General features: G+C 66.6%; 57 protein-coding genes and 1 pseudogene (1 of these 58 cut by a window edge). 22 read left to right on the forward strand and 36 right to left on the reverse strand.

All coding sequences use genetic code 11. From position 1 onward, the window contains the following. Positions 1-229: hypothetical protein (locus tag J1M64_RS10620; protein ID WP_206474172.1), on the forward strand; the 229-nt coding region annotated here is incomplete at its 5' end. Positions 230-321: 92 nt separating this feature from the next. Here the strand turns inward: J1M64_RS10620 and J1M64_RS10625 are convergent. From J1M64_RS10625 to J1M64_RS10710, 18 genes are all read right to left on the reverse strand, one after another. Next, on the reverse strand, positions 322-600 hold the full coding sequence (locus J1M64_RS10625) for a hypothetical protein (RefSeq protein ID WP_206474173.1): 279 nt from the start codon (positions 598-600) through the stop codon (positions 322-324). Continuing rightward, positions 597-1,265, reverse strand: coding sequence for a hypothetical protein (locus J1M64_RS10630; RefSeq protein ID WP_206474174.1), 669 nt, complete (start codon positions 1,263-1,265; stop codon positions 597-599). Before J1M64_RS10630 ends, J1M64_RS10625 begins: the two co-directional genes overlap by 4 nt. A gap of 20 nt (positions 1,266-1,285) precedes the next feature. Continuing rightward, positions 1,286-1,792 (reverse strand): DUF4913 domain-containing protein, encoded by a 507-nt coding sequence (locus J1M64_RS10635; protein WP_206474175.1) that lies wholly within the window; start codon positions 1,790-1,792, stop codon positions 1,286-1,288. Next, entirely contained in the window at positions 1,789-3,522 is a 1,734-nt protein-coding gene (locus J1M64_RS10640; protein ID WP_206474176.1) for a type IV secretory system conjugative DNA transfer family protein, read from the reverse strand. Before J1M64_RS10640 ends, J1M64_RS10635 begins: the two co-directional genes overlap by 4 nt. A 28-nt stretch (positions 3,523-3,550) precedes the next feature. After that, on the reverse strand, positions 3,551-4,090 hold the full coding sequence (locus J1M64_RS10645; protein WP_241261429.1) for a hypothetical protein: 540 nt from the start codon (positions 4,088-4,090) through the stop codon (positions 3,551-3,553). Positions 4,091-4,116: 26 nt separating this feature from the next. After that, positions 4,117-5,727, reverse strand: a complete 1,611-nt coding sequence (locus J1M64_RS10650) for a peptidoglycan DD-metalloendopeptidase family protein (RefSeq protein ID WP_206474177.1) — start codon at positions 5,725-5,727, stop codon at positions 4,117-4,119. Between the two features lie 4 nt (positions 5,728-5,731). Further along, positions 5,732-5,974 (reverse strand): transposase, encoded by a 243-nt coding sequence (locus J1M64_RS10655; RefSeq protein WP_063935020.1) that lies wholly within the window; start codon positions 5,972-5,974, stop codon positions 5,732-5,734. Then, entirely contained in the window at positions 5,971-7,743 is a 1,773-nt protein-coding gene (locus tag J1M64_RS10660; RefSeq protein ID WP_241261430.1) for an ATP/GTP-binding protein, read from the reverse strand. The genes J1M64_RS10655 and J1M64_RS10660 overlap by 4 nt, the downstream gene beginning before the upstream one ends. After that, positions 7,743-9,239, reverse strand: coding sequence for an SCO6880 family protein (locus J1M64_RS10665; RefSeq protein ID WP_206474178.1), 1,497 nt, complete (start codon positions 9,237-9,239; stop codon positions 7,743-7,745). Before J1M64_RS10665 ends, J1M64_RS10660 begins: the two co-directional genes overlap by 1 nt. Positions 9,240-9,256: 17 nt before the next feature. Then, positions 9,257-10,858: a hypothetical protein gene (locus tag J1M64_RS10670; RefSeq protein ID WP_206474179.1), complete on the reverse strand. Its 1,602-nt coding sequence runs from the start codon at positions 10,856-10,858 to the stop codon at positions 9,257-9,259. Continuing rightward, the gene (locus J1M64_RS10675) at positions 10,849-11,670 is read right to left on the reverse strand and encodes a hypothetical protein (RefSeq protein ID WP_206474180.1); all 822 of its coding nucleotides are present in this window, start codon (positions 11,668-11,670) and stop codon (positions 10,849-10,851) included. The genes J1M64_RS10670 and J1M64_RS10675 overlap by 10 nt, the downstream gene beginning before the upstream one ends. Next, positions 11,667-12,293 carry a hypothetical protein gene (locus tag J1M64_RS10680; protein ID WP_374220850.1) on the reverse strand — a complete coding sequence of 209 codons (627 nt, stop codon included), beginning with the start codon at positions 12,291-12,293 and terminating at the stop codon, positions 11,667-11,669. The genes J1M64_RS10675 and J1M64_RS10680 overlap by 4 nt, the downstream gene beginning before the upstream one ends. Before the next feature lie 21 nt (positions 12,294-12,314). Then, positions 12,315-12,611, reverse strand: coding sequence for a hypothetical protein (locus J1M64_RS10685; RefSeq protein ID WP_182638504.1), 297 nt, complete (start codon positions 12,609-12,611; stop codon positions 12,315-12,317). 5 nt (positions 12,612-12,616) lie between these two features. Beyond that, a complete protein-coding gene (locus tag J1M64_RS10690) occupies positions 12,617-12,916 on the reverse strand; it encodes a hypothetical protein (RefSeq protein ID WP_182638503.1) in 300 nt (99 codons plus the stop codon). A 39-nt stretch (positions 12,917-12,955) separates the two neighbouring features. Continuing rightward, a complete protein-coding gene (locus J1M64_RS10695) occupies positions 12,956-13,597 on the reverse strand; it encodes a DUF6668 family protein (RefSeq protein WP_206474182.1) in 642 nt (213 codons plus the stop codon). A gap of 32 nt (positions 13,598-13,629) precedes the next feature. Further along, on the reverse strand, positions 13,630-15,129 hold the full coding sequence (locus J1M64_RS10700) for a cutinase family protein (protein ID WP_206474183.1): 1,500 nt from the start codon (positions 15,127-15,129) through the stop codon (positions 13,630-13,632). Positions 15,130-15,305: 176 nt separating this feature from the next. After that, entirely contained in the window at positions 15,306-16,046 is a 741-nt protein-coding gene (locus J1M64_RS10705; RefSeq protein ID WP_206474184.1) for a hypothetical protein, read from the reverse strand. Between the two features lie 40 nt (positions 16,047-16,086). Beyond that, positions 16,087-16,416, reverse strand: a complete 330-nt coding sequence (locus tag J1M64_RS10710; protein WP_061229507.1) for a hypothetical protein — start codon at positions 16,414-16,416, stop codon at positions 16,087-16,089. Positions 16,417-17,346: 930 nt separating this feature from the next. Between J1M64_RS10710 and J1M64_RS10715 the strand changes: the two genes are divergently transcribed. The 4 genes from J1M64_RS10715 (at position 17,347) to J1M64_RS10730 (ending at position 20,050) form a co-directional block, all read left to right on the forward strand. Further along, positions 17,347-17,802: a helix-turn-helix transcriptional regulator gene (locus tag J1M64_RS10715; RefSeq protein WP_131886288.1), complete on the forward strand. Its 456-nt coding sequence runs from the start codon at positions 17,347-17,349 to the stop codon at positions 17,800-17,802. Between the two features lie 77 nt (positions 17,803-17,879). After that, positions 17,880-18,098, forward strand: coding sequence for a hypothetical protein (locus J1M64_RS10720; protein WP_182643692.1), 219 nt, complete (start codon positions 17,880-17,882; stop codon positions 18,096-18,098). A gap of 239 nt (positions 18,099-18,337) precedes the next feature. Further along, the gene (locus J1M64_RS10725; protein ID WP_206474185.1) at positions 18,338-19,492 is read left to right on the forward strand and encodes a hypothetical protein; all 1,155 of its coding nucleotides are present in this window, start codon (positions 18,338-18,340) and stop codon (positions 19,490-19,492) included. A gap of 147 nt (positions 19,493-19,639) precedes the next feature. Continuing rightward, positions 19,640-20,050 (forward strand): helix-turn-helix domain-containing protein, encoded by a 411-nt coding sequence (locus J1M64_RS10730; protein ID WP_063935006.1) that lies wholly within the window; start codon positions 19,640-19,642, stop codon positions 20,048-20,050. On the opposite strand, the gene J1M64_RS10735 is transcribed toward J1M64_RS10730, so the two are convergent. Genes J1M64_RS10735 through J1M64_RS10745 form a run of 3 tightly spaced genes read right to left on the reverse strand, consistent with a single transcriptional unit; the run spans position 20,047 to position 22,105 of the window. Continuing rightward, positions 20,047-20,604 carry a hypothetical protein gene (locus tag J1M64_RS10735; protein ID WP_063935005.1) on the reverse strand — a complete coding sequence of 186 codons (558 nt, stop codon included), beginning with the start codon at positions 20,602-20,604 and terminating at the stop codon, positions 20,047-20,049. The two genes, J1M64_RS10730 and J1M64_RS10735, sit on opposite strands and share 4 nt — an antisense overlap. Continuing rightward, positions 20,595-21,590, reverse strand: a complete 996-nt coding sequence (locus J1M64_RS10740; RefSeq protein ID WP_206474186.1) for a hypothetical protein — start codon at positions 21,588-21,590, stop codon at positions 20,595-20,597. Before J1M64_RS10740 ends, J1M64_RS10735 begins: the two co-directional genes overlap by 10 nt. Next, entirely contained in the window at positions 21,587-22,105 is a 519-nt protein-coding gene (locus J1M64_RS10745) for a hypothetical protein (protein WP_063935003.1), read from the reverse strand. The genes J1M64_RS10740 and J1M64_RS10745 overlap by 4 nt, the downstream gene beginning before the upstream one ends. Positions 22,106-22,143: 38 nt before the next feature. Here J1M64_RS10745 and J1M64_RS10750 point away from each other — a divergent pair, with 38 nt between their 5' ends. The 17 genes and pseudogenes from J1M64_RS10750 to J1M64_RS10830 all read left to right on the forward strand — a co-directional run bounded on the left by J1M64_RS10750 (position 22,144) and on the right by J1M64_RS10830 (position 37,233). Continuing rightward, positions 22,144-22,398: a glutaredoxin family protein gene (locus J1M64_RS10750; RefSeq protein WP_259904276.1), complete on the forward strand. Its 255-nt coding sequence runs from the start codon at positions 22,144-22,146 to the stop codon at positions 22,396-22,398. 74 nt (positions 22,399-22,472) lie between these two features. Then, complete coding sequence (locus tag J1M64_RS10755) at positions 22,473-22,823, forward strand: hypothetical protein (protein WP_063935001.1); 351 nt, start codon at positions 22,473-22,475, stop codon at positions 22,821-22,823. 365 nt (positions 22,824-23,188) lie between these two features. Beyond that, complete coding sequence (locus J1M64_RS10760) at positions 23,189-23,632, forward strand: hypothetical protein (RefSeq protein ID WP_182643615.1); 444 nt, start codon at positions 23,189-23,191, stop codon at positions 23,630-23,632. Between the two features lie 78 nt (positions 23,633-23,710). Beyond that, positions 23,711-24,514 (forward strand): ParA family protein, encoded by an 804-nt coding sequence (locus J1M64_RS10765; protein ID WP_083961564.1) that lies wholly within the window; start codon positions 23,711-23,713, stop codon positions 24,512-24,514. 6 nt (positions 24,515-24,520) lie between these two features. Beyond that, positions 24,521-24,838: a hypothetical protein gene (locus J1M64_RS10770; RefSeq protein WP_206474188.1), complete on the forward strand. Its 318-nt coding sequence runs from the start codon at positions 24,521-24,523 to the stop codon at positions 24,836-24,838. A gap of 128 nt (positions 24,839-24,966) precedes the next feature. After that, positions 24,967-25,467 carry a hypothetical protein gene (locus J1M64_RS10775; RefSeq protein WP_206474189.1) on the forward strand — a complete coding sequence of 167 codons (501 nt, stop codon included), beginning with the start codon at positions 24,967-24,969 and terminating at the stop codon, positions 25,465-25,467. A gap of 145 nt (positions 25,468-25,612) precedes the next feature. Beyond that, a complete protein-coding gene (locus J1M64_RS10780) occupies positions 25,613-26,233 on the forward strand; it encodes a hypothetical protein (RefSeq protein ID WP_131886279.1) in 621 nt (206 codons plus the stop codon). An 89-nt stretch (positions 26,234-26,322) separates the two neighbouring features. Further along, positions 26,323-32,283, forward strand: coding sequence for a DEAD/DEAH box helicase family protein (locus J1M64_RS20380; RefSeq protein WP_206474190.1), 5,961 nt, complete (start codon positions 26,323-26,325; stop codon positions 32,281-32,283). A gap of 387 nt (positions 32,284-32,670) precedes the next feature. Next, positions 32,671-32,919 carry a hypothetical protein gene (locus J1M64_RS10790; RefSeq protein ID WP_206474191.1) on the forward strand — a complete coding sequence of 83 codons (249 nt, stop codon included), beginning with the start codon at positions 32,671-32,673 and terminating at the stop codon, positions 32,917-32,919. Between the two features lie 94 nt (positions 32,920-33,013). Beyond that, the gene (locus J1M64_RS10795) at positions 33,014-33,643 is read left to right on the forward strand and encodes a hypothetical protein (RefSeq protein ID WP_206474192.1); all 630 of its coding nucleotides are present in this window, start codon (positions 33,014-33,016) and stop codon (positions 33,641-33,643) included. 138 nt (positions 33,644-33,781) lie between these two features. Further along, on the forward strand, positions 33,782-34,120 hold the full coding sequence (locus J1M64_RS10800; protein ID WP_206474193.1) for a hypothetical protein: 339 nt from the start codon (positions 33,782-33,784) through the stop codon (positions 34,118-34,120). Between the two features lie 452 nt (positions 34,121-34,572). Beyond that, a pseudogene (gene nrdH / locus J1M64_RS19860) lies at positions 34,573-34,800 on the forward strand (glutaredoxin-like protein NrdH); the annotation flags it as partial. Between the two features lie 458 nt (positions 34,801-35,258). Then, positions 35,259-35,735, forward strand: coding sequence for a hypothetical protein (locus J1M64_RS10810; RefSeq protein WP_206474195.1), 477 nt, complete (start codon positions 35,259-35,261; stop codon positions 35,733-35,735). Positions 35,736-35,770: 35 nt separating this feature from the next. Beyond that, positions 35,771-36,343, forward strand: coding sequence for a DnaB-like helicase N-terminal domain-containing protein (locus J1M64_RS20205; protein ID WP_206474196.1), 573 nt, complete (start codon positions 35,771-35,773; stop codon positions 36,341-36,343). A gap of 37 nt (positions 36,344-36,380) precedes the next feature. Then, positions 36,381-36,641 carry a hypothetical protein gene (locus J1M64_RS10820; RefSeq protein ID WP_206474197.1) on the forward strand — a complete coding sequence of 87 codons (261 nt, stop codon included), beginning with the start codon at positions 36,381-36,383 and terminating at the stop codon, positions 36,639-36,641. An 11-nt stretch (positions 36,642-36,652) separates the two neighbouring features. Then, positions 36,653-36,832 carry a hypothetical protein gene (locus J1M64_RS10825; protein ID WP_206474198.1) on the forward strand — a complete coding sequence of 60 codons (180 nt, stop codon included), beginning with the start codon at positions 36,653-36,655 and terminating at the stop codon, positions 36,830-36,832. After that, the gene (locus J1M64_RS10830) at positions 36,829-37,233 is read left to right on the forward strand and encodes a helix-turn-helix domain-containing protein (protein ID WP_206474199.1); all 405 of its coding nucleotides are present in this window, start codon (positions 36,829-36,831) and stop codon (positions 37,231-37,233) included. Before J1M64_RS10825 ends, J1M64_RS10830 begins: the two co-directional genes overlap by 4 nt. A 214-nt stretch (positions 37,234-37,447) precedes the next feature. Here the strand turns inward: J1M64_RS10830 and J1M64_RS10835 are convergent, their stop codons facing one another. From J1M64_RS10835 to J1M64_RS10905, 15 genes are all read right to left on the reverse strand, one after another. Further along, positions 37,448-39,349, reverse strand: a complete 1,902-nt coding sequence (locus J1M64_RS10835) for a cation-translocating P-type ATPase (RefSeq protein ID WP_031265396.1) — start codon at positions 39,347-39,349, stop codon at positions 37,448-37,450. Continuing rightward, positions 39,346-39,705, reverse strand: coding sequence for a helix-turn-helix transcriptional regulator (locus tag J1M64_RS10840; protein WP_206474200.1), 360 nt, complete (start codon positions 39,703-39,705; stop codon positions 39,346-39,348). Before J1M64_RS10840 ends, J1M64_RS10835 begins: the two co-directional genes overlap by 4 nt. Before the next feature lie 242 nt (positions 39,706-39,947). Beyond that, positions 39,948-40,685: an SOS response-associated peptidase gene (locus J1M64_RS10845; RefSeq protein ID WP_182638482.1), complete on the reverse strand. Its 738-nt coding sequence runs from the start codon at positions 40,683-40,685 to the stop codon at positions 39,948-39,950. Between the two features lie 182 nt (positions 40,686-40,867). Beyond that, entirely contained in the window at positions 40,868-41,374 is a 507-nt protein-coding gene (locus J1M64_RS10850) for a hypothetical protein (RefSeq protein WP_182642468.1), read from the reverse strand. A 257-nt stretch (positions 41,375-41,631) separates the two neighbouring features. Further along, positions 41,632-42,273, reverse strand: coding sequence for a helix-turn-helix domain-containing protein (locus J1M64_RS10855; protein WP_071934950.1), 642 nt, complete (start codon positions 42,271-42,273; stop codon positions 41,632-41,634). A gap of 125 nt (positions 42,274-42,398) precedes the next feature. After that, on the reverse strand, positions 42,399-42,842 hold the full coding sequence (locus tag J1M64_RS10860; protein WP_017835882.1) for a VOC family protein: 444 nt from the start codon (positions 42,840-42,842) through the stop codon (positions 42,399-42,401). Further along, positions 42,839-43,825 (reverse strand): isopenicillin N synthase family oxygenase, encoded by a 987-nt coding sequence (locus J1M64_RS10865; protein ID WP_017835881.1) that lies wholly within the window; start codon positions 43,823-43,825, stop codon positions 42,839-42,841. Before J1M64_RS10865 ends, J1M64_RS10860 begins: the two co-directional genes overlap by 4 nt. Positions 43,826-43,861: 36 nt before the next feature. Further along, on the reverse strand, positions 43,862-44,908 hold the full coding sequence (locus J1M64_RS10870; protein ID WP_132064280.1) for an isopenicillin N synthase family oxygenase: 1,047 nt from the start codon (positions 44,906-44,908) through the stop codon (positions 43,862-43,864). A 116-nt stretch (positions 44,909-45,024) separates the two neighbouring features. After that, positions 45,025-45,585, reverse strand: a complete 561-nt coding sequence (locus J1M64_RS10875; RefSeq protein WP_017835879.1) for an isopenicillin N synthase family oxygenase — start codon at positions 45,583-45,585, stop codon at positions 45,025-45,027. Positions 45,586-45,960: 375 nt separating this feature from the next. Next, positions 45,961-47,151, reverse strand: coding sequence for a hypothetical protein (locus J1M64_RS10880; protein ID WP_206474201.1), 1,191 nt, complete (start codon positions 47,149-47,151; stop codon positions 45,961-45,963). A gap of 4 nt (positions 47,152-47,155) precedes the next feature. After that, positions 47,156-50,266: a type I restriction endonuclease subunit R gene (locus J1M64_RS10885; protein WP_206474202.1), complete on the reverse strand. Its 3,111-nt coding sequence runs from the start codon at positions 50,264-50,266 to the stop codon at positions 47,156-47,158. Positions 50,267-50,268: 2 nt separating this feature from the next. Next, positions 50,269-51,549, reverse strand: coding sequence for a restriction endonuclease subunit S (locus tag J1M64_RS10890; RefSeq protein ID WP_206474203.1), 1,281 nt, complete (start codon positions 51,547-51,549; stop codon positions 50,269-50,271). Continuing rightward, complete coding sequence (locus J1M64_RS10895; RefSeq protein ID WP_206474204.1) at positions 51,546-53,519, reverse strand: class I SAM-dependent DNA methyltransferase; 1,974 nt, start codon at positions 53,517-53,519, stop codon at positions 51,546-51,548. Before J1M64_RS10895 ends, J1M64_RS10890 begins: the two co-directional genes overlap by 4 nt. Before the next feature lie 150 nt (positions 53,520-53,669). Continuing rightward, positions 53,670-55,619, reverse strand: coding sequence for an N-6 DNA methylase (locus J1M64_RS10900; RefSeq protein ID WP_206474205.1), 1,950 nt, complete (start codon positions 55,617-55,619; stop codon positions 53,670-53,672). Further along, on the reverse strand, positions 55,616-55,657 hold the 3' portion of the coding sequence (locus J1M64_RS10905) for an NYN domain-containing protein (protein WP_206474206.1). 492 nt of this gene lie beyond the right edge of the window; only the last 42 of its 534 coding nucleotides appear in the window; its start codon lies off the right edge, out of view; its stop codon occupies positions 55,616-55,618. The genes J1M64_RS10900 and J1M64_RS10905 overlap by 4 nt, the downstream gene beginning before the upstream one ends.

The raw sequence follows: 55,657 nt of genomic DNA on the forward strand, positions 1-55,657 counted from the left end.
CACCCCTCCCCCAATCGCGCCGGCCACCGACACCGAACTGGCAGCGTGGCTGGCGACCACCCACGGCTCGCTCACTACCGCGCCGGCGCCCGCAGCTTCTGACGACTTCGCTGAGTCCTATCTGGCCCACCGTGCCGCAGAACAAGAACGCGGCCCGGACGTCGAGTCGACATCAGGACCGCAATGGGATTGGGGAGCCACCACCGATTCCTCCCCCGACCCGTGGTGAGTCAGAGACAGCAGGGAGTAGTCAGCAGTACCTGTCGTACTTGTCCATCGCCTTCCACGGCTCGGGGTTCTCGTTGTCCAGGGCCGTCATCCTCAGCGCTTCACAATCCAATGGGCTAAGACGGGTGCCACTGCTACTTGAACTGCCGCTACCCCCCTGGCGACGGCTTCGGGAGTCCTGGTGTCGAGCAGGCCCATCAAGCGGTCCTGCCTGACACTCATGAACGAGTACTGGAACCGTGTGTCGCGGACGAGGACACCCCAGGGGTCCTCGGGGTCGTGCGGCATGACCGTCAACGGGGAGTCGGCCGCCGCCAGGGCATCGGCGAGGTAGGTCCTCATCTGGTCGTTGCCAAACGCCTGTGCGCTCATAGCTCTTCGACCTCCGGCGCTGTATCGACGGACACCGCAGCGCTGTCGAAGGTGGCAGCGGCCGGCTGAGCTTCCTGATCGGACTGGGCGATGAGCTGGGACGGTGTCTGCGTTCCTACGCCGGTGTCGATGACGTCCGCGACTGCCGGCGAGCCGCCGACGGCGGCCACCTCGGTGTGCAGCAGCTCCTCGGTGAGGCCCACCCTGCGCTCACCTGCGAGGTCGGCGGTATCGGCCGACGAGAGGCCGGGGGTGTCGGTGATCGCCGCATCGAACACGCCGGCCAGCTCGTACTCGGTGATCTCCAGGGTCACCGCTGCGATCACCGCCAGCGTCAAGAAGTCCGGGCCCGGTCCTGACCGCTCGCGAGCGCGGCGAACGGCCTCATCGCGCTCTTGCTCGGCCTGGGTCCGATCAAGTTCTGCCTGCCGCCGCGCTTCCTCCGCTGCCTTCACCAGCCGCCTTCGCTCCAGCTCGGCAGCGATCACCTCACGCCGCGCCTGAGCGACCTCTTCGGATACGCCGGAGTCTGCGCGAGCGGTCTCGACAACGAGCGATCCGACCGAGTGTTGGCGGGCGGAGTGCTCGCCGAGCGAGCGAGTCCGCGGCGGGTACGGATTAGCTGCCGCGCCCACGCGGGCGTGACGGATCAGATCGGCGACCACCGGGTCGCTGGGATGCGAGCTCATAGCGTGCCTTCCTCAATGGGGTCCGATTTCAAGGGCTTGCCCGGTTGGTGACCGGACGTGCAGGCGACCATCGGTGAGCGCTCTCCCGTCAGGAGCGGCATATGGTGGTCGCCGATCGTGCGCAGGAACACCTCATCGCAGGTGGCCGGGTCCCGGCGGGCCAGTGACTCGTACGCGAGCCACATCGAACGGATGCGGAATCGGACAGAGCGGTGCGCCCACCAGCGCGAGCACCACTTCTGACTCATACCCGTCGACTCGTAGGCCAGTCGCAGGTAGTCGTCGAAGAAGGCGAACTCGTCGGTGAACCGCAGGATGGGCGGCACGCCAAGCTCAGTCTCGGCGAACCGCTGGACCTCCCTCTCCACCATGCGGGCAAGGTGGTCGGTGAGGCCGGGTGTTGCCAGAACATCCTCTACAGCAGCAGGTAGCGACTCCTTGGCCACCGCCGCGAGGGTCTCACCGAACGCCTCGACGATCTTCTTGTCGAACAGGTGACTCACGCTGCGGCCTCCTCGCTCTTCTCGGGGGCGGAGGGAAGGTCCTGGTGGTCCCACCGGACCATCCGGGCCAGGATGGGGCGCCGGCCGGTGGCCAGGACGATCATCCGACCGAATGGCAGGGCGGCCAGCTCGGCGGCGGTGATGGTCTGCTTCTCGACCGTCTGGGTCGACACGGACCGTCCGCGATCGCCGCCGCCGCTGGAGATGGAGCGTTGCTGTTCGGTGTGGGTGCCGATGAGATGGGCCAGCTCGTCGAGGAATCGGTAGTCCTTGTGGCCGGGACCGATGACGACGATCGCGGCGGCAGACCACAACTTCTTCATGCCCTGCTCGCCCCACACTTCCACGCCCTGGGCGTAGGACTGGAGCACGGTCGAGCAGATGATTCCTCGGGAGCCGAAGGTCGAGTAGTAGTCGGGCAGCCTGGGCCACCGCACGATGTTGGCGATCTCGTCCAGGGCGGCGGTCACCGGCACCGGAAGACGCGAACCGGGGCAGGTGTCGGCCCGGTCGACCAGGGCCTTGAACACCGCGACGGTCAGGATGGACGTCACCGGCCGGCCGATCGGGTTCTCCTCATCGGAGACCAGATACAGCGTGTCGGCCTCGGAGTTTGCGAAGGCGACCGGGTCGAAACGCTGGGCGCCGGCCTGGGGGGTCAGCCACCGCACGATCTGCCTGCGTCCCAGGCAGGAGATCATGTTCTTGGCCGCGGAGAACACGTTGGAGCGGGTACGGGGCTCGGCGTTGTACTTGCTGGCCAGGTCCGCAGCCTGCGGCTTCCACTGGCTGTCGGCCAGGATGTCAACTGGGGTGGCGTCCTCGAGATTGGAGACCCATCCGTAGACATCGGTGATGGGACGGTTCTTCATCGCCGCTGCCAGGAACAGCGAGGCGAGCAGGTCCACGGCCTGGGAGTAGAAGTACGCGTTGGGGTCGCTGCCGGCCTCCCCGCGGGCGGTGGCGGCGTTGAAGATCTCGGCGAGCTCCTCGGCGTTGCCGTCCCACCACTGGTCGCGGCGAACGAAGTCCAGCGGGTCGAAGTACCACTTGGAGGTGTCCAGCCCGACCGCCTTGTCCTGCGGGTCGAGCACCCAGACGCGGCCGACCTGCTGACGGAACGGCATCGTGGCTTCGATGACGTCGCGCTTGCACGAGGTGGAGATGCAGATGCCCGGTGCGCGGCGGATCATCGGGATGATGCGGCTGGAGGTCTTGCCCTGGCGGGGACCCCACAGATCCAGATGCAGGTCTTCCCACCCGCCCCAGAGATCTTGGCCGGTAGCGACCTCCTTGCCGATGTACACCCCCGGGGTCTGGGTGGTGTCGCCTCGCTCGCGGTTGGCGCGGACCACGCTCTTGGCCGACAGTGACTTCACGTCAGCGCGGCCCGCCAGGTGCTTGGTGATCCCATCGACGCGGGTCCTGCGGCCCTGCCGGCGCCCGACGAGCGCCGCCACCACGGCCACGAGCACAACGGCGATCACCACCAGGGCCACGGCGACGACCGTGGCGCCGGTGGTCCACTGCACCTGCCCCTGGGCCAGGTCGATCACCGCCACCGCGGGGTTACCGGGAACCTGTTGACCGGTGGGGGCGATGGATTCGCCGAGGGTGATACTGCCCCACACCGCGATCACCGCGGCCGCCACCACGCCCATCATGACCAGCGCGATCGTGGGTCCGGGCTCGCGGGTCTGGGACGTTCGTGCCAGGTCTTTGCCTGCCATTGTTGCCTCCCTGGTGTGATGTGCGCGGTTACTCGCCCACAGATCGGTATTGGTAGCTGGCGACCTTCCACGTCTCGCCGGTGCGCTTGAGCTCGACGGTCGCGGTGATGCGCTCGAGCGGGGTCGTTGCTCCGTCGGGGTGCAGCACTTTCTGCTGCACCGTGACCAGGCGCCGAGCTTGGTTCGCGTCCTGCGGGACGGGGTCTTGATCTCCGGCCAGGCTTGCGGCGCCGATCACGCGGTCACCCGAGCGCGCCCATGCCAACCACTGCCCAGGGGCAGGATCTGGGTCCGGGCGGGTGGTGGCCGCGTCCGCCATCTGGCCGGTGAGCTGGCCGGAGATCGCGTGCATCGCATCCCACGGGGACTGCTGCTGCGCGGGTGTCCATGTGTGAATCCCTGCCATCACCGCCACCGCCACTTCGTCGGCGGTCGTGATCGGGTCGATGTGCACGTGCGCATCGGTTCCCGGTTCATCATCGCGGCCAAGCGTCAGGGCCATCGCGACGGCGGCGACCACTACCGCCACCACCGCCGCGGCGACCACGGCTACGCCTTTGGTGTTCATCGCTGTCTCCTACTCGTCGGCGGTGTTCATGCGGCGGCGAACCTCGCGGCCTCTTGCGGCACGATGACCACGTACTTTTGCGTCTCGGCATACGGCGGTACCCCGCCGAACTGCTGCACGGCGCCGGGGCCGGCGTTATAGCCGGCCAGCATCAACGCCTGCGGGTCGCCACTGAGCTCGCCCGAGGCGATGCCCTCTCGCTGGCCCTCGGCGATCTCGCACAGGTAGCGGGCGGCGGCCATCGTCGCGTCCGCCGGGTCCGACGGAGAACCCGAGCCGGGAGGTCCGGCGATCTTGCCGTTGTCGTCGACCTTGGCGCCCTTGGCCGCCCACGTGCCGGGCATGAACTGCCCGTACCCTTGCGCTCCGGCCGTCGAGACCGCCGTGGCCTGGAAGCCGGCTGATTCGTGGTACAGCAGCCCGGCCAGCAGCGGAGAGTCGACCTCGCGGCAGACCTGGCCTCCCAGGTCGATCCACTTGCGCAGTTCGGCGGGGATCTCGCCCGCGTTCAGGCTGCGATGCCCGAAGTCCGGGGCGCAGTCGTCGCCCCCGACGGCGCCGGTGGTCTCCGAGGAGTCGTCGGCACCGTCGGTGGGGGCGGCGCCGTAGCGCTGGTTCGGGGTGGGCTTTCCGCCGCCGGCGACGGTGACGTGCACGTGGTCGAAATGGTTCTGGGTCGGGTCGCCCCGGTCCTCCATCTGGTAGGGCTGCCCGGTGGCGGGGATGTACTGCTGCCGCCAGATCAGGTACTCGATGTTGAAGAACTCGCGGTGCGTCAGCAGGTAGTTCGTGATGCGATTGCCCAGCTCGCGGCCCTCGCTCGAGGAGTAGTCCGGGATCATGATGTCCACGGCGCGGCCCGACGGGTGATCGGGGTAGGCATCAACAGGCCGCCACCCGCCGATGGTCTTCACGTCGGGAAAGCGCTGCGCCACGGCACGGGCCACCCGGATCGAGTCGACCTGCAAGTTCTCCTTGGAGGCGATCTTGTCCGAATCGGGCATCTCCCCACTCGAGCGCGGAGACGGCTGACGGGAGGTCGTGGACTCGTCGGTGGGCGGCTCACTGCCTCCCGAGCCCGGGTTCGCCGCTCGGTCGAGCCACGGCTGCGGATCGGTCTCGCTCCCACCGGTCAGGCGCCCGCCCTGCCACACCTCGAAGTGCAGGTGGGCGCCGGTGGACTGGCCGTTGTTGCCGACCTCACCGATGTGCTGTCCTGCGGCAACGGTGTCGCCCACCTGCACGTCCACTCCGTCGTCCCACATATGGCCGTAGACGGTCGAGTAAGGCTGACCGTCGATGGTGTGGTCGATGACGATCCAGTTGCCGAACCCGCTCGCGGGGCCGGCGGCGGTCACCACGCCTGGGGCCATCGCGTACATGGGCGTGCCGTCGGCGGCGGCCAGGTCGATGCCTCGGTGGCCGGGCCGGTCTGCGCTCTTGTAGGTCGAGGACACGACGTAATCGCCTTCGGCGATCGGCAGGCTGAGCTCGCCGGCGGCCACTCCCCCGCCGCCGGTTATGGCCCCGTTCGGGCGGCACCGATCGTCGCTGCCGTCTCCGAGGATCACCACGACCACCAGCGACAGCAGGATGATCCCGATGACGATGCCCACGACGAGCTTGGCCGACCGCATCCGTCTACAGCCCTAGCTGCGCTCGAAGGGCCGCGTTCTCGGCTTGCAGCGCCCGCAGGGTGGACGAGTTGTGCGCCTGCCACGTCCCCGCGGCGACCGACCAGCGGCGCACCGAGTCGCGGCTGATGCCGAACTCGCGGGCGACGACCTCGGCGGCTGCTGAGGTCGAGGGGAACTGGGGCTCGAGCTCTGCCAGCCGCGCGACCACCTGGTCGCGGAAATCGGCGTCGTACGCAGTTGAGCTCATGCCGGCACCGCCTGCCCGGAGGGCACGCCATCGAGCAGTTCGCGGAAGCGCACGTTCGTGTCGTGGATGTTGGTCTCCCGCTCGGTCGCGGTCAGCAGAACCTGCACCGGGATCCCGGCGGTGCCGTCCTTGGACGACTTGAGCATGAACTTGCCTCGCCCCAGGGGTGGCTTCTTACGCTCGCGGGCTTCGGTGCGCTCGATCGGCGCGCCCTTGGACCAGGCGGTGATCATCGCTGCCTCAGCATCGGTGAACTGAAGGACGCCCTTGAGCCGCTCCAGCTCGCCGGCGGGAAGACCGCCGCAGATGACCATGCCGGCCCGCTCGATGAAGCCCATCGCGGTCTTGACGTCGACCTCGTTGGGCAGCGTCTCCAGGTCTCGGCCCGTGTGGGTGATCATCAGCAATCCGGTGCCGTCCGTGCGGTTCAGGCGCGTGAGCTCGTCGACGCGCTGCACCATCCCCGCCCCGGCGCCCAGGGTCGCCCACATCTCGTCGAGAATCGCCAGGAAGTAGCGCTGCGGCGCCAGACCGCAGTCGGCCAGCACGTGCGCGGCCTCCATCGCTCCATAGGCATCGGACCAGCAGGCCAGGAGCACGCCCGCCTTGAGCGACTGGTCTCCTCGAGCGATCGCCGAGACGTCGATGCAGATCGCCGGGGCGTCGAGGTCGATCTTGGTGGTGGTGTGCTCGGCGAATACCTGGCCCATGACGCCGTCGGTCAGCGACTCCAGCGTCTGGACCAGGGTTCGGACCGTGCGGCGGTACTCCGCTTCGTCGGCGACGAACAGCGCTCGCCGCAGGTCGGCGTTTCCGGATCGGATGTAGTCGATCAGGTCTCGCAGTAGCGGCGGTGAGGCGAAGGAGAACCTGCCGCCCTGGCGCATCTCCCGCAACGAGGTGGAGATGACCAGACCCTCGAAGTCAGCCAGCGGCCGACCGCGGATCAGCTCGGCCAGCGCCACGACCATCGTGACCTGCCGCGAGTGCACCGACTCCTCGGTTTCGGTGATGGCCTCGGCAAGGCGCGTGCTGTCCTCGCCCCGGTCGCGGAGCTCGTCCAGATGGGCCTGCATCACCGGGATCGCCTCGCCCAAAGCGCCGGCGGCCAGTGGGTTCAGGTGCCCGTGCCCATGTCCGAGACGGATCACCTGCCCGCGCTTTCCGGCCGGGGTGACCATCGCATCGGTCACCGCCACGTACTCGCCTTTGATGTCCCCGGCCACGATCGGCACATGGCCCTGGGCGACCGCGCCGATGAACTGCTTGCGGATGATCGTGGACTTGCCCAGCCCGGGCAAGGAGAGCACGAACGCCGACGGGTTGCCGATGATGCCGGCGCGGAACCACGACAACACGTCGCCGGAGACGTCCTGGCCGGTCTGTGCGTGAACCCCCAGAGGGACGCCGACCGCCGGGGCGGTCGCCCCGACCACCCACGGGTTGAAACCACAGCCGTAGTTGGTGGAGGTCTGGGTGGCGGCCGGGGCAGAGACCACTGCCATCCGCCCCGAGAACGCGCCCTTGAAGCCGCGGCCGTCGAGGGAGGCGTAGCGATTAGTGAACCGGGGCTTTCCGTAGCGGAGCTGCGGTGCCTGGCGGGCGGTGCGCGCCTGCTCGGCCCGGTCGGGGTGCTCGTCGCACCACCGCTTGTACGCGCGGCCGGTTCGTGTGTGCGGCCAGGGAGGGAGCTGATCGCCGGCGGTGATACGGGCGTGTAGCTCTTCCAACTCTGCCGGCCCGACGGGGGTCTTGGTGCGCCTGGCCATCACTCCGCCTTCGCAAACGAGGAAATCGTGGACTTCTGATCGAGCAGCACGCCCAGACCCAGCGCGGCGGCGAACGCCGCATCCTGCTGGCCGTTGGTGGCGTGCAGCCGAAGCTGAGACCGGTTGCCGAGCTGGCCGATGATCGCCGAGCCCTGGTCGAGCAGTTCAGGGTTGCGCAGGGTGAGCGTCACCAGCAGCGAGTACTCGCCGAGCTGGCCGCCTCGGGCCAGCGCTTGCCGTGCGGCCTCGGTGCGCTCCAGGCGCAGGCCGGCAGAGGCCTTGCCGATCGAGCGGGTCTTGTTCGCAGCGTTGACCGCGTCGGTGTGCTCCTTCTCGACCTGCCTCACCCCGTCCCCGGCGGCGATCGGGCGGTAGATCAGCGTCACGCGCTTGCGGGGAATGTCTGACTTCGGCTCCAACAGGGGCCGAAGCACGTGGTCCGGGAACGCGGCGGCCGGCGGGGCGGCCATCTCGAACGAGCGGGACACCCAGTCTTCGTGGCGGTAGTGACTCCACTTCGCCACAGCCTCGGCCGGGCCGGCGTCGTCCCAGTCCACTCCGAGCGGCTCGCCAGACAGGCGAGCGCTGTTGATGGTCTCCTCCAGGTCGGGGCGGTAGCAACGCAGCGCCAGCCCGATCGCGTCCTCCGGGTTCATTGGTGTGGCAGACACTCCCGCGTACTCGAGCCGCTGGTACAGCCCGGGCAGCCGGAAACCCAGATCGGTGGCCATCGCCTCGGGGTCCTTGCGCTGCATCGCGGTGGCTGCCTTGAAGGTGACCGCGATCCATGACCGCGTGACGAGCTTGCCGCGAGCGAACTCCACCGCCGACTCCGCCTGGATGCGGCGGGCGATCTCCGGGGTGGACTCGCTGACCGAGTCCTTCACCGCGGCGATGAGGTCCTGCCCGGTCGTCGGGTACGACTCGACGGTCACGGTGGCCGCCACGACGTCGTCGTTGAGGGACAGCTCGGCGAGCCAGGCGCCCCATTCGGCGGTCATGTCGTTGCGGTCGGCCACCGTCAGCGGCTCCTGGCCGCGTGAGGCCGCGTCCAACAGGACGGTGTACTGGTTGAGCGCGCGGTCTCGGATGAGCGCGAAATCGTTGCCGGCCACGTCGCGGCCGACGTGCAGCTCGGTCTTGGCCAGGGCGCCGGGCAGCCGGTATCGGCCTCCCGGTACCCGCGAGTTCGGCCCGGACCGGTACACCGTGGAACCAGCGGCCTGTGCCCGCCAGAATTGCCAACGCATTTGAGCCACCTCGTAGAGAGTTCGATTACCGATACGCAGTACTGCCGGGGCCAGGTACGCCACCGCCAGCACCGCAATGAGCGCTCCCGCGCCTAGTCCGCCCTGCATCAGCACCAACATCGCCGCGATGAAGGCGATCCCGGCGATGATCGTGGCCCGCAGCGGCAGGCCGAACATGCCGGTGCGCTGCGACTTCTCACCCAGCGTGTAGAGCCGAAGGTCCGTTGCCTCACCTGATGCAGACACCAGCTATCTCCTTGCCGTCAGCGGTAGTGGTGGGGTGTCGGGTGAGCTGCCAGCGCACCGTCGATCATCTGCTCGGTCGTCTGTGTCGCTCGAGCCGTTGTCTGAGCTGCCGTCGCCACCGCGCCCACCCCGGCAGCGGCGAAGCCCGCCACGGTGCCGGCGCCACGGGCCGCACTTGCCACTGCCCCGCCGACACGGCCCGACGAGCTGGTGCCCGTGCCCGAGGAGCTCCTGCCTCCAGCTGGTGCGCCGCCCCCCAAAGGTGCCGATGGGGTCGGACCCGAAGAGCCGGCCGCCGGCGGTGACGACGAGCCTCCCGAGGAGTGCGGGCCGAGATAGGCCGCGCCATTCGCGGCACTCTGGTTTCCCGAGCCGGACGACGACGCTCCGCCGCCAAGGCTCTGCTGGGTGTTGCCCAGTGCAGCGCCGGCGGCGCCGGCGACAGCGCCCGTGGCTCCGGCAGCGGCGGCGCCGATGCCTGCGGCGCTGCCACCGGACACTGAGGCAGACACCGCCGGGGCGACGACGCGCATCAGCGCAGGCAGTACGAGGCCGGCCGCGGCCAGCAGCAGCATCGAGGAGACCGCCTCCATCATCGACGGCTGTTCTGTTCCCGAGCTGAGCCAGAACGCCACCAGATACAGCAGTGTTGCCACCGGCTTGAACAGCAGCGCCGCGACGACGAACCCGATCATCGACTTGAAGGCCTGCTTGCCGGTGCTCAGCGCGAACGACGCTGCCGCCAACGGCAGCAGACCCACCACCACCACCAGAAGGCCCTCGCGGATCACTAGCGCCAGCATCTGCGCCAGGGCACCCAGCAGCGCGAACACCACCAGGATCAATACCGCGGCCGGCCCGAGTCCGGTCTCCTCGTCGATGAGCGCGACCGCGTTGATCTTGGCCTCTGGATCCCCGCCCAGACCGTCGGTGAGCCACTGCGTCGAGACCAGGTCGGTGGCCATGTGCAGCGACATGATCACCGCCGGCAGCGCGGCCCCGGCGAGGATGAAGTTGAAGACGAGCTGCCCGACGTCCTCGAACCCATCACCCAATCCGCGGTTCCGGGCGACCGCCATCCGTGCCCCCGCAATGATCAGCGACACCACGAACAGCAGTACCTGCGCCCACAGCGTCAGGTTGAATACGCCCGCCACTGACGACTCGAAGTCTGCTCCCGAGAAGGGTGACTCCTTAATCCACATCGTCATGATCAGCGACAACGCCTGAGCATTTCCCTCCAGGAGGGACTTGACGAAGTCTCCGATCGGGTCGCCCCAGAAGCCGGACGTCACCGCCTCGATCGCATCGGTCGGATGAAGGGCTGCACCGGCGGTGTTGCATGCGCCAGAGACGACGCCGCGAGCGGGGGCGGTGAGCGTTTCACGCAGTCCGCCGGCCTGAGCCGACTCCCTCAGCCACTCATGGGCTCCGGTGCCGGCGAACAATCCGCCGTCGAGCACATCACCGTCGAGATCGCCGTTGCGGCAGTCCTCGTAGAACGACTGAAACTCATTCTGGTCCGTGTCCTGAGCAGCAGCCGGTGCCGCGAAGGCAACCGAGGCCAGGACCGCGGCTAGTAGCGCGATTGCGAGCTGCTTGAGGCGTGTCAGATCCACAGCACCCACGACCGATCCAGCTCTTCCAGGGGCGGCAGCGAGCGGCCGGAGACGATCTCCCACTGCTCGCCAGTCCACGACAGGGACACGCGCATCACCGGGTGTTCTGTTGCGCTGACGTCGATGGTGTCGACCTGGCCGACGGCCTCAGACACCGACGGCATCGCCGCCTCCACGGTGCAGAAGTCGGGCGAGCAGTGACTGAAGCGGAACCACCGGGGCGCCTGAAACCCCTCGGCTGCCTGCATCGCCCGCCCCTGGGTGGCCGCGCCACGTGTGCGCAGCTCCTCGAGCAGCTCCGGGTCTTCCGCGACGAGATCAGGCGCAAAGCGCTGCATGAAGTCGGCGTAGACCGGTCCCATCTCCAGCCCCAGACCGATGTAGTTGGCTGTGAGCAGTGCCGCGCCGACGGGAGAACGGGCGTACCCGGTCATCACGCCTCGCTCCACCGCTGTCGGGCCATCCGAGGACGAGACCATCAAGGTGGTCCCGCTCGGGACACGCTGAAGCGCTAGACCCGCTGGCGCCGCGACCGGCTCGGTCCCGCCGGGAAACGCCCCCGCTTCGCCGGTTTGTGCAACGGGCTCACCTTCGGGAGCGTCCACGACCGTCACTTGCCGGCCCACGAGGTCGCTGACCACCCGCCCTGGCTGCTCCGCAGGCGCCGTGGTCGGTGACGCAGTGGGCGTGGCCGGCGCGGGTGCCGCCTGGCCGCTTTGCTCATCGCTTCCGCTCATGGTGATGACCAGGACCAGCACCGTCAGAGCGACGATCAGCACCGCTGCGCCGCTGATCCATGCCTTCTTTGTCATTTGCTGTCCTCATCCCAGGTCGTGAAGCCGTCGAGTGCTTGAATCTCGGCCGCGTCGATGCCGTCTTCCTGCGTGGGAAGCACGAGCTTCCAGTCCGCCCCTGTCCACGCCAACTGCACCGGGTAGGCCGTCAGCAGGGGCTCCTGTTCTCCCGGCGCTGGCGGGGTCGATGTAGCCAGCAAGACAATCGCCTTCTCAGGCGAGTAGTCGGTGACCTTGAACGCGGTGAAGGTGGCTGCCACCGACGGATCGACTGCACCCGACACGCTCATCAGCACACGGGTTTGCGCCCACTGGTCCCGGCCGGGGCCGGGAGCGGTGACCGTGCGCACCACTTCGGGCCACGTGGAGTCGGGCGCCGTCGCCAGGGCTGCTTGCCCGTTCGCCGCTGCCAGAGCCGCGCCTTGCGGGGTATGGCTGTACCCCTGGGGCGGAGACGTTCGCGCCGGCCCGTCGGCGCGGGAGGTCGGCACCTTGAGTCCGGCTACGTTCCGCCACGTCAGATCGGCCGGGGCAGAAGCGGTGTCCACAACTGGCGGCTGCTCGGTCTGCTCATCGTTTGAGCAGGCGGTGTTCGCCGTCAGCAGCAGCGCTACCGCCGCAGCGGTGAGAACGCATCGCATTTTGGACAACAGGGGCTCCTTCTAGATGAATACGTCGGCGATGTGCCCGGCGGAGGCCACGATCAGGCATCCGAGGAGGACTTTGATCGTGATGGCCTGGATCGAAGGGCCGTACTGGTCGACCAGCCGGTTGTCGATCGTCAGCAGAGCCCCGATCGCCATAACGCCGGCGACCACGACGGCGGTGGCTCCCCACTTGACCCAGCCGACCGCCTGGGAGAACCGGGTCATCGCCTCGGCTGGAGGGCCGACAGGGCTGGTCGGAGGCAGCACTACCGCCGGGTCCTGCGCCAGCACGGTCACCACGTCGGTGAGCACGGCGGCTAGGAGACCAGGGCGTTGACGATGGGGCCGGCCAGCATGATCAGCAGGCAGCCACCGATGATCCGTGCGACCGTCGTCTGGACCTCGTCACCGTTGCCGGCCCGGCGAGCCATGATGAAGTAGGCACCGGCAGCCATTACGCCCATGACGCCGAGCGCGATGCAGCCCCACATGAAGTACGCCAGGGCGGTGTCGACCTTCTCACCGGCACCGGGGATCTCCATCGGCGACAGGTTCTCGCCGACGGCGATGATCTGCTCGGCCACCGGGGCGGCGGCGTGAATCGTCTCAACAAACATTGCGTTCTCCTTGGATCACAGAGGGGCTGGGCAGGGGGATCATTTGTCGGCGCGGCGCGTTCGCCACTGCTCGCCCGCGGCGGCGAAGACCTCCGCGGCAGCGGTGGCGACCGATTCCGGGACCGCGTCGGTGGGCGCTAGCGGCCGGGCGAATCGCTTAGCCGGTGGCGGGGTGTAGTCCGGGGTCCACTGCGCCAGCTCGGTCGGCTCCGAGGTCAGCAGCTCGGGAACCCAGTCGATGTGCCAGCTCGCCCCGGCAGCGGCGGCGACGAGCTCGCGTCGGCGGGACAGTGTCAGGTCCGGTTTGCCGGGGGCTGCGGCGACGGTGACCAGGCCCAGCAGCGAGCAACCACCGACCTCTCCTGCCTGGTGCTGAAGGCACAGCCGGTGCGCTGCATTGAGCCCGACCGTGTGCATTCGTGCGACGACGACGACGAACGGCGCTTTCTCGGCGGCCGGCCAGCCTCGCTGACTGTCTGCGGCCGGCGCCCACATGGATTCCAACGTCGACACCCCGGCACCGCCGTGGGCGCCGAGCAGCCAGATCACCGGGGTCCGGCTGTCGGCGGGGCGCGGAACGGGTGCGTCCCACACCGGCGCGCGGTCCCCTTCGGCTGGCACAGCCAGCCACCCGGGCACCGCCTTAGATGTTGGGTGCGGGAGTTTGTGGGCGCTGGTCATGCTCGCCTCCTTCGTCTTGTCCCTTGCGGGCGTCACGCGGTCACCGAGGCCAGGGCCTCGGAGAGTCCGGCGATGTCGGCGGTCTGCGACGTCGCCGGGAGCTTGGACAGCTGGTCGTCCCCGGCTCCCGACCGGATCAGGGCCATGCGGTCGGCATCCGTGGAGTGGCTGATCTCGCTGACCGGCTCCATCCCCCGGGCAACGGCGAGGTCGTTGGCCGCGGCCAGCGCCCACTGCTGGGTGATCGCCGCCGGGGACTGCCCTGATGCCGTAAACGGGGTGCGGTCGTACATGCCGTGGGCGTCGATCGCGTTCCAGGTCTGGGTCTGGGTCGCCAGGTCGACCAGGCCCGTCGTGTCGGACACCGTGTGCTCTATCTCGCCGATCACCCGCTGCAGACCGGAGTCCACGGTTGCGGGAGTGATGACCTCAGACGCCGCAACAGCGAGCTGGCCCACCAGCACCGTTGCTGCCGCTGCCGGGCTCGCTGCGCCGGCCACCGCGATCTGCGCGATGTTCTCCGGCGTCAGGGTCTTCTTCGCCACGGTGATCGACGCTCCGAGCGCCATCCCGGCCAGCTTGGTCCCGGCTTCCACCAGCAGTGCGGTCGGATCGGTCGGGTTCTGCACCTGGGTCGGATCGGAGTAGCGCGCCATCCGCGACAGCGTGGTGTTGCCCCGGCTGGCCGGGGCGATGGTGAAACCACTTCCGTCGGAGTACTCCACGTCTTCGGCGATGGTCTCTGCGGCCGTGAACAGCACCGACTGCCCCGCCACGGTGGCGACGTTGACCAGCGCACGGATCGGGTCTCCCCCGGTCTCGCTCTGTCCGGCGATGTTGGCTACGACCTGGAACAGATCGGAGTCGGGCGGGGTGTCGCATGCCAGGTCTCCGGGTACGCAGAACGAGGCGACTCGATCGGCCACCGCACCAAAATCCGGTGCCGACGTGTTCGGCGAGATTCCGCGCCCCTCCGGCCGCGGGGCACCTTCACCCACGTTGATCGCCGACACCGCGGCGCCCTCCGTGCCCGGCACCGCCCCCGGAGTCGTCCGGGACGAGCCCTCCTGGAAGATCGGGGCGCCCTGAGCACGGGTGGGATCACTCATCAGCGCCGCACCGGCGAACTGCTCGGGAGTGACAGGCCCGGAGCCGGCGCCGATTTCTCGAGCCAGCGCCGAGGCGACCTGGGCGCCCTGGCTGTAGCCGGAGACGAAGATCTTGGTCTCCGGGCATCGCTCGATCGTCTCGGCGATGAGCTTTCGCCCGTTCTCTATGCCGACGGTGACGCTCTCGGCGTAACTCGACTGATCCTCTGAGGGGACGAAGCCTCCGAAGGATGCCGGGTACGGCACGTAGGTGCGGCTCATACGCGCCTGGCCATCGGCGTTAGCCGCTCTGACGGTGGGACTCACCACGCGAGCCATCCATCCCGTGTCCGCGTCGGTCTTGGAGTTTCTCGTTGACTCCGTCGTGCCGTTGATCGCCACGAGCTGCACCAGCGGGCACTCATCGCCCTCGGGCAACGCCACCTCCGAGGTCCCTCGAGACGAGGTCGGGACCGTAGCGGTTGAGGTCAAAGGTCGAGCCGTGGTGGCGGAGGGTGTAGCGCTAGCCGTGGTTTGCGCCTGGACCCCTCCCGCTTGGGCTGCCACTGCCAACGATGATGCCGTGATGACAGCGCCGATCCTTGCCACGTTCCCCGGCTTCATTCGCTGGCTCCTTCAGAGTTCTCTTCGATCGAGACGATCCGGACCTCCCCGTTTTCACGGGTGGTCGTCACGCGCTGGTAGTAGGTCGTTTCGCTGCCGTCAGGAGCGGTCTCGGTCAGCTCGACCACGGCGTCGTCGCCGTCGCGCTCGATATGCAGGCAGTGCGTTGTTCCCCGAGCCACTGAGTCGATGCCCTCCTGAAGAGCATCGAGATTGGTGATCGGTGAATCCTTCGCCAGCAGTGGCTTGATGGCGTCGGCGTCTCTGGCGACGTAGTAGGCGTGCTGGAAGGCCAGGACCACGCCGGCGGCGGACTCTCGGTCGCCCTTGCCGTTGCCCGACACTGTGGTGGCCGACTCGGAGGACTCGCACTCCGACTCGGCCACCACTTCGTCGCCACTCTGCGGTGCGGTGGTCGCCGTCGTGGGGACCGTCAACGTCGAAGAGGCCGACGTCTCGGAGCCAGACAAGAGCGACGACAGCAGCCACGCGCCGCCCCCGATCACTAGCAGCACCGCCGCGACCGTGCCGCCGAACAGGAGCTTGGTCCGCTTCCGGCTGCTATCGCGCGCCGGCGGGGCTTCGACAGCCGAGGGGGTGGCCTCTGCCTGGTCGAACCACTCGTCGTCGGACTCCGGGCCTCCGGCCACGGCTTCTAGGTGGCGGGGTCCGTTGCGGTCGTCAGCAGAATTTGACGACTCCGAGAACCACTCGGGCAGATCGTCGTCGCGGCTCATTTCCACTCCCCTCGATCGGTGCGGCGATCAGTACGCGGGATCAGTTGAAGTGGACCGGGGGAACGCCCGGGATGTTCAGGTTGTTGATCGACCCGGCAACGTGGTCCTTGGCCTGGTTGATCGAGTCGTTGATGCCGTTCTGCACGCCCATCGCCGCGTGCGGGTTGGCGTTGACCGCGGCCCCGCCGGCACCGAGCGAGGCGGCCCCACCGGCGGCACTTCCGGTGCCGGCCAAGCCGGCGATCGCGGTACCAGCGGTGGCAATCGGACCGGCGGCGGTGGCCGCTCCGATGACGGGGGCAGCGATCGGGCCAAGGGTCGCTAGCGCGGCGATGATCGCGCCGGAGATGGCAGAAGCGGCGGTGAGCATGGTTGTTCCTCTTTCTCTACGGGTGGGACCGGCGACCGGGCGGCCGTCAGCCGATGTGAAGCTGCTTCGGAAGGATCGGGGCCTGCGGCACGACGGGCGCGCGGCCACCCAGGTCGATCGTGATTCCCTGCGGTGCGGCTGCCGGGGCAGGAGCCGGAGCGGCTGCCGGGGCAGGAGCGGGGGCAGGAGCGGGTGCAGGAGCGGGTGCAGGAGCGGGAGCCTGTCGAACCGGCGCCTGCTGCACCGGGTACGTCGGGGCTTGCTGAACGGGATACGACGGGGACTGCTGCACCGGCACGGGCTGCGGAGAGCGGACCTGCTGCGTGGGAGCCTGCGGCGCCGGAGAGATTTCGACCTTGGGGGCCGACTCTCGGCGCTCGTCGGGCTTCTTCTCTTCCTTCACCTCACGGGTTGGCTGGACCGCCTTCGCTAGGCCGGCCTGTTGGGCCTGGGCAGAACGCTGCTGCGTAGCCGTCCGGGGCGAGGTCGACTGAGCGGCCTTCGCGGAACGCGGAGTCGCGCTGGTCTTTTGGGCCACGTCCACGCCGGCCTGCGTGGTCGACGGTCGAGCTGCGGGCGCAGTCGCCTCCTCGATTCCCGACTGAGTCGCAGCCAGGGCCACCGATACGCCCCCAAACGCAATTAGGGCCGTTGTCGCCCCAACGAGGGCTCCTCGTAGAGCTGGACCCGCTGTGGACCGTTGGTCGTTTTCCGTCACTTCGACTCCTTGCTCGCCGGCGCGATATTGGTACCAATATTGGTAGGGTACCGCCAGCGATCCCGGCGTAGGGCTTCGACCCGCCGCGAGCGGCTGGCCGGCTGTCGGCATGGGCACACTCTATAACTCCACGATATATTCCGCTAGTGGAAGGTTTAAGGCCGTTCGTTGGACAGACTTGTCGGGCAAGACACGCCGACGAAGGGGAGCCGATGCCTCGCCGTGCGGGGCAAATCAGCCCCACCACCCTCCGGGCCGCCATGTCCCGTCGAGGGGTGAGCGCTGACGACATCGCCGCCCACCTGGATATCTCCCCCAACACCGTGCACAGCTGGTTGGACGGCACTCGCGCCCCATCCGCCCCCCTACTCGTTGGCCTGGCTCGAGCCTTGGGCCTGCGGCCAGCGGACCTCACCCTGGTCAGCGAGGACGAGGAGCGGCTGCACGATCTTCGGCTACACGCCGGCCTTCTCCAGCAGGAGGCGTGCGAGGCGGCGGGCCTGCGCCAGCCGCAGTTGTCGAAGATGGAACGGGGAGTGTCGGCGCCCCGCGAAGAGCTCTGCAACGCCCTGGCCGCGGCTTATGGTGTCCCTCCTGCCCGCGTCCTCGAGGCTTGGAATCGCACCCGAAACGACCGACGACGGCAGTCCGGGGCGAAGTTCGTCTAGTCCCACGCTATATTCGGACACGCCCGTGTGGCGGCAAATGCTCGACGCCGAACTACACGCGTGTTATTAATAAGGCCATGACGACCTTCGGCCGCCCGCGGACCCGCGATCACCGCACGCAGCTCAACGGCGAGATCGACAAGGCTCTAGTGGCCGACTTCAACGCAACCTGGCGCAGATCTGGCCGGAAGCGGTGGGAGGTGCTGCAAGACGTCGTCACTTACGGTCTCGCCGAGTACAAGCGGCGAGAGGCAGAGACGCCCAGTGCGCTCGACCTTCTCGGTCGCACTGGCTGATCATCACTGACTTTAAGAGATAGGAGGCGCACGGGACTCAACCAGCGTCGTTGACAACCGCATAGCGCACCCACACAAAAAGCGATCGCCCCCCGGGGCCGAATCCGAAGGGCGATCGCGAACGTGTGACCGGGACGAGTTAGCCGCTCGTAACCCCGGTTTTGGTGCCCACCCCGAAAGGCGGAACCAGCTTGCGTAGCTGTTCCGAGGGTAGCGCACACCCAAATGCCGTGTCCAGCATGCCGAAGCTGGGCGCGTCGCAGGGTGCGCCAACAGACCTCGATACCTCCGAAGAACCCGACCTCGGCACCGTGATCCGTACGCGGATCGAAGGCGCCGAAAAAGAAAACCAGCTTCGCGGTCAGCGCGGACGTTCGTGGGCCCTCGATGGCCGACAGCCGGCCCTGGTGTGGCAATCCCGTGCCAAGTGGCTTGCCGGCACCGCGGCAGAGCTTGCGTGCATTCGTGGCCGGCAGTTGTGCCGCAAGTGGCGCGTTTCCGCACGGACCGCCCTGCTCGTCGCCCGGGCCTGTGCTCGCCTCGCCGACGCGGATACCGGTCGCCGTGTCACCGCATCCAACGAGACCATCGGTCGTATCGCGGCCGAGCTGGCCGACCGTTCTCGGCCGTTCTGCCACGATGTTGTCTCCAACGCCCGCGCCGTCCTTGCGGAGCTTGAGCTCGCGGTCGAGGTCGCGAGGGGCCGGTATCTCACCGTCGATGAGCGTTTCCAGGCCGCCGTGCACCACGACGGCGTGCAGCTTCGAGCTGCATCCACGTGGGCTCTGACGACTCCCCGCAGGTGGTACGCAAAATCGTATCTACCCCGTAGGGGTCCTACGGGGAGTAAAACTCCCCGTAGGCAATGTTCCCCTACACACGCGCGCAAGCGCGCGTCGGCGCCCTCCGGGCGCTCACAGAGACTCAAAGATCGAGAGCGACCTCGCCAGGCACACATCGTCGCCGCCCAGCTCGTCGCCGCAGCAAAGAGCCTCGACAACGGCCGGCATCTGGGTTCCCTGGTTGACGTAGTGGCCGAGCTGGTCGACTGCGATCGCTGGACGGGCCGCGATCTAGTGGCGGTCCTCAACCAGGATGCGCGAGAGAACCCCCGCGACTGGCCCTCCACCATCCAGAACCCAGCCGGTTTCCTGCGACATCGCCTCTCCCGGCTCCAGGACGTGCTCGCCGGCCCCTCGCCTAGCGAGGTGGCCGAGCAGCACCGGCAGCGCACTCTCGAAGAGCAGCGACGCCGGGCCGAGGCTGCCGCCGCGGCCGAGAAACGCGCAGCTACTCCCGAGCAGGTGTCACGCCACATGGACGCCATCCGCTCGATCCTGCGACGACGTCAGCGAGGACCAGTTGCGAATGATCGCTTTGACCTCGCACGATAGCCAGCAAAGTCGACGCACGAGTGAGCCCTGCACGGCAGCGCCGCCGGGTTCCTCGAGCCATGCACACCCCGACGGCGACGTTCCGGAGTGGACTCAGCCGGTGTTGTCGCCCGCGTGACGCGTCAGCATCAATGTAAGATTGGCTCCATGAGGTCACGACCGAGCACCAAGCAGACGTTCGCTCAACGCCTGTCGACGCTCGTGTCCACCGCTCATCCCCCGGGACGAGGCCGCTTCACTCAGATGGAAATCGTCGCGGGAGTCAAAGAGCTCGGCGGGGATCTCAGCCAGCCCTACCTCTCGCAGCTCCTGCGCGGCACCCACGAGCCGTCCGAGCGAGTCGTACGAGATCTCGCCGCTTTTTTCGGTGTCTCACCCGAGTACTTCGTCGATGACGACGAGTACCGACGCACCAACGACTACATCGCTCTGCTGCGCAAAGTCAGCGACAGCGAGGTTCTGGCGGTCTCGGCCCGGGCCGTCGACCTGCCTCCCGATGCCCTCGCCCGCATCCGAAACGCGGTCGAGGAAGAGCGCCGGCGAGCTGGACTGGACTAGCGTCCGCCTCCCCAATAACCGCAGCCCGCGCCGATCGCAGCGCCCAAGACCGTCTCTACCGGGGTGTGGTGACTAATCCGCACCCGCGCCCAGGCCAGCGGAGGAACAAGCCCCAGCCCGGCCCAGTAACGCGGGGAGACCTCCCGTGCGAGCACCGCCACCACACCCGCAAGCACCGCCGTGTGGAACGACACCTTCACCCGCAGCGTCGCGGCGCCCGCCACGCCCAAGGTCACCAGCGCTCCCCGTGTCATCCGGCGCAGCTCCGCCGGCGCCGATCCTTGCCGCTGAGCGACCATCAGCGAGGCCACCGACACCGCAATACCGGCGATCACCAGCGGCCGATCCTCCCGCTTGGTGACGTGGTGATCACTCAACCCTCGATGGCGCACCCTCCAGGTGATCGCCGCCTGCGGCACCAGGCCCAGCCCCGCCGCCGTGGCGACTCCCCATCCCGGCGACTTCACAGCGCACCCCAGATGCGTTGCCCCAACCGCCAGCACCACCCACGGGGCGAGCACTTCGGTCAACGCCTTCTCGGGGCTCACGCCCATGCTTTGTCCTCTCGATAAGCGCGGCCAAGCCGCTCGGCGACCGCTGTCATCTCTCCGTCGCTGACGGTCTCCGGTGGGCGCGGGAACCCTGTCTCAGTGCCCGCGACCTGCTCGATCTGGTGCAGCCCGTCCAGCAGCTCGACCGCACGGTCAAAGACCCACGCGTCGAAGCCCAGGCGAACGTCCGACCTCCGACGGACCTCGGGTAGCACTTCGACCACTCGAGCATGGAGCTCGCGGAACTTCCTCCAGTGCCGCCACGCTACGAGGTCGGCCTCCGCGGTCGACCACACCAGACCCACGGTCAGCAGCAGCATCCCGACCACCGACAACAACTGGGTAATCAAGAAATCCTCGTCGGCGGGCGAGTCCGTCGCGATCGTGGACTGCCACAGATACTGCACCCGTACGACACACCAGCCGGCTAGCAGGACCGACCCGCAGGCCATGATCGACAAGCCCCGGCCGGCGGCCGTTTGCAGGCGCGGAGGCCAGATCACGACCAGGAGACCGATGCTGGCCACGAGCCCACCTATGTAGGCGATGAGCATCGCCAGCAGGAGTAACGGCTGCGTATGGGACCACTCCACATAGTCGACGCTTGTCCGGTGCCCTCCCCCACCGGGCACGACATGCAACGCCACCATCGACACTGCCGCGGCCCCGAACACAGCCCAGATCGCGTACTCGACCTGCGGCCGGTACCGCGTTCGCTGAGCCAGGGCCATCAACAAGACGCCGACGGCGCATCCGAGGATCCCTAAGTGCTTGAGGACCGTCGGAATAGCGACCGTCGACGCGCCCGGACCGCGCAGAAGCACCTCCACGGGCTCGGTCACGGCGAGCATCCCGACCAACAGCGAGCCGGCGGTGAGAATCGCCCCCCGAAGCGTGGGGCTGGGAGCGGCCGAGTACCGAAGCACACGTGTCCCCACATAGGCGCCGAGCACGACCTCGAGCAGGATCAGAACCACCAACGTCGTCATCCGAACGCCTCGTCCAACCGTGAGAGATGCCGGCCAGTCAGTCCTCGTCGAAGCCTGCGGGCGACCGTCGAGGCGAACTGCTCCGCGTCGTTCTCCCGTTGTGCCCACTGGCGAAACTCGGGGACAGCGCAGTTGACCTCATTGGTCACCGGCTGGCCGGTGACCAACGCAGTCAGCCGGTCCGGCGCTCCGGCGCCCGCGTTCTCGGTGTGGCCCAGGAGCACGTGACCGATCTCATGCAGCAAGGTGTGCAGTCGAAGGTCACCGGGAAGTTGCGGGTCCAAGGTAATCTCGTGCCCCTGGGCAGTCCGAGCCACCATGCCGTACCGGCCCTGGGGCTGCGCGACTTCCTCGACTTCGATTGGCGCACCACAGACCTCTACGGCGGCGATCACCAGCTCCGCCTCGCTAGCGGTACCGGTGACGCCAGCCAACCGACTCATCAGCTCATCGACCGCGGCGTCTATCGGGGATCGGGTGGGGCGGAGCAACCGCGACAGACGAGGCACGCTCATTACCCTAACGAGAGCAGTGCTTTGATCGGGAGTCCAGGATGACCGCACCCACAGTGACCCTCTACGGCCGAGCAGCCTGTCCTCCGTGCATGAGAACTAAGAAGCTGCTTGAGCAAGGCAGCGTCACGTTCCTCTACGTCGACGTCGACCAAGACCCCGCTGCACTAGACGGCCTGACCGAGCTGGAGTGGGTAACCGCACTCCCGGTTGTGATCACGCCCGGACTGAAGTGGTGCGGTTACCGGCCCGAACACATCCGGACCGTCATAGCTTCCCAAAACGAAGTGCTCTAGCGGCGCTGGTGCCACGAGTGCCACGTGCGCCACTTGTGCCGCGTGTGTTCAAGGCGAGACGTTAGGGTTCAACGATGATCGTTCGCGGCTCCCTCATTCACCTGCACACCACCACAATCACCACTAAGCGCGGATCCACCCAACTAACGACCCTGCGGGTCGTGGACGATCACTCGCGCCCACAGCACGGTGGCCAACCGGGGGCACGCCACTCCCCCACCCGATACGAAGTTCAGTTCGTTGACTCGAAGCTGTTTCAGTGGTCCGCCGCAATTCAGGCGAGGTTCACGGTCGGCGACGACCTGCTGGTCTACGCCGAGGACGCGATCCGGGTCCAGGGCGATAGAGACGGATCCTCCACCCTGGTGGTGTACGGCATCGACGTTGGCCATGCGACACAGCCCCTTGCCCGCCGGGTGGAGTAGCTAGTTGGTGGGGGTCCCTTTCCCTGCTCCCGCCAGTCTTGATGCTCCGCTGCCGGCGTCAAGGTCGGCACCCTTCGGGTGCGCCGGCTCCACCGACAAGCCCCGGACGCGCTCGCTGCGCTCGCTTATTTCGCCCGGACCTTCTCGGCTCCGCCGCCGTGCCCTCTCTTGACCCCGTCCGCTCCACACCAATCGGGCCGGTATCAGGGAAAGGGGCACCATGCGTGGAGGTCACTGCCGGTCCCGGCGACCGGAAAAAGCCCAGGCCAAACCCGCGAAACCCCTTGTGGCACTAGTGGCACTAGTGCTACTATGGAGACATACCGAGAGGGCAACACCGCCCCCGGAAACCCCAGGAGGACACCATGAGTGATTCGCCCACCAGTCTCGCCGCCCTCGGGCTAGCGCTGTCCGAGGTCGCATCCCTGCTCGCCGACGCTGAAGTGCTGCACGCCCTGACCTCCCACCTGACTGCACGTGAGGTGCTGGTTTTTGCCCGACTGTTCAAGGCTGCCGGGAAGGACGACGCCCACCGCTGCGTGGTTGAGGGCATCATCCATGGCGACGAGGAGGTGCGAGCGGTGGCGACCCCGGAGGTCACCGGCCCCGGTTCGGTTCGCATCGAGTACTTCAACCACTTTGCCGACAGCAGCATCGAGGACGGCCCCTTCCATGTCCGCGAGTTCTCGACCGGAGGACTGCGCAACGCTCTGCGTGAGCTCGGCCTCGAAGTGGACACCGACACGATCGAATGGGCGGCGATCGCACTGCCCGGGCGAATCGTCCTCGACAGCGCACGACGCGACTAGAGCGACACGCAAAATCAACTAGTGGCGCGTGCACCGCACGCGCCACTAGTTGCACTAGGGTCACTAGAGGGAGGAAGCATGAAAATCGTTGCAGTAGCGAACCAGAAGGGCGGAGTCGGAAAGACCTCCGTCGCGCAGTCTTTGTTGCACGCCGCCGCTGCCCGCGGAAAGAAGGCGCTGGGTATCGACCTGGATTCCCAGGGCAACCTGACCCAGCAGCTCACCGCCCGCAACGCGGACGAGTGGTTCGACGTCACCATCGCCGACGTCATGGATCCGTCGACGAACGTGCGCGTCGACGAGGCGGTCGTTCCGACCCGACGAGATGGCATCGACCTCGTGCCCTCGGGCTTGGACGACTACGTCGCAGTAGAGATGACGCTGACCGGGGCGATGATGCGCGAACTGACGCTGCACAAGGCCCTCAGTCAGCTCCCGGACGACGCCTACGACCTCGTCGTGATCGACTGCCCCGCAGCGCTCGGCCTGACCTTGACCAATGCGTTCGCGGCTGTGGACTCGGTCATCATCGTCACCGACCCGTCGTCGGCCGGATTCGTCGGCGTCGGGCGCATCGTCAACACGATCGACACCGCCAACGAGCAGCTCGGACGCGTGCTTGGCCGCGAAATCGACATCGCTGGCATCGTCATCAACGGGCACCGAACCAACGTCAAGACCGAAGAGGCCTTCGTGTCTGAGATCGAGGACTACGCCCGCGACGCGGAGATTCCAGTCCTTGGCCGCCCGCTTCCCAGACTCACCTTCATCCAACGAGCGAACGCTGCCGGGTACGGATTCGACGAGCTCACCGAAATTCGCGCGGTCGAGGTCGCCCGGTTCTTTGACGACATGCTCACGACCATCACGGGAAAGGACTGATCGACCATGGCGGACAAGTTGCCGGAGGGCCCCAAGCCCCCGAACCGCAGGAAGCGATCGGTGTTCAGCGACCTGAGCTCCGTTCCGCACGAAGCCCCATCGCCGGTCGCCGAGGTCGCCTCGGTCGAGGCCGCCAGCCCACAGAAGAGGGGGGCCGGCAAGAAGAAGGGCTGGGACCGCACCGGCCAGGTGTCGGTGGTCCTGGGAAAGGAGCGTCACGAGAGGCTCAAGGACGTGTGGGCTTCCAATGCTCGTGACTACGACGCCATCGCCGATCTCATTCGTGAGGCGATCGACGAAAAGCTCGACAGGTTGGAGAGGTAGAGCTTGTGGCGCACGTGCCACATGCGCCACCATTCGAACAAGTGCCCCTTGTGCCACAAGGGGCACTTTCTTTTGGCGACAAAAAGTAGGCCTAGAAATAGGCCTACCCGTGGCGTATAACCGAGACCATGCCAACTCGAGTCCTTGCGACCAATGAGATGAAGTCCAATCTCGCCGCGCACATCCGCCACGTGGCTGCTGATCCACGGCGCCGCGTGTTCGTCGGTGCGCATCGCAGGGCGGAGGCAGTTCTGGTGTCCACCTACTCGGAGGTGCCGGAACCGGAGCTGCACATGATGGCAGCGCTTTCCGGGCGAGCGCTCGGGTTCGAGCTGGCGTCGGCGAGGAGCGCTGGGCTAGCTCGGCCTGACGTGGGGGAGTACCGCCGACTGCTGGCGGTCCTGGCATCGCGGGGTCGACGACCGGACTGCGTGGGTCTCATCGCGGCTACCGTCAGAGCTGTCGCCGCGCAATCAGGTCTATCAGTCGATTGGGCCGTGCGCGAGGTGGGCGAGCTCATCGGCGACGCACTTGAGCCGGATCTGGACTGGGCAGATCTAGCCCTCGACGTTGAAGACAGCCTGGGGCGAACTGGCGGAATCGGGCAGGAGGGCAAAGCCCATGGATGAGAAGGAATCATCACGGTGCACGTCCCACAACAGGCATTTCCGGGGTCGTAGGGTGAAGCGAAACCGCAGCCGATCGTGGAGGCACCGTTGTCAGAACAGCCGGACCTATTCAGCTTTGGCGACGACGCCCCCGAAGGAGACAACCATGTCAGAGATGACGCGCAGAGCCGTTCAGGCGGCATGGGAGGAGCTCGGTCGGGACCGGGAGTACCCGACTCCAGAAGCGCTGGAGGCCGCGATTCAGGCGGAGGCCGAGAGGCTGGCGGAGATGATCGGAGACGAGACCGAACGGCTCAGGAGCATGGGGATCGCTCAGTTCCGGGCGGACAATCAGGGGAACTTCCCGCCCTACATGGAGACCGTGCAGATCGGCAACCGGGCACGAGCACAGGCCGAGGAAACGATCCTGTGGCAGGAACTGGGGGAAGAGGTGGAACTGGCAGCCGAAGAGGAGGACCAGGAGACCTTCGACGACCAGAGCTGGCGGACCAGCCCGGATCGGTGGCGGACGCACACCGACGTGGTGGGCGACCCGAGTCCCGAGATCGACGTGCAGACGGAGGACGTCTGGCCGGAGCAGACGATCCGCTTCCGAGTGATGGCGGCCTATTTGATGCAGACACGCTACGAGGACGGGCAACCAATACCGGAGACGCCGAACGATCCACTCAGAGCACTGTTTACGGACCTCGTCGAACGGGAGCTGAAGCGACGCGAAAGCGTCCTGTCCGAAGCAAGAGGACTGAGCCAGAACAACTCGACCTAGTCTTCGACGACACCGGAGCGGCGCCGGTCGACCCGGCAACGATCAACGTCCATTCTGAACCTCTGCCGGCGCCCGTGCGTCAATCGGAGGTGGCAGAAGAGCCGGCCAGCCTGGCATTAACCGGCGGCGGTGGGGGAGTGGTCGCCCCCGATGCCGACCAGCGGCCCGAACCCGTCGACTACGCGCCGCCCCGGGACGTCGTCGTCCCGTCCGGCAAGAAGGCCAGAGTCGAGGCGAACATCGCCGCCATTAGATTGCTCCAGACCCTCGACGCCGAGGATCGTTATGCGACCTCAGACGAACAGGCAATCATCGCGCAGTGGTCCGGCTGGGGCGCCGTGCCCGAAGTCTTCGATCCGCGTCGAGCCGATTTCGCCGACGAGCGTGCGGAACTCGAGTCGCTACTCAGCTCAGCCGAGTGGAACCGGGCGCGGCACACCATTCTCAACGCCCACTACACAGACCCGACTGTTGTCGCCGAAACGTGGAGTCTCCTACGACGAGCCGGATTCCAGGGCGGGCTCGTCCTCGAACCCGGCAGCGGCAGTGGAACCTTCATCGGTCACGCCCCGGCCGATGCACAGATGGTGGGCGTGGAGCTCGACACCCTCTCCGCTCGAGTCGCGGCGGCGCTATATCCCAGTGCCCAGGTGCGCAATGAATCGTTCGCCGACACCGCGGTACCCGACAATTCTTTCGTTGCCGCAATCGGAAACGTCCCATTCGGCGACATCAAGCTGTGGGACGACGCCCACAACAGGGGCCAGCACTCCATCCACAACCACTTCATCATCAAATCGCTGGACCTCACCGCCCCCGGCGGTTACGTCGCTCTGCTCACCAGTCGGTACACCGCCGACGCAGCGAGAGCCGACGCTCGCACCGCTATGGCCGATCGAGCTGACCTGATCGGCGCGGTTCGCCTTCCAACCGGCGCCTTCCGCCGGGTCGCAGGCACGGAAGTCGTCACCGATCTGCTGGTGTTCCGCGTCCGCGAACATGGGCAGGAACCTACTGAAACGACCCGCCAGTTCGTTCGCACCAATGACGTCACCGTGCGGACCGATCTCGCCGACGGGGACGCCCCACCGGCCCGACTCACCGTCAATCAGTACTTCCTCGACAACCCCCACCACATCCTCGGCACACTGACCGCTGGCCACGGCATGTATGGGCAGGACGAACTACGCGTCCTGGCTCGCAATGACACTCCGCTCGACAGGCAGATCGCTGACGTCCTCGGCCCCGTGATCGACGCTGCAGTTCTTGACGGTCGCGGCTTGCTCGCCAACCGGGATCTCGTCGTCTACGACTCCTCCCTGGCCACCGATCGGGGCCTCGTCGTTCCCGTCGAGAAGTTCGGCGAAGTCGCTAGCGACACACTGCGCTACAACAGCGATCACAACCTGATCGAGCGCTTCGACGGAACCGAGTGGGTCGACAGCAAGTGCCCCAGGAGCAGGCTCGCCGAGTGGCGTTCCATCCTTGAGCTGCGCGACACCGCGCTTTCCCTCGTACAGATCCAGCGAGACGGGGGAGACCCTGCCGATAAGGCCGCCCTGCGCGCCGCACTCAACGAGCATTACGACGCCTATGTGACCAAGTACGGGTTCCTCAACCGGTTCAGCTGGAAGCAGCCACCGGAAGTCACACAAGACGAGCACGACACCCGCCTCGAGGCCGCTCTAACCACCTGGCTCGACACCGAGGGGCCCATCTCCGGCGCCGAGAACATGCAGGACATCCCGGACGGTGTTCGGTCACGCCTGGACGAAGAAGCCTGGCAGCCCAAATCGGCGGCAACGAAGAGACAACCTCACCTGGCCGGCGCACTGCGCGCCGACCCTCATCTCCAGACCGTCCTAGCCCTCGAGCACTTCGACGAGGAACGGATGGTCGGCCGCAAAGCGGCCATGTTCACCGCCGACGTCCTCGAGCCGGCAACCCCCATCATCGCCGCAGAGACGATCCAGGATGCGCTGGCGGTGAGCATGGACGAAAGCGCCAGCGTCGACGTCGCGCGGATCGCTCAGCTCATGGACGTCGACGCTGGCACCGTCGAGCAACAGCTCCAGGCCGAGGCGCTGGCGTTCCGCTCCACTGAAGACCCCGGAACGTGGATCCCGCGCAGCCGCTACCTGGCCGGCAACGTGCGCGTAAAGCTCGCCGAGGCGAACGCCGCCGCAGCACGCGATGACCGATACCGCTCGAACGTGGCCGCCCTGCGCGAGGCCATCCCCGCCCGCATCGAGGACGGGATCCGCGCCCGGCTCGGAGTGACCTGGGTCAGCCCCGACGACTATGAACAGTTCATCGCGGACACCTTCCGCATCGACAAGGACTCCGTGACGGTCAGCTACGTCAACAACGAGTGGGTCATCGAGGGCAGCTCCTGGTACGACGGCTACCAGACCGACGCCCTCGCCTACGGTCTCGTGCCCCAGAAGGGCCGCTACTCTCGGTCCTACAACTTCGTGGGGACCGACCGCGAGCAAGCCCTGGCCAATCAGGGCGTCTCCCTCGGCCGCGACCGCTCGGGTAGCTTCGACCACTGGCAGGTTCTCGACTGCCTGATGAACTCTCGGCCCATCACGGTCAACCGCTCCAAGGAGTACAAGGAAGCCGTCCCCGGCGGAGACATCCACGCCGGCGCCACACGAGCGGCCAAGCAACGGGCCGAACGCCTCCAGCAGGCATTCGCCGACTGGGCGCTCAATGGCGATCCCGAGCGACGCGAACGCCTCCTCACCGAGTACAACTGGCGGTTCAACGCCACCGTCGCCCCCAGCTACGACGGCTCACACCGAACCTTCCCCGGGCTGGGAAAGACCTTCAATCCCTACCCCTACCAGCGGAACGCCGTCGAGCGCATCGTCAACGAACCGACCGTGTTGCTCAACCACGTCGTCGGTGCTGGCAAGACCGGCACCATGCTGATGGGAGCGATGGAGCTGCGGCGTCTAGGACTAGTCCGCCAGCCGTGGATCGTGGTGCCCAACCACATCGTGGACCAGGTCGCCCGTGAGGCCGCTCAGTGGTACCCGGCCGCCAACGTCCTGTCCGGTGCCGGCCGCACCACCGCAGAAGGCCGACAAAAGCTCGTCGCCCAGTCCGCAGCGCAGGACTGGGACATCGTGATCGTCCCGCTTTCGGCGTTCACCCGCATGAAGACCTCGGCTCAAACCCGCGCCAGCTTCATCAGTAACCAGATCGACGCCATGCGCTCGGCACTCCTCGAGGCCAAGGACGGCAACCAGAGCGCGGCGACGATGAAGCAGATCGAGAACGCGATAGCCAAGGCGCAGATCAATCTCGACAAGGCGATGGACGCCACCCGCAAAGACGAAGGCCTGACCTTCGAGCAATCGGGCTGCGACTACTTGTTCATCGACGAAGCCCACCTTTACAAGAATCTCGCCCGCACCTCCGGCGTGCAGGAACTGAGCCACCCGGGGTCCGATCAGGCGATGGACCTCAAGCTCAAGCTCGACTACCTGCGCGATCGCAAACGGCAAGAAGCCTCAGCGGCAGGCGTTCCCGACGATGCGTACGTCGAGCGGGTCGCCTGTTTCGCGACCGGAACTCCGGTCGCGAACTCCCTCGCCGAGCTCTTCGTCATGCAGACCTACCTCCGCCCCGACCTGCTTGAACACGCAGGAGTCGACAGCATTGACGCGTGGGGCCAGAACTTCACCGACACCACAGAGACTGTCGAACTCAACGCGTCGGGCACGAAGCTGCGCTCGGTCACCCGAGTCGGCCAGTTCGCCAACGTCGGTGACCTGGTCGGCATGGTCAGCCAGTTCACCGACGCCGTCACCCGCGATCAGGTGCCGGTGAATCTGCCCGCAAAGCGCTCCGGAAGCAACATCGTCGTGGACTTCGAGCCCAGCCAGGAGGTCAAGGACTTCATCCAGGATCTTGGCCACCGCGCGGACACTCTCGACCCCCGCCGGATGGATCTCGACAACGCCCTCAAGATCGCCAACGACGGCCGCAACGTCTCCCTCGACCCGCGCAGCGCCCACCTGGCCCCGCCCTCCGAGGGGGGCCGGGCACGCGAGGTCGCCACCCGCATCCTGGCCGAGTGGGAGTCGACCCGAGACCGCGCCTACCTCGACGACTTCGGGGAGCCTTCCGACGTCCGCGGCGGCCTGCAGATCGTGTTCTGTGATCGGTCCGTGCCCAAAAATGATGGGCGCTGGAACATCTACGCCGCCATCAAGGCCGAGCTGGTCGCCGGCGGGATGCCGGCCGAGCAGATCGCCTTCGTGCACGATCATCCCAAGCCCGAAGACAAAGCCGCGCTCTACAAGGCCTGCCGCGCCGGCCGAATCAGCGTGCTCATGGGTTCCACGGAGAAAATGGGCACCGGCACGAACGTGCAGACACGAGCGGTCGCCCTTCACCACGTCGATGTGCCGTGGCGACCCGCCGACCTCGAACAGCGCGAGGGCCGCATCATTCGACAGGGCAACCAGAACCCAGAGGTAGCCGTCTACAACTATGTCGCCACCGCGACCTACGACACCGCGATGTGGCAGACACTCAACCGCAAGGCCGCATTCCTCGAGCAGCTCTACGCCGCGGATCGCTCCATCCGCAGCATCGAGGACCTATCGGCCGACAACTTGGCCGAGTCGACCGCCCTGGTCAAGGCCATCGCCACCGGCGATGACCGATACCTGCGGCGAGTGGAACTCGAGCGAGACATAGAAGCACTCGACGCACGACGCGAGAGCCACCTGTCAGAGGTCAGATCCCGCCGCGAGGAGATCGCGGCGCTGACTCGCTCCATCCCTAACGAGGAAAAGCGACTCGAGCAGCTCGCCACCGTCGCCCCGGAACTTAAGGCCTGGGCCGAGAAGGAGACCAAGGATTACACCATCGGCCGCACGTCGTTCAGCGTCCGAAAGGACGCCTCGGATCGTCTGCTGGAGGCGCTTCGTGAGGCGTACGTTCAACTGCGCGGAGCAGGCCCCAATGAATCCGCACACGTCGCCACGTTCGCAGGGGTGCCGCTACACGTCACCCGCGTGATGGAACACGACATGGTCATCCTTCGCTTCGGCGACCTCCCACTGACCGGCGTGAGCATCACTCAAGAGCAGCTCTGGCCACAACGGGACGACTCCCGATTCGGAGTCTGGGGCGCAGGCAGCACCGAGGCGCTGGACGTGGAGGCCGACGAAGCGAAGTCCAGCCGAGCTGCGATGGCCAACGGCGTGATGACTCGCATCGAGAACGCGATCGGCAGGGCGCCTGGCCAGGTCGACGCCGCTAGAGCTGAGCTCGACACCGACCGAAAGCGGCTCGACGAACTGCACAACACCCCAGAGGAGCCCTTCCCGGACGCCGCGAAACTCCAGCTGATGAAGACCGAGCTAGCCAGTATCAACGACGACCTCGCCGCATACGAGAACTCCGACGCCGCCCAGCTGGCCCAGACAGAACTGGACCAGCGACTCGCGGCCAAGGGCCGCAGTCCCGGCTGGTCACTGATGCTCAACCCGACTCCGGCACTGGTGGAAGAACTCGGCTTCGACACCGCGGACGAGGTGCGCGAGATGATGCGCCAGCGCGAGATCGAAGCCCTGGAAGCGTGGGCGTCGCTGCCGGGCGCAACCCAGAACACCGCCCCGACTCGGGCCGTGGACTACGACGACCTGCGCGGCAAAATCATGGATCACGCCGACGCCATCGAACGGGCGGCCGAGGAAAGCGATCTGGCCCTGGACTCGGCGATGGACAACTATCGCCGCTTCGCCGAAGACCTGATCCGACAGGGCGGACCAGCCCAGGACATCGGCCGGCGGCTCATCGACGTAGGAGATCAGATCGGCGAAACGGGAAACCCCCGGCCGCTCGACGACCTCACCCGCGACCTCAAACCACGCAGTGCCGGCGCCGAGCAGGCCCCCGTCGACAATGACTTCACGACCTCCTACCTCGAGCACCGCGCCCAAGCCCCGGATCTCGACCCGCTATCGGAATGGCAGAACCCAAGCTCGCCCAGCGGGCCGGAGCTCGGACACGACCCTGACGCCTAAGCCGCCCCGCCGGGTGGAGTAGCTAGTTGGTGGGGGTCCCTTTCCCTGCTCCCGCCAGTCTTGGTGCTCCGCTGCCGGCGTCAAGGTCGGCACCCTTCGGGTGCGCCGGCTCCACCGACAAGCCCCGGACGCGCTCGCTGCGCTCGCTTATTTCGCCCGGACCTTCTCGGCTCCGCCGCCGTGCCCTCTCTTGACCCCGTCCGCTCCACACCAATCGGGCCGGTATCAGGGAAAGGGGCACCATGCGTGGAGGTCACTGCCGGTCCCGGCGACCGGAAAAAGCCCAGGCCAAACCCGCGAAACCCCTTGTGGCACTAGTGGCACTAGTGCTACTATGGAGACATACCGAGAGGGCAACACCGCCCCCGGAAACCCCAGGAGGACACCATGACCGCCAAGCCCGGCACCCTGCTCGACGCCTTCACTCTGGAGACCGATCGCGGCCCGATCGAGGCGGAGATCCGCCTCATGCACGCAGAGGACGGCACCGAGATGCTGTGGCACTACGAGAACGATCACCTCGGCTTCGTGCACCCCGCCCGCCGCTGCGCCCGGTGCAACGAGATCATCACCGCCGCTGCCGCCGGAGGCTGCTGCATCGCCTGCGTCGACGGCCTCGTCATCGGCCACGACTAGACCCCGCTACCGGCCCGCCCCGCGGGCCGGTAGTCCGGCCACCACTCACCACCCCGAGAGGGCACCACGCCCCCGGAAACCCCAGGAGGACACCATGACCACGAACCACGCGCCCGCCACGGTCCGAGCCCTGCCCCGCACAGAACCGGCAACAGCCCCCGCGCCTGCACACCCGATCACTCGCAACGGGCTGCTCGAACCCGCCGAAGGCCAGGTCCAGGCCGCGTACGACGAACTCGCCCGCCACCACGTCGACACGCTCACCGCCCGCGAATGGCTCACCGACCTCGTCGCCAACGTCGGCGTCCGCCGCATGGAAGCCGAGGCCGCAGCCACGCCCGCAGCGCCGAAGCCCGAGCCGATCGGCGACGACGGATTCACCCCGACCCGCCAGGAATGGGCAGAACTGCACCGGATGCTCACCATTGCCCTGGCCATCGTCAACGGTCGCCGAGGCCGCCTACGCGACCTATTCGACACCCAACTCGCCACCGCCGCCGGACGCGCCAGCATCAACGTCGCCGCCGAGCGAGTCGCCGCCGCGCGACTAGCCTCCACCGTGACCATCCGCCGACAGCAGGCCCAGGCGATCCGCGAGCCCAAGCGGACCGTCTTCTACGTCCCCGCCATCATCACCTGGGATACCCGTTACCGCGCCCTGGCTGCCACCATCGTCCGTGACAGCCACGGCCACTACCGATTCACCGGGTTCACCATCCTGTGAGCCCCAGAGTCAGCCGAGAGGCCCGCCCCAAGGGGCGGGCCTCTCCGGTATTCCACATCCCCCAACCATCCACAGACGACCCCAGCCGAGCGCCCCGAGAACACCCGGCCCCGCCACCAGCCTGGCAGCCTCAACGCCATGACCGACCCTCTGCATGGCACCCTCGCCGACGTCACGGCCCGCGCACTACGCCTAGCCCGAGCAGGCGACCACCGAGCACGACCCGCACGAATCAACGGCAACACCGCCATCCTGACCCCACACCGCACCGAAAGCGGCCACCTCGACACCGCCGACCTCGCCGCCCAGGCCTACGCCCTCGCCCTCGGACTGTCCTCCGACGACGGCCACTACACCGACGGCTACTTCACCGCCGACGGCCTCGGACACTACGTACCGGCACCAGACAGCGACGATCAACCGCACCCGCAAGACAGCGAAAAACACCATGTACCCGGCCTGAAGCGGTGGTTCTAGCCCCAGCTCCCGCGTGCAACACCGCCCAGCTCCTACCGCACCTCCATCCCAACCCCGCACCCAATCACCACTCCCAGTGGGGCAGCCCGGTGAACAGCCCTCTTTCCCTGCCACGCCGATGATTGGTGCTCCACTCCCGGCGTCAAGGTCGGCACCCTCCGGGTGCGCCGGCTCCACCGACAAGCCCCGGACGCGCTCGCTGCGCTCGCTTATTTCGCCCGGACCTTCTCGCCTCCGCCGCCGTTCCCTCTCTTGACCCCGTCCGCTCCACACCATTTTCGGCAGGTGTCAGGGAAAGGGGGACCATGCGCGATCGGCACTACGCCGACGGCGAGATCGCCAATAACCCCAGGCCAAACCCGCTAAACCCCTTGTGCCACTAGTGGCGCTAGTGCTACTATGGAGGCATACCGAGAGGGCAACACCGCCCCCGGAAACCCCAGGAGGACACCATGAGCATCGTCGTCTACACCAGGCCGGCCTGCGTCCAGTGCGACAGCACCATCCGCGCCCTCGATGCCGCCGGCATCGTCTACACCACCGTCGACCTCACCACCGACCACGACGCCCGCGACTACGTGATGAACACCCTCGGCTACAGCTCCGCACCGATCATTGAGGTCGACGGCGACGACCACTGGTCCGGATTCCGCCCCGACCGCATCAAGGCCCTGGCGTCCGCACACCCCCGCTGCCCCGAGCGCACCCAGTTCCTCGTCGACGTGCTCAGCACCGCCGTCGAGACCGGCATCAGCTACTGGGCCGAGACGATCCACGTCGAGAACCACACCGGGACCACCCCCGAGGGAGACAACCTCGATCCGCTCGGCTCCGGCGGCGACTGCTACGCCGCCCTCATCCGCGAGGGCGAGACCGGGACCGAATACAAGGTCACTCTCGAGACCATCGCACGCGGCGCCACCAAGCTCGCCGCGACCAGCATCAACAACGACCTGGTCAACGACTTCCGCGAGGCCAACCGCACCAACGGCCACCGGGGCGACATCGACGCCGCCAACGCCGACATGGCCCTGCAAATGGGCGTCTTCGGCGACGTCATCTACGGCTGACGCTCCCCAGCCAACAGCCGCCCGCCCATCGCCGAGAGGCAGACGGGCACCCAGGAAGGACACCCGGAATGCACGCTCTCGACCACACCGACCTGCACTACCTCCGCAGGACCATGTCCCTGCACGGCCTCGGCCGACTCGCCGCCTCCCCCGAGACCCAGATCCCGCACATCGTCGCCAGCCAGTCCTCCGGATACGGCTCAGATCTCGCCTTCGAGTACCGCGCCAAGGGGCTATCCGTCTGGACCGGGCGAACGCTTCCCTCCACCGCGGCCCCAGACCGCCACATCACCTGGAACCAGATCCGCCGCCACATCAGCCGCTACACCACCGACGAGTTCATCACCGCGTTTCGCAAGACCGACAAAGCATGGTGCCATGCCAAGGCCGGCGACCAGACCCCCGGCGTCCTACACCAGACCACCGACAGCGAACGCGACCAGATCGCCGACCTGGAGGCACAGCTGCGACTCCTGGCCGCTCCCATCTGGGAACCCGCCACCACGATCGAAGCCGAACCCCAACAGCTCGACCTCTTCGCATAACCACCAGCACCCACCCCGCACAGGCAGGACAGACAATGGCCACCATGACCGCCGAGGACCCGCAGGCCACCGCCGACCCGGTCGACGTCGACGACCTCGCCGCCACCGACGACGCCCCCACCGTCCCCGAGCTCGACCCCGAAGCCGCCCTGCTCTGCGCCCTGCTGCACACCACCGACACCACCGAGGCCCGCCACATCACCGCGCACCTCCTCGAGTCCGACTTCCTCAACACCCGCTACGGCCAGCTGTACGCCGTCATCGCCGAGCTGATCGCCGCAGACGAGCCCCACCACCCGACCCGCGTCCTGGCCGCCCTGACCAGCGCCGGACGCATGGCCGGCCACCACGGCCGACTCCTGGCCGACGCCCTCCAGACCGTCACCCTGCTCGGAACCCCCGCCGTCGGGCTGACCACCCTCGCCGCCGACGTCCTCGACGCCGCCTACCGCCGCCGCTTCGCCGCCACCGCCCACACCCTCACCCGCGCCAGCGCCGAGGCCCCCACCGCCGACCTGTTCGAGATTCTCCTCGCCCAAGGCCGCGCCATGCGCACCGAGACCCGCCGCCGCGCCTCACTCACCGCAGGCCCGACCGCCGCCCAATAGCAGTCGGCGACCGACACCACCCAGAAGGGAAGACCAGATGCCCGTGCAGGCCCAGCTCGAGTGCCAGGTGAGCGACGCCCTGGCAGCACTCGGAGCCACGATCGACCCCGGCACCGTCTCCGACGCCGTCGACCTCTACCTATGCAAACACGAGCGGTCGACCGGCCAGCCCGTCGACCGGGACGCCATCGGTGCGACCGTCTCCGCCGAGACGATCGAGGCTGCGACCTCATGGCTGCTGACCCTCGACGCGCCGCCCCAGTCGCACCCGGCAGGGGCGACACCCGTACAGCTCTAACGCCAGGCACGATGACGACCATGTACCTCATCGGGACCGGGCCGAGCGAGCTGCACGCCCACATCGACCTCGACCGCCGCAGGCGCGCCCTCGACGGGGCCGAGGCATCCGTGGTGTCGACCGCCCACGAGGGCGGGCACTGGTCGGTCGTCGCCGAGATCCGACCCGACACAGCGGGGGAGGGGCCATGACACCAGACGAGGCCCGCTCACTCGGCCGCGCCATCCGCGCCGTCCGCCTCGAGCGCGGACTGTCCCAGCTCAAGCTCGCCGTCGCCGTCGGCGTGAAATCCCCCTGGATCAGCGCCTGGGAGCGCGGACAATCCAAGCCCACCGCCCACGGCCCGGCCGCGACGCCCAGCGCACTCAGCAAAGACCAGCTCGCAGCACTCGCCGACGCCCTGGACTGCACCGTCGGCGACATCGCCGACCGGGCGGCGCTGTCGGCCAGCACCCGCCTCATGTTCGGACTCGAGCCACTCGGCGCGGCTCGCACCGTGATTGGTGGCCAGGAGTACGACCTCACCGACGCCGAGGCCGACAAAGCAGCCGCGTTCGTCGCAGGTCTCATCGCCGCCCGCGACCTGCACTGACCGCCGGTGTCGGAGGCCCCGGCTACGGTGCCGGCGTGGACGAGCTGGTGGACCGAATCCGACACGCGGCCGACCAGACAGGCGAGGCGCACTTCCTCGAGCTGCTGCGCTGGCACCGCGTCGTCGCCGGCCTCGGCGAACCCGACTGGGGCGCCCGCGGCGCCTACCGGATCGCCATAGCACATGTCGGAGTTATAGCACTCGATGATCCCTCCTACTTCCTCGTCCTGGCGGCGCGGAGCCCGTTGAGGATCACTATCACCTCGGCGATCTCGTGCACGAGCACCACCGCTGCGAGGCCGAGTACGCCGAACAGGGCCAGCGGCAGCAGCGCGGTAATGATCAGCAGGGACAGGATGATGTTCTGGTTGATGATGTGCCTGCCGCGGCGGGCGTGGTCGAACGCGCGCGGGAGGAGTCGCAGGTCGTGGCCGGTGAAGGCGACGTCGGCGGACTCGATCGCGGCGTCGGAGCCGGTCGCGCCCATGGCGATGCCGATGTCCGCGGCGGCCAGGGCGGGGGCGTCGTTGATGCCGTCGCCGATCATCGCGACCGAGCCGTGCCTGCTCAGCTCGCTGATGGCGGCGGCCTTGTCCTCGGGACGCAGCTCCGCGCGCACGTTTTCGATCCCTGCCTGCGCGGCCAGCGCGCGGGCGGTGCGGGCGTTGTCGCCGGTGAGCATGGTCACCCCGACGCCCTGGGCCGCGAGGGTGCGCACGACCTCGGGAACCTCGGGGCGCAGCTCGTCACGGACCCCGATCGCGGCGACCGGGACCCCGTCGCGGTGCACGATCACGACGGTCATGCCCTGCTCCTCCAGTCCCGCGACCTGGTCCTTAAGCGTCCCCGCGTCCAGCCAGCGAGGGCTGCCGACGGTGACCCGGGCCCCGTCGAGGGTGCCTTCGATGCCGTGCCCGGCCTGCTCGGTGACCTCCAGGGCGGCGGGAGCTCCGGGCGAGGCGGCGGTGATCGCGGCGGCCAGCGGGTGGGTGCTGTGCTGCTCCAGCGACGCCGCCCACGCCAACGCCTGCGCCTCGTCCACGCCGTCCGTGGTGAGCACGGCGGTGACGGCGGGCTCGTTGCGGGTGAGGGTGCCGGTCTTGTCGACGGCGACGTGGCGGATCACGCCGAACCGTTCGAAGACCGCGCCGGACTTGATGATCACGCCGAATCTGCTCGCCGAGCCGATCGCGGCGACGACGGTCAGCGGGACCGAGATCGCCAGCGCGCACGGCGACGCGGCGACGAGCACCACGAGGGCGCGGGTGATCCACAGCTCGGGGTCGCCCAGCAGCGAGCCGATGACCGCGACAAGAGCGGCGAGGATCAGCACGCCAGGCACGAGCGGCCGGGCGATGCGGTCGGCCAGGCGGGCGCGGTCGCCCTTCTCGGCCTGCGCCTGCTCGACCAGCTCCACGATCGTGGTCAGCGAGTTGTCCGTGCCCGCCGCGGTCGTCTCGACCTCCAGGGCACCGGCGGTGTTGATCGCCCCGGCCGACACCGCGTCGCCGGGCTCGACCTCGACCGGGATCGACTCGCCGGTGATCGCGGAGGTGTCCAGGCTCGACCGGCCCGTGCGGACGATGCCGTCGGTCGCGATCCGCTCACCGGGGCGCACCAGCATGAGCAGCCCGACCTGGAGGTCCTTCGCGGCGACCTCCGCGGGCGCGCCGTCCCGCCGGATGGTCGCGGTCTCCGGGACGAGCTTGAGGAGAGCCCTCAGCCCGCCGCGGGCGCGGTCCATGGCCTTGTCCTCCAGCGCTTCGGCGATGGAGTACAGGAACGCCAAGGCGGCGGCCTCCTCGACGTAGCCGAGAATCACCGCGCCGACCGCGCTGATCGTCATCAGCAGGCCGATGCCCAGCTTGCCCTTGAACAGCTTGCGGATCGCGCCGGGCGTGAACGTCGACGCGCCCAGCAGCAGGCCGATCCAGAACGCCACCAGCGCCGGGACCTCTGCCCCTGTCCATTCCAGGACCAGGCCCGTGCCGAAGGCGACGCCGGAGAGCACCGGGACCATGATCCCGCGGTCACGCCACCACGGACGCTCCCGCTCCTCCTCGGCCTCCTCGCCGACCCGGGTCTCCGGCTCGTCGCAGCCGCACGCCGCGCTCACGCGCCCGCTCCCGTCCCGCAGCAGCCCGGCACAGTGCACTCGGCGTCCACGCACGGCGCGTGCTCGTCCACGGCCAGCATCACGTCCACCAGCGCCGTGAGCGCCGCCGCGAGGTGCGGGTCGGCGATCTCGTAGCGCGTCTGCCGACCCTCGGGCTCGGCGACCACGATCCCGCAGTCGCGCAGGCACGTCAGGTGGTTCGACACGTTCGAGCGCGTCAGCTCCAGCTCGCGCGAGAGCACGGCCGGGTAGCTCGGCCCGTCCAGCAGGGTCATCAGGATCCGGGAGCGCGTCGGGTCCGCCATGGCCCGGCCCAGCCGGTTCATGACGTCGAGGCGAGAAGCAATAGTCAGCATGCACTGAACTATACAGTAGTGGCTGACCTATTGTCACTCTGGGGAGTTCTGCCGCACGCGCTCCGCGCGCTTGCCCTCGGGAGCTGGGGTCACCTCCGCCAGCGGGGCCATGACGGCATCCCGCGGCCCTTCCACGTCTCCGCGAGGCCGACGACCCAGCGGGCGGAGGCGAAGAGGGCCCGATCGTCACGGAGTGGCGAATCCGCAGCGCTCGCCGGCCATCGCCGACGGCCCTCAGGCGACTACAAATCGCGGGGGCGTTCGGCAAGCTCAATGAGCCCTGGATCGTGGCGGTCCAGGGTGCGCACGTTGTTGACCGCCCGGGACACCGGACGGGTCCGCAGGGTCGACGCGACCGTGCGGGACTCGACGTCGAGCAGGTCGAGCAGATCGCCGGCCTGGTCCTTGTTGATCTTCTCCGGGTCCAGCCAGGTATCCCACGCGGCCGGGGTGAGAAAGACCGGCATCCGGTCGTGGACCTCGCCGGCCGCATCCTCCCCAGTGCGGGTGATGATCGTGAACGTCGTCCGCCACTCGGTGTCCTCGCCCTCCCGGTGGAACGCGAGCAGGCCAGCAGCGAGCAGGAGCTCGTCGTCCGGGCCGTGGACGTAGCTCGGGTTCTTGACCGTCTTGCCAGCCTCGACGGCTTCCTGCCACTCGAAATACCCGGTCATCGGCACAAGGGCACGTGCCGAGGCGAATGAAGAGCGGAACATCCCGTTCGTCACCACACCCTCGAGGCGAGCGTTGATAGGCCGCGGACCCCGCTCTTTCGCCCACGACGGACGCAGCCCCCACGTGGGCAAGAACGTCTCACGCACCCGCTGATCGTCGGCCAGGCGATCCCGCACCACCGGAGCCCGCGTGCGAGGGGCCACCGAATAGGCCGGCGACCACTCAAAACCCGGTTCAACGCCGTCCAGCGCGAGGACGTCGACCAGATCTGCGCCGGATACGGCTACCGAGTACCGACCACACATGCGGGAGACAGTAGCAAGCGAGAGCGAGATCGGACGCTGACCTGCACAATTGACGGAACGCGACTTATCGGCGCTTTGGACCTGGCGGCGGTTAGCTACAAGGAGCGCGGAAACGAGACCGGCCAGGGGTTAACGCCTGTCGTCGGTTGCCTCAGCCATTCGCTCCGATCACCTGCGAACGGTCAAATAAGAGGGTGGCATCCCCGTTGGCCCCAGTTGAGCTGCCCGAAGTCGGTCGGGACGAGTCGCTTTCCGGTGAAGTTGGCGTTGAGTTCGGGATCAAGGACGCCGTCGAACTCCCACACGACTTGACTCTTGCCATCCGCCGGGTCGAGGGCAACCCAGCTATGGGCCCGGTACACCGCACGAACGACATCATGAGCCACGACGAAGATCGGCAAATCAGGGGTGGACCGGAGGTCAGCCCTAACTGACCAGGCGCGGCGGGCTGCCTCATAGATCGTATCCGGGTCGTCGGTGGCGCCGGCGCCATTGACCTTGAGGACGAGACTGGGTCTCGGCAGCTCCGGAGCTGGCTCAGCGCCAAGCTGAAGTGCGATCTCCTCGGCTCGGGTGTCGGGGTGGTTGAACCCGGTAAAGGCGGGATCCCGGCAGCGGCCTATCTGCCGTCGATGTCGGAGTACGCGATCTGGCGCAGGCCGTGCCAGGCCGATGTCGTAGTGCTTCATGTGGACGCCGGGATAAGCGTTGCAATCAGTGGCCAGAAGCCGTGGTCACCGGCGAGTAGGCGTTCTCCCGCAAGACCGCCAGCTCGCCAGCACGTGGCGTGTCTGAGCCGGCCGCCGCCGGCGGCGAAGAAGCCCGGGACGAGCGGATAACGTGCAGGGCTGCGCACGGTGGGCAACAGACGGGCTGCGAGCCTCGGTGCCGCCGGTTACTCCAGCGTCCGACCGGCGCCGTCCGTCAACCGAGCACCGACCCTAGGTCAGGCCTGGCGTGGCCGGGTCACGATGTGGAGGACGCGGACGGTCTCGTCGCCCACGGCTTCCCACTTGGAGCGGATGCGGGCGGGGTAGAAAATCGTGTCTCGCGGCTTCAGGCGATGGATGGTGTCGCCCTCGATGATGACGTTGAGCTGTCCCTCGATGAGGTAGGTGGCCGCTGGTGAGGGGTAGTCGAACCACTCATTGTTGTTCTGGTCCTTGGTGAACTCCATCTCGGAGATCTCGAAGGAGTGCTGTTCGGAGCCGCCGACCAATCGAACCGGGACACTGGACTGCTCAGTGCCGGCGACGATGCGGCCCTCCTCGGCTCGGATGACGGTCGCGCCAGGCTGCGGGGCGACGGCTGGGAGGAGGTCGCCGGGGGTGATGTTCAGGGCGGTGGCGATCCGGTAGAGGCTCAGCATGGAGGGTGAGGCGTTGCCGCTCTCGATCTTGCTGAGGAAGGGCTGCTTCATGCCGGCGGCGTCGGCGAGCTCGCGCATCAGGAGACCGCGCTCGGTTCGCCAGTACTTCACGCGCTCGCCGACGGCCTGAGCAACGGCGTCGGAGACGGCTTCCTCGGATTCCATGAGAACGAACTCCCGGGCTCGGGCGGGGACGACGGGCGACGGTGCCTGCAACATCGACTTCTCTCTACGGACTGCGGTGCCCAGCGGGCGTCAGAAGTCTACCGACCTGTCTCACTGCCACGGTGCGCGCGAGGGCTCTGGCGTCGTTGACAGAGGCCTCGCCCGCACCGTGGGCTGACTCAGGCGGACTTGTTGATCCGGAAGACGTTCTTCTCGGGGTCGAGCAGCACCGCCTGCCAGGCGTCGTAGTAGGTCCGGAAAGGTTCCTTGCGGTAGGTCGCGCCCGCTGCGACGGCGGCTGCGGCGAGGGTGTCGACGGCCTCCTCGGAGTCGACCTCGAAGGTCCAGAACGACGGCGCGGAGGCCGACAGGTCGCTCTCGGGCAGGTTGAGCAGCTCGTAGGCGACGGGGGTGTTGAAGCCGAGGATGGTTCCTCCGAGCTGGAGGGCCCGGAAGTAGTCGCCCTCGAGGTAGGTGACGTGGTCCAGGCCGAAGAGCTCGGCGTAGAAGTTGGAGACCTCGTCGACGTCTTGGCAGACCAGGGTCACGAACGAGAGCGCGACACCGGCCTTGGTGTCGGGGTTGGCGTCGGGGACTGTCTCGGTGTTCACGTCGGTGCTCACTTCACGGTCGCCTGGATGGCGCGCTGACGCAGGTACTCCCCGGCCAGGACGGCGTCGTAAGTGGTGCCGCTGCCGATCGGGGCGGGCATCGTCTCAACGATGGCGTCGACGTTGGCGTCGCAGAACTGGATCAAGGAGATCAGCTCCTCGGCCGGCCGAGACTCCTGCGGTGGCAGGACGCGGTGGCGGGTGGAGCGCCACCGGTCGCCGGTCCAGCGGGCGAGGAGGTCGCCGATGTTGACCAGCAGGGTTCCCTCGACGAAGGGCGCGTCGAGCCACTCGCCGTCGTCGCTGAGCTGGACCTGGAAGCCGCCGTAGCCGGGCTGGCGGTCCAGGAGGGTGAAGATGCTCCAGTCGGTGTGCGCGCCGACGCGGAACTGGCCGGGCTTGGGGACGCCGGTCTCCTCCAGGGAGGGGTAGCGGTTGATGTTGAGGGTCCGGGTGCCGTTGGCGCAGCGCTCGATGAACCACTCGCGGCCGAGCCCGAGGGCCTCGCCGCACATGCGAAGCAGCTCGTCGTAGAGCCCGTACATGGCCTCCATGTAGGTGGTGGCGAGGAGCTCGAGCTCGGGCACCTCGTCGGGCCACACGTTCGGGGCGAAGGCGGTGCTGTCGAGAGTGGGGTTGCCCGTGGCGTACGGGCGGCCCATCGTCAGGCTCTCCTTCATGTCGGGGGTGGCCTTGTCAGCCTCCTCGCCGGCGAAGGAGTTCGCCTCCTTCCCGCTGGGCAGCCAGCCGCGGCCACCGACGGTGGTCTCATAGCGAGCCTTGGTCTCTCGCGGCAGGGAGAAGAAGGCCTTGGCGGCGCTGCGGAGGTCGGCCGCGAGCTGCGGGTCGACGTCGTGGTTGGCGAGCATGAGGAAGCCGGAGTCACGCAGGGCCTGGTCGACCTTCGCGGCGGCGGCGGCCTGGACGCCGGCGTCGCCGGTGCGCCAGTCGGCGAGGTCGATCAGGGGGATGACGTCGGTCAGTGTGTTCGACATGGGCTGGGTCTCTTTCCGGGTGGGCGTGGGCTGGGTTCAGGCGTTCTGGGCGGCGAGGACGCGGGCGGCCTCGCGGACGGCGGCGGTGTTGGCCTTGCCGTACTGGGAGCCGTTGAGCTTGGCGGCGATGTGGTCCTTGACCAGGATGGGCTCGTAGGCCAGTCCGCCGTCGGCGTCGAGACGGCTGGGCAGGGTGGAGATGGTGGCGTCGATGTTGCCGTCGTGGAAGAAGGCCACCGACCGGCGGCGCTGGATGGTGCCGTCGATGACCGGGGGCTTCACGCGGTGCAGGGTGGAGAGCCACTGGTCGTTGGTGAGGCGGGCGGTGAGGTCGCCGAGGTTGACCAGGAGCGCTCCCTCGATGGGCTGGACGTCGTGCCAGGTGCCGTCCTTGGCGAGGACCTGGAGGCCGGCGACCTGGTCGGCCCACAGCACAGTGACGATTCCGAAGTCGGTGTGCTCGCCCATCCCGGTCAGGTCGCCGTCCAGGGAGACGTCGGTGCCCTCGGGGAGGGCGTAGTTGTTCATCCGGAGCACGTCGACGGAGTGGTCGGTGAGGTAGTCGAAGAAGCCGGAGTCCTCGCCCAGGGCGTCGGCGAAGATGGTGGTGAGCGTGCGCGCGACGCGTGCGGCGTGGTCGTAGTAGGCCTCGACCTTGGTGCGGAACCCGTCGACGTTGGGCCAGGTGTTGACGCCGTAGTCGTCGTCGGAAAGGTCGAGGCGGTCGAACCAGCCGGCCTCGGCGCCGACGTTGAAGGCCTCGAAGAAGTCGTTCATGCGGGTCGCGGACTCGACTCCCAGGCTGAGGCTGAGCGACTCGCTCTTGGGCGGGCTGTAGCCACGGTTGCCCGGCACGACGTAGTCCTTCTTCTCCTCCAGGGGGAGGACGAAGAAGTCGTCGACCGCCTCCTTGAGGCCGGTGACGACGGAGTCGGGGACCTGGTGGCCGAGGATCTGGATGAATCCCACGGCGGCGCAGGCCTTGTCCATGGCGCGGGCGACGGCGGCACGCTCTTCGGCGGTGCCGGCGCTGGTGTAGGCCGAGATGTCCACGACGGGGACCTCGAAGGCGGGGGTGTTCATGTGCTCCTCCATTTCAGTTCGGTAGTCGCAAGTCTTGTCGGAATGTGTATTCATCAAGGGAATGTAGAGTTACGTTTCTGTGACACCGGACGTCGTCTCTTCGGCGCGTGTCTGGCTCAACTGGCTGCGTAGGTGCGACGCAGCATTTCGGCGAGGTGGTCGCCGGTCGTGATGCCCGGGCCGGGCTGCTCGTTCTCGTCGAGGACCGTAGGGACTGCGGTGACGACGTAGTCGTAGTCGAGGTCGAAGAACGTCGGCACCGAGTATCGGCGGACACCGGTGGTGTTGAGCACGCGGTGGGTGTTGGACAGGTAGAGCCCGTTGGTGAGCTTCGGGACGAGGTCACCGAGGTTGACCACGAAGGTGCCGGGGATGTGTGGGGCCCGGACCCACTCGCCATCGGCGTTGAGGACCTCCAGTCCGCCGACCTCGTCCTGGTACAACATGGTGATCAGGCCCCAGTCGGTGTGAGCGCCGGCGCCGAGCTCGTTCCCCTCGCCGACGCCGTCCTGCGGGGGGTAGTGCAGCAGGCGGGTGGTGATGACGTGGTCCTGGAAGCCTTCGTCGAAGTAGTCCTCGTCGAGCTCGAGGGACAGCGCAACCAAACGGACCAGGTGCTGCCCGAGGACCGCCATGCGGTCGCGGTAGGCCTCAAGCGTGGCACGGAGCTCTGGCATGGCCGAGGGCCAAAGGTTCGGACCGTGGTTGACCAGACCCCGCTGGACCTTGGGGTGTTCCGCCGGGAGGTCCCGTCCGATCTGGAAGCCTTCCTTATTGTCGGGCCGGGAGCCGGCGTCCGTTCCTTTGGGGTACAGCCCACGAAACGGCGGTGGCCGATCATTTGCCGCATCAGTCCCTACGGTAGATCCTGGGCTTGACGAGCAGTAATGATGAGACAGTGCCGTACTTTTGACCTGCACACTTGACGGAATCTGACATTATCGGCACTTAGCGGGGCTTGGGAGCCGCGAGGTGGTTTTTGTTGCACCTACATGCCCACGCTCGAGGCGGCTCCTCATCGACGGGGTGGTGTTGACCTGTCGTTGTAGGGGTTATTCGGCGGCGTCACCGGTTCCTTGGTCTTCGGCGATGCGATTAGTTAGTTCGATCGTGGCGAGGAACAACCAAAACACCCAGTCAAGATAGAAGTCGTCGTAGTCAGACTTCTGTTTTCCATCCTGATGTCTGATGTTGAATTCATTCGCGATTCGAAACAGCTCGTTGCGGTCCTTATTCGGAAGTGCGTCTTTGAGGATGTTGTTGCGCCGCTCCTCGAGGACGAGTGCTAACGCCATAATGGCGGAGCGCTTCTGGTGGCGGTCGGCCTGTCTGCTCCTGAACAGAGTGATCGCATGACGAACTTGTTCATCGGCAGTGCTGCCGTCGCGTTGAACGACTGCCTCTGTTAGGTCGGTGCGGCCTTCGTCAGTGGTGTAGACCAGCCTGCCGGCGTCTTCTCCTTCGTCAGCTAGTCGCAACCCACTGGCGCCGCGGGCGAGGAGCTTGTTCACTCGCCATCGGTACACCTCTCTACCTGTGAAAACGTCGAAGCTAGAACGGTGCCAACCGCAGTCGCAGAAGCTGTGATAATGACCCGGACTGCGTGGACGTGCGACTTGATCGTGCAGGAACTCGATCACGGAATACATCAAGTCCTCGTCTTCGGCGAGTCGATCTGCGTTGAGGGGCCATAAATCCTCTTGGTGAAGCCAGCGCTCGAGGATTTGTGAGGGATGATTGCCGCGTTGGTCGTCGACGCAATCCACGCCGAAGCGTTTGTCGAAGTACCCGGTCTCATCGAGTTCTTGAACGATGCGGACATACTCACGAGCTGTTGCCTTCGTAGAATCCAGGCGGTTTCTGGACGCAGATTGAGCGCCGAGTCGACGTTCCATCCAGTAGGCACGTGGGATGGGATCTTCGCTCAGCTTGCTGGCGTTAGCGATCAGTTGGCGCAGGTAGCGTTGCTGTGCAGTAAGAGAGGACGGACTCTGCGCATGCGGTTCTGCTAGTCCCCATCCGTCAGTTGGTGAGGTTCGTTGAGCGGCTTCTCTGGATAGGTCTCGAAGATCGGCTGCAGGACCAGTCTCCCAGCCACCCTCGAAAGCATCTGCCAACAGCAACTCGCACCGATCATTCCAATCGGACCGCGACCGTTCGTTGAGCAGTGCGGTTGCTTCCCGGATGAAAAGGCTGCGAGGCCACACTAACTGGAAATCAGGTTCCCTCAGGAGCGAATCCATCGGTTCAGCTTGCCTTGCTGAGGGCCCGGTAGATGCCGGGCAGGAGTTCGCCGAGCAGTCGTTTGGCGAGATCGGGGTTGTTGAGGATCTGGGTGGACAGGTCGGCGGAAGAGTCCATGGTTCCGATGACGGCGTCGACGAACGCGTCGCCGATGTCGGGGCTGGCGGAGAACTGGGCCAGGGTGTTGTTCTTGGCCTGTTTCTGCAGGTTCTCGTTCTCTTGGAGCCGGTCGGTGATGTGGGTGACCACGTTGCGGACGGAGGAGTCGGGGTGGTCGCCGGCAAACAGGTCGTTGATCCGATTGATGACCTCGTCGAGAGCGACAAGGTCGGGGTCGCGGACGGTCCCGGTGCCGGCGTCGCGTGCCGGTTCCAGTGGAGTGTCCCCGGTGAGGTCGGGGTCGTGGGTGGCCTGTTTGTGGTGGCCGATGTAGTCGATCGTGACCGTCGACAGGTCGATCGGGGCGTCCCGCTGGCCGCTGTCCAGGAACGGGGTGAGCATTTTGAGGAAGAGGGCGAGTTTCTCCAGCCACGGGTTCTCGTAGTCGAACAGCTGGGACAGGAACTCATATTGACGCACGTAGGTGCGTGCGTCTTTGCGGAACATCTCCAGCTCTTCGATCTCGACCGAGTCCGAGGCAGCGTCTGCGGAATCCATTCTGTTGGTGAACCGGCTGGCCGCAGGGGAGACCCACTTGACCAGGGCATTGTGGCCTTCTTTAGCGAGGTAGGCGTCGGCGAAGCCATCGACCTCGGACTTGTCGTAGATGCCGGAGACGGCGAGTTTGCGTTCGGTGTCGTGGACGATGTTCGGGTCGGAGACGTCGGCCAGGGTGGTGGCCTGGTAGTACGGCTCGAACGCGTCGACGATGTCGGCGGCATCGTTGGTGAAGTCCAACACGAACGTTTGGTCCTTCAACGGCGGGAACGTCCGATTCAGGCGGGACAGGGTCTGTACTGCCTGGACCCCGCCGAGGCGCTTGTCGACGTACATGGCCACGAGTTTCGGCTGGTCGAAGCCGGTCTGGAACTTGTTGGCCACGAGCATGACCTGGTACTCGTCGGTGTCGAACGCATCCCGCAGGTCCCGGCCCTTCAGGCCCGGGTTCATGTTCGTCTCACTGTAGGGGTCGGTGGTCCCGGTCTCGGGGTCGACGACCTCACCGGAGAACGCCACCAAGGCGGCAACGTCGGTGTAGCCGTGCTCTTGGACGTACTTATCGAAGGCGAGTTTGTAGCGAACGGCCGCTTTGCGGGAGCTGGTGACGACCATGGCTTTGGCCTGGCCGTTCAGTCGCCAGGCGACGTTCTGGCGGAAGTGCTCCACGATGATCTGCACCTTCTGGGAGATGTTCGTGGGGTGTAGCTTGACCCAGTTCATCACCGACTTCACCGCGGCGGTCCGGTCGACCAGATCGTCGTCGCCACCGTCGGTGGTGACCGCGACGGTGCCGGTGTCGGTGTCGGTGGTGGCGTAGGACTTGCCGTTGTGGGACAGCCGGAACGCGGTCTTGTACGGGGTGTAGTTGCGCAGCACGTCGAGGATGAATCCCTCCTCGATCGCCTGCTGCATCGAGTACAGGTGGAACGGTTTGGGTTTGCCGTCGGGTCCGGGCCGGCCGAACAACTCGAGCGTGGTCGCTTTCGGGGTGGCGGTGAATGCGAAGAACGAGACGTTCTTCGCCTCGGCACGAGCCTTGGTCTCCGCGGCGAGGAGGTCTTCCGCGGCGACGGTGCCGCCCTCGGCGAGGGCGGCGATCTCGGCTTGGGTCAACACTTGCTTGAGCTTGTTCGATGCCCCGCCGGTCTGGGAGGAGTGGGCTTCGTCGGCGATGATCGCGAAGCTGCGGCCCTTGAGGGCGGTGCTGTTGGAGATGACGTCCAGGGCGTAGGGGAAGGTCTGGATTGTCACGATGATGATGTGGGTGCCCGATTCCAGAGCGTCCGCGAGTTCGGAGGACTTCGACCCGGACAGGCCGTCGATGTGTGCGACGACCCCGGTGGTGCGGTTGATCTGGTGGATCGCTTCCTGCAACTGGGTGTCCAGGACGGTCCGGTCGGTGACCACGATGACCGAGGAGAACACCTTCTCGTCGTTGTCGTCGTACAGCGACGCGAGGCGTTGGGCGAGCCAGGAGATGGAGTTCGTTTTCCCGGAGCCGGCGGAGTGCTGGATTAGGTACTTGTGCCCGGGTCCCTCGGTGCGGGCCGCGTGGACGAGTTTGGTGACGACATCCCACTGGTGATAGCGGGGGAACAGCAGGGTTTCCTTGCGGATTTTCTTGCCGGTGTCGGGGTCGCGTTTCTCGGTGATCTCTAGGTGCATGAACCGGTCGAGGATCTCCAGCCAGGTGTCACGCTGCAGGATCGTTTCCCACAGGTACGAGGTCGCGGACCCGCTGGGGTTCGGCGGGTTCCCGGCGTGGCCGCCGTTTCCCCGGTTGAACGGCAGGAACACGGTGTTCTTCCCGGCAAGCCGGGTCGTCATGTGCACTTCTTTGTTCGACACTGCGAAGTGCACCAGGGCGCGGGTGGCGAACCCCAACAGCGGTTCACCCTTAGGGAGGCGGTCCTTCTTGTACTGGGCGATCGCATGCTCGACCGACTGGGTGAAATCGGTCTTGAGCTCGGCGGTCGCGACGGGGATGCCGTTGACGAAGAACACAAGATCGATCGACTTCTTTGGCGCCGTCGTCGAGTAGTGGACCTGCCGCATGACCCGCAAGCGGACAGCCTGGTACTTCGCGGCTGTAGTGGCGTTCAGGCCCGAGTTGGGTTTGAACTGGCACATCGCGAAGGTCGCGTTGAAGTCACTGAACCCCCGACGCAACACCGCTAACGTGCCGCCATCAGCCCTCAAGTCCGCCGACAGCGCCTTCCCGAGCCGCTGCAGCAACGCAGCTCTCGCCTTGTCCTGAAGCGCTGGCGGGTCGGAAGGTTTGACCCGCTTCTCCCACTCCTTCGGCTGCGTCGTCTGCAGCCACCAGAACACATCCTCCGGGAACAACGCGAGCTCACGGTCATACCCGGCATCAGTCGGCGAGTACTCCCACCCAATTGCCGCCAGATGGGCGCAGATCTCCGCCTCGAGTTCGGACTCATGGTGTTGGGCCATGGCTACACAGCCTCCCTCACGTCGATCTTCCCCGTCACAGCATCCGTGATGAGTGCGGAGCGGTACTCGCGTAGAGTCTCGATCATTTCGGTTGACTTTCCGATCAGTGAGTCGATACGCGCACATTGAGAGTCGAGGAAGTCGGCGATCTCCCTCTGCTCATCGAAGGGAGGGAATCCCACTCTTTCGTTGAAGTAGCTTTGCTGATCGAGGTTCTGAATTCCGGTGTTCTGCTTGATCGAGGGGTAGGTCAAACGCGACTGATACAGGCAGTGGTGTACGTATGTCCAGAATTTCGGATCTTGATTGGGGGACAGTTGGATCCTGGCTACAAAATTCGAGCAAACTGCTGGTGCATCCTCGTCATATATGACGACAAAGCCGACAGGGCTCTTGTCGCCTCCGCCCGACTTTTCGAGGATGAGGTCTCCGCGCCGGAGAATGCGCCCCTGACGTTCGGATGAGGTGACTCTCCGGAAGGTGACGTCCCGATCATGGATGGCGAGTCGGGGGCGGTCGAAATCCGCCACGCGTACACAGCGAATGTCCTCGCTTCCACCATCTGGTTCCGCCCCCCAAATCCCGTTTCGGGCGGAGTCGACGGAGTGTTTGATTCGATCCACGAGCCAGTGGGCGGGTACAGATCCCATCCACTGCACTTCGGAATCTCGAAGCTCGACGTTCCGGTCGAGGCCTTTCGTGACCGCATGGGTGATTGTGGCCGCGCGGTCTTCGCGCAGGGTAGCGATGAGCTTCTCCTGCTTGCCGATCAGCGCATCGATCTTAGTTGTCTCGCGGTCGAGGAACCGTGCAATGCGTTCTTGCTCCGCGCGGTCGGGATGTGCGATAAAGAACCCTTTTATAAGGGGCATTCTCAAAGAGTCGACAGTGGTCTTCGCGCTGCCGTCGAGTGCAACTTTTGCAAACAGGCCCGAGAGGTAGTGGAAGAAGTACCGACCCGTAACCCCGCGAAAGTTGAAGAATGCATAAACGCGTTGATGGTAATCAAACTTGCCGATGTAATGGTGGAAAACTTTGCCCACTGCCCCATCGCCGGGTGTGAGCACTGCTTCGCAATCCATTGACCAAGAATCAATGCGTTGAACATGCTCGGATCTGATGAAGAATGGATATTCCCCGTCGTCAACGCGATGGACAGTGTCGCGATCTCCTGTCTGAACGTCGCAGGTGTAGCGAAGCTGCCGCACCGTCCAGTTGGAGGGAATTTGGCCAATCCACTCCACGCCGGAGTCCTTGTAGTCCGAGTACTTTTGCCAGCTCATGCCCCGACCTCCGCGAGCATGGCCTGGATCTCTTCCACGAGCTGGCGCAGGTCCTTTCGGATTTCTTCCAACGAGCGGGGTGGGGTATAGCGGTAGAAGTGGCGGGTGAAGGGGATCTCGTAACCGGTCTTGGTCTTTTCGTGGTCGATCCACGCATCGGGGACGTGGGGGAGGACTTCGCGGGCAAAGTAGTCGTCGATGTCCTCGGACAGGGGCACGTTTTCGGTGTCGCGGAGCGAGGTGTCGGGTTCGGGCTTGCCCTTGGTGGTGACCACGTCAGCGTCGGGGTCATGCTGGCCGATGGTGGTCCAGATGGCCTTGACAACGGGGGCTCCGACTTTGGCCATACCGGCGGCTTTGAGTGCGGTCTTGAGTTCGGTGACAAATGCGTCGCGGTTGGTCCATGAACGTCCCGTCAGGGCGGTCGACGCGTCGCGCACGGCGTCCTGGTCAGACGTGGGGAGTTTGGTGATGGCCTTGGAGGCGAGGACGAGGTCGGCGGTGTCGTCGGTGACGTGGAACCGCAGTTGCAGGGGCCGCTCGACGGTGATGGTGCGGTAGCCGAAGTCGGCGTTGTTGAACACCTTCGACAGTGCAGGCTGGTCGGGGTCGTCGTCGTGTCGGAACGCGTCGTAGAGTTCGCAGATTTTCTGGATGTCCTGCGGGCGGAGTTCTTTGCGCTTGGAGCCGAGAGATTTGCGCATTTTGCCGTACATGTCGACCGCGTTGATGAGCTGGACTTTGCCCTTACGCTCGTCGCTCTTGGCGTTGTCGAGGATCCAGATGTAGGTGGAGATGCCGGTGTTGTAGAACATGTCCGTCGGCAGGGCGATGATCGCGTCGAGCAGGTCGTTCTCGATGATCCACTGGCGGATGTTGGACTCTCCGGAGCCGGCGCCACCGGTGAACAGGGGTGAGCCGTTGAGGACGATCGCCAGGCGCGAGCCCTGGTCGCCAGGTTTGCGGACGGGACGCATCTTCTTGATCAGGTGCATCAGGAACAGCAGGGAGCCGTCGGAGACGCGGGGCAGGCCGGGACCGAATCGGCCGGCGAAGCCCTGCTGTTGGTGCTCGTCGGTGACCTGTTTCTGCTGGGTTTTCCACTCGACTCCGAATGGCGGGTTGGAGAGCAGGAAGTCGAAGTGTTCGCCGGTGAACCCGTCGTCGACAAGGGTGTCGCCCTCGTAGATGTTGTCCACGCTCTGACCCTTGATGATCATGTCGGACTTGCACATGGCGTAGGAGCGCGGATTGATCTCCTGCCCGTACAGGACAGGCTTGGCGTCGGGGTTCATTTTGACAAGGTGGTCGTAGGCGACCGAGAGCATCCCGCCGGTGCCGGCCGCGGGGTCGTAGATGGTGCGCACGATGCCCGGGGCGGTGAGCTCGAGGTCTTTGTCGGCGTACAGCAGATTAACCATTAGAGCGATGACCTCGCGGGGGGTGAAGTGGTCACCGGCCTGCGCGTTGTTGGATTCGGCGAACTTCCGGATGAGTTCTTCGAAGATGTAGCCCATGTCGTGTCCGGAGACCCGGTCCGGGTGCAGGTCGACGTTCGCGAAGTCCTTGACGATCAGGAACAGGCGGTCCTTTTTATCGAGGTCGTCGATGAGCTCGGGGAGCTTGAAGCCATCGAAGACATCCCGGATGTTGGGTGAGAACCCCTCGATGTAGTCCAGGAGATTGTCTGCCAGGCCGGTGGGGTCGGCGGCGAGTTTGCCGAAATCCCACACGGAGGTGTTGAAAAACGGCAGACCGAACTTGGACTTCAAGACCACGAACGGGTCGATCCCGCTGTTTAGGAACTTCTCGTGCTCGGCAAGCACGGCCTCCTTGGTCGGCGCGAGGATCGCGTCGAGGCGGCGAAGGATGGTGAACGGCAGGATCACATCGCCGTACTGGTTGGGCTGGTACGGGCCCCGCAGCTTGTTGGCGATGGACCAGATGAGGGTGGCGTTCGTGGTGGCCATTCTTGGGTGAGTCCTTATGTAAGAAGTGTTTGCTTAGAAGTTAGCGGCCCGGTCCGACACTGGTGGGCACGCCCCGGATTAAAGGCGGGCGTGGGTTCGTCATGTGTGGGGCAGGGGCGTGCTCCTGCCCCACACACGGGGAGTTGGGCGTTACTGGGTGGTGTTGCCGAGGGTGATGTTGAAGCGGACGGCGTCCATCAGGCTGGATGCGAGGGTTTCGCTCGCTTCGGTGATGGTTTGTGCAGCTGTCCGGAGTCTTTCGACTTCGGTGAGCGCGGCGACGAGGCGTTTCTGGTCGTCCATTGGGGCCAGGGGGACTTCGAGGTCGGTGAGTTTGGCTCGTTGGATGGTGGTGCCGACGAGGAATCGGGAGTTCCAGGATCCGCTGAGCATCGCGGCGAGGTAGTGGGGGTCCACGACGTCAGGCTTGAGGACTCGGACCTGCTCGATGACCGGTGCCAGGAGGTGTCCGCCGTCGTGGTCGACGAGGGCGCGGATGCCGGCCTGGGCGAGGACCAGAATGTCTGACGGTTTGGTCAGGCCCATGCCGTCGTCGAGCAGGTTTGCCGGCGGCGGGTCGGGCAGGGTCCGGGTGGTGATCGATCGTGCACCGACCATGGCGTTCTTGAGGTCGCCTTCGGGGTTGCGTGGTGCGCGGTGTCGGATGCGTTCTATGACGCCTTCGCGGATGAGTTCCTTGACGGTGAGGGGCCGCGAGGGGGCCTCTTGGGCGAATGTGATCCGCCCGGAAGCCTCTGCCAGGGTTTGGGTGGCCTCGCGCGTCGCGGTGGTCGCGGTGGCGAACGCGGCTTGCACGTCGTCGGCGGAGCGTTCATCGGTGGCGAGCCAGCGTTGCGGGGTCAGCTGGGCCTCGTCGTCGACCACGTCGCCCACCGGCACCCGGACATGGGGAACCTCTGCCAGTGCGGACTCGTCCGACAGCCACTGGGCCACATGCTTTTCCGCATCGTCGACGTCTGAGGCGTCGATGAACAGCACGTCAGAGCGCTCGTTGTTCGGTCGTCGGAGCACCCATAGTGCAAGCGGGATGGAGGTGTGTGCAGCCATCCCACCGGGCAGGCCGACGATGGTCTCGACGCAACCCCGACGCAGCATCTCGGCACGGATCTGCCTCTCGGCACCGCCGCGGAAAAGTGGACCGTGGGGCGTGATGATGAATGCACGGCCGGTGTCGGTCAGGTGTGCGATGGCGTGTTGGAGCCAGGCGGTGTCGGCGTTGCTGGGCGGCGGTGCGCCGAAGCTGAAGAACCGGGGGTCGGTCAGTCGGGAGTCGACGTCCATCCGCATCGCGAACGGGGGCTCGGCGATCACAACGTCGGCGTGCAGTTCCGGATCGGGGTCGGTGCGCAGGATGTCGGCCTCCGCCAGTTGGAGCGGCACCCGGTGTAGCGCAGCCCGGACCTCAGCGATGGCGAGGGCACGGTCGTTGATGTCGTGGCCGATGTAGTCGTCGAACTGGCTGGTGTCGGCGAGTTCGATGAGGGCGGAGGCGAATCCGCAGGCCGGGTCGTACACCACGCCGCCGGGATGGTTCGCGGCCACGGAGGCCAGGAGATGGCTGGTGCGTGTGCCGATGATGTCCGACCAGGCGCCCTTCCGGCCTTCGGCGCGGGCGGTCCGTTCGAGGGTGAAGTCCACGACCGAGGCCAGCTCGGACTCGTCGACCGAGGCGATGACCTCTCGGACCTGGTCGATCCGGTGATGGTCGACATCTCGCGAAGATGTCAGACGCGACAGTTCGAGGGCATCTGGGAAGTCGTCTCCTATGACACGCTCGGCGGCGAGGGCGAGGACGATCATGGCGGACTGCTCGGGCGAGTACGGGCCGCGGAGTGTGTTCATCGCGGCCCAGACCTTCGCCTCCGTCGACACGCTTTCGACGGCGTAATGCTTCTTGGTAAGCCAGGCCTGCACCTCGGGCAGGGCGTACAGCGGCTTGCTTTTAGTGCCGGCGACCTGCTCGGGGAAGTCGGCGTGCCGGCGGCGCCAGTTGCTGACCGCTGCGCGGGAGACCCCGGCGAGGTCGGCGATGTCGCTCGCGGCGACGAGGGACGTAGGGGTGGGGGACGGGCTGCTCATGCTGCACCTTCGAGGTTGATCTGGCGGGGGGTGAAGGT

This window comes from Dietzia sp. KRD202, assembly GCF_017168155.1.
Lineage (GTDB): Bacteria > Actinomycetota > Actinomycetes > Mycobacteriales > Mycobacteriaceae > Dietzia > Dietzia kunjamensis.

What these genes read in the sequence shown, in the direction of transcription:
- J1M64_RS10625 (WP_206474173.1), bottom strand. Translation starts at nt 600, where the DNA reads ATGAGCGCACAGGCGTTTGGCAACGACCAGATGAGGACCTACCTCGCC.
- J1M64_RS10640 (WP_206474176.1), bottom strand. Translation starts at nt 3,522, where the DNA reads ATGGCAGGCAAAGACCTGGCACGAACGTCCCAGACCCGCGAGCCCGGA.
- J1M64_RS10645 (WP_241261429.1), bottom strand. Translation starts at nt 4,090, where the DNA reads ATGAACACCAAAGGCGTAGCCGTGGTCGCCGCGGCGGTGGTGGCGGTA.
- J1M64_RS10650 (WP_206474177.1), bottom strand. Translation starts at nt 5,727, where the DNA reads ATGCGGTCGGCCAAGCTCGTCGTGGGCATCGTCATCGGGATCATCCTG.
- J1M64_RS10655 (WP_063935020.1), bottom strand. Translation starts at nt 5,974, where the DNA reads ATGAGCTCAACTGCGTACGACGCCGATTTCCGCGACCAGGTGGTCGCG.
- J1M64_RS10660 (WP_241261430.1), bottom strand. Translation starts at nt 7,743, where the DNA reads ATGGCCAGGCGCACCAAGACCCCCGTCGGGCCGGCAGAGTTGGAAGAG.
- J1M64_RS10675 (WP_206474180.1), bottom strand. Translation starts at nt 11,670, where the DNA reads ATGACAAAGAAGGCATGGATCAGCGGCGCAGCGGTGCTGATCGTCGCT.
- J1M64_RS10680 (WP_374220850.1), bottom strand. Translation starts at nt 12,293, where the DNA reads ATGCGATGCGTTCTCACCGCTGCGGCGGTAGCGCTGCTGCTGACGGCG.
- J1M64_RS10690 (WP_182638503.1), bottom strand. Translation starts at nt 12,916, where the DNA reads ATGTTTGTTGAGACGATTCACGCCGCCGCCCCGGTGGCCGAGCAGATC.
- J1M64_RS10695 (WP_206474182.1), bottom strand. Translation starts at nt 13,597, where the DNA reads ATGACCAGCGCCCACAAACTCCCGCACCCAACATCTAAGGCGGTGCCC.
- J1M64_RS10705 (WP_206474184.1), bottom strand. Translation starts at nt 16,046, where the DNA reads ATGAGCCGCGACGACGATCTGCCCGAGTGGTTCTCGGAGTCGTCAAAT.
- J1M64_RS10710 (WP_061229507.1), bottom strand. Translation starts at nt 16,416, where the DNA reads ATGCTCACCGCCGCTTCTGCCATCTCCGGCGCGATCATCGCCGCGCTA.
- J1M64_RS10715 (WP_131886288.1), top strand. Translation starts at nt 17,347, where the DNA reads ATGCCTCGCCGTGCGGGGCAAATCAGCCCCACCACCCTCCGGGCCGCC.
- J1M64_RS10720 (WP_182643692.1), top strand. Translation starts at nt 17,880, where the DNA reads ATGACGACCTTCGGCCGCCCGCGGACCCGCGATCACCGCACGCAGCTC.
- J1M64_RS10725 (WP_206474185.1), top strand. Translation starts at nt 18,338, where the DNA reads ATGCCGAAGCTGGGCGCGTCGCAGGGTGCGCCAACAGACCTCGATACC.
- J1M64_RS10730 (WP_063935006.1), top strand. Translation starts at nt 19,640, where the DNA reads ATGAGGTCACGACCGAGCACCAAGCAGACGTTCGCTCAACGCCTGTCG.
- J1M64_RS10735 (WP_063935005.1), bottom strand. Translation starts at nt 20,604, where the DNA reads ATGGGCGTGAGCCCCGAGAAGGCGTTGACCGAAGTGCTCGCCCCGTGG.
- J1M64_RS10740 (WP_206474186.1), bottom strand. Translation starts at nt 21,590, where the DNA reads ATGACGACGTTGGTGGTTCTGATCCTGCTCGAGGTCGTGCTCGGCGCC.
- J1M64_RS10745 (WP_063935003.1), bottom strand. Translation starts at nt 22,105, where the DNA reads ATGAGCGTGCCTCGTCTGTCGCGGTTGCTCCGCCCCACCCGATCCCCG.
- J1M64_RS10750 (WP_259904276.1), top strand. Translation starts at nt 22,144, where the DNA reads ATGACCGCACCCACAGTGACCCTCTACGGCCGAGCAGCCTGTCCTCCG.
- J1M64_RS10755 (WP_063935001.1), top strand. Translation starts at nt 22,473, where the DNA reads ATGATCGTTCGCGGCTCCCTCATTCACCTGCACACCACCACAATCACC.
- J1M64_RS10760 (WP_182643615.1), top strand. Translation starts at nt 23,189, where the DNA reads ATGAGTGATTCGCCCACCAGTCTCGCCGCCCTCGGGCTAGCGCTGTCC.
- J1M64_RS10765 (WP_083961564.1), top strand. Translation starts at nt 23,711, where the DNA reads ATGAAAATCGTTGCAGTAGCGAACCAGAAGGGCGGAGTCGGAAAGACC.
- J1M64_RS10770 (WP_206474188.1), top strand. Translation starts at nt 24,521, where the DNA reads ATGGCGGACAAGTTGCCGGAGGGCCCCAAGCCCCCGAACCGCAGGAAG.
- J1M64_RS10775 (WP_206474189.1), top strand. Translation starts at nt 24,967, where the DNA reads ATGCCAACTCGAGTCCTTGCGACCAATGAGATGAAGTCCAATCTCGCC.
- J1M64_RS10780 (WP_131886279.1), top strand. Translation starts at nt 25,613, where the DNA reads ATGTCAGAGATGACGCGCAGAGCCGTTCAGGCGGCATGGGAGGAGCTC.
- J1M64_RS10790 (WP_206474191.1), top strand. Translation starts at nt 32,671, where the DNA reads ATGACCGCCAAGCCCGGCACCCTGCTCGACGCCTTCACTCTGGAGACC.
- J1M64_RS10795 (WP_206474192.1), top strand. Translation starts at nt 33,014, where the DNA reads ATGACCACGAACCACGCGCCCGCCACGGTCCGAGCCCTGCCCCGCACA.
- J1M64_RS10800 (WP_206474193.1), top strand. Translation starts at nt 33,782, where the DNA reads ATGACCGACCCTCTGCATGGCACCCTCGCCGACGTCACGGCCCGCGCA.
- J1M64_RS10810 (WP_206474195.1), top strand. Translation starts at nt 35,259, where the DNA reads ATGCACGCTCTCGACCACACCGACCTGCACTACCTCCGCAGGACCATG.
- J1M64_RS20205 (WP_206474196.1), top strand. Translation starts at nt 35,771, where the DNA reads ATGGCCACCATGACCGCCGAGGACCCGCAGGCCACCGCCGACCCGGTC.
- J1M64_RS10820 (WP_206474197.1), top strand. Translation starts at nt 36,381, where the DNA reads ATGCCCGTGCAGGCCCAGCTCGAGTGCCAGGTGAGCGACGCCCTGGCA.
- J1M64_RS10825 (WP_206474198.1), top strand. Translation starts at nt 36,653, where the DNA reads ATGACGACCATGTACCTCATCGGGACCGGGCCGAGCGAGCTGCACGCC.
- J1M64_RS10830 (WP_206474199.1), top strand. Translation starts at nt 36,829, where the DNA reads ATGACACCAGACGAGGCCCGCTCACTCGGCCGCGCCATCCGCGCCGTC.
- J1M64_RS10840 (WP_206474200.1), bottom strand. Translation starts at nt 39,705, where the DNA reads ATGCTGACTATTGCTTCTCGCCTCGACGTCATGAACCGGCTGGGCCGG.
- J1M64_RS10845 (WP_182638482.1), bottom strand. Translation starts at nt 40,685, where the DNA reads ATGTGTGGTCGGTACTCGGTAGCCGTATCCGGCGCAGATCTGGTCGAC.
- J1M64_RS10850 (WP_182642468.1), bottom strand. Translation starts at nt 41,374, where the DNA reads ATGAAGCACTACGACATCGGCCTGGCACGGCCTGCGCCAGATCGCGTA.
- J1M64_RS10855 (WP_071934950.1), bottom strand. Translation starts at nt 42,273, where the DNA reads ATGTTGCAGGCACCGTCGCCCGTCGTCCCCGCCCGAGCCCGGGAGTTC.
- J1M64_RS10865 (WP_017835881.1), bottom strand. Translation starts at nt 43,825, where the DNA reads ATGTCGAACACACTGACCGACGTCATCCCCCTGATCGACCTCGCCGAC.
- J1M64_RS10870 (WP_132064280.1), bottom strand. Translation starts at nt 44,908, where the DNA reads ATGAACACCCCCGCCTTCGAGGTCCCCGTCGTGGACATCTCGGCCTAC.
- J1M64_RS10875 (WP_017835879.1), bottom strand. Translation starts at nt 45,585, where the DNA reads ATGCCAGAGCTCCGTGCCACGCTTGAGGCCTACCGCGACCGCATGGCG.
- J1M64_RS10880 (WP_206474201.1), bottom strand. Translation starts at nt 47,151, where the DNA reads ATGGATTCGCTCCTGAGGGAACCTGATTTCCAGTTAGTGTGGCCTCGC.
- J1M64_RS10885 (WP_206474202.1), bottom strand. Translation starts at nt 50,266, where the DNA reads ATGGCCCAACACCATGAGTCCGAACTCGAGGCGGAGATCTGCGCCCAT.
- J1M64_RS10890 (WP_206474203.1), bottom strand. Translation starts at nt 51,549, where the DNA reads ATGAGCTGGCAAAAGTACTCGGACTACAAGGACTCCGGCGTGGAGTGG.
- J1M64_RS10895 (WP_206474204.1), bottom strand. Translation starts at nt 53,519, where the DNA reads ATGGCCACCACGAACGCCACCCTCATCTGGTCCATCGCCAACAAGCTG.
- J1M64_RS10900 (WP_206474205.1), bottom strand. Translation starts at nt 55,619, where the DNA reads ATGAGCAGCCCGTCCCCCACCCCTACGTCCCTCGTCGCCGCGAGCGAC.